This window comes from Croceimicrobium hydrocarbonivorans (assembly GCF_014524565.1).
In the GTDB taxonomy this organism is placed as follows: Bacteria; Bacteroidota; Bacteroidia; order Flavobacteriales; family Schleiferiaceae; genus Croceimicrobium; species Croceimicrobium hydrocarbonivorans.
This window is the reverse complement of sequence record NZ_CP060139.1, coordinates 3985421-4035598: the sequence shown is the minus strand read 5'-3', so window position 1 is coordinate 4035598 and position 50178 is coordinate 3985421. Positions and strand designations below refer to the sequence as shown.

The window sequence follows — 50178 nt, the reverse complement described above, 5'->3', positions numbered from 1 at the left end:
AATCAGTCTTGATATATAGCTTTTTTTGTCGGAGATTATCAGAGCGTTAATCGCGCTGTATCCCGCATTCTACCGTACAATGCACTTAATTCTCAGTACTTAAGAAATTATGTTTGTTAACTCAATGTCAACTCGGGTACGATATGCCGAGACCGATCAGATGGGGGTTGTTTACTATGGTAATTATCCACAATATTTTGAGATAGGAAGAGTGGAGGCCTTACGTAGTCTGGGACTTACCTATAAAGAGATGGAAAATAGGGGAATTATGCTCCCGGTTCTCAAATTAGAGGTAAAGTATTTAGCTCCCGCGACTTACGATGATTTGATTGAAATTCGCACCGAAATTCGTGAAATGCCCAATACTCGAATCACCTTTCATCATGAAATTCGCAATGAAGAGGGAAAATTGTTAACCATCGGATTAGTGCAATTGGTTTTTGTGGATATTAAATCTCGAAAACCGCTTATGGCCCCGGATTATTTTCTGGATCTCATCGCACCGCAAATCACCGCGTCTAAATAATAAGCACGAAAAAAGCCGTCTCGGATTAACAAGACGGCTTTTTATATTTTCGGAGCCTGAATTTATTTCAAGGCCGTAAATACGCTATTCACATATTCGTACTTGGCAGTTTCTGAATTCTCACACCAAATTACAGTTAGGAATCCAGGTGTAAATTCAAAGTCAACATCAATTGCGCCATCCAATCCAGAATTAGGAGTGGGGAAGTAATGACGAATAGGAGTGGTTTTAGTACCGATAATATCCCCTTTACTAAAGCTTTGTCCAAAAGGAGAGTATTCTTCGAAGCTAAAGCCCCATGCAGACTCGGGGTTAAAGTTGCGTACCAAAACATTGCTGTGATAGAAAGGAGCGCCTTTGGTAGTTACGGTTCCAGATGAATCTAAGCTTTGTATTTCTTGATCCCAAACGGAAAGGTCTCCATTGCTAATTACGGTTCCAGGAGCAGCATTTACTCTTAAGTCCAAACCTGCAGTAGGATAATTCGCAGCCTTAGCACTAACCGTCATATAAGTTGCAATGCGGAATCCACGATTCATAGTGTCTACCCAAAAACGAACCTTAGAATCTACTAGCCAAGCGGTATCGGTTACTGTAACCTTGTGGTTTACGGTAGCAATAGGCTTTTTCGCTAAGGCAGGTTCGATATCGGTTAACAAGCTGGCCATATCAACAGTCTCATCATTTAAGTAGAATGAAGGGGCTGCTTCTAAAGGCTGATTAAAGGTAATGCTATCCGCAATGGCAGAATAAAATTCATTATTCGCATCAGTCACCACATTCATAAAAGTCAATTCACTGCCGTATTGATCGCTCAATAACAAGCGAGGAATTTCGGCTATATATCCAAAGCTGGGATTATAGGATGATAAAATCAGGGAGCTACGGACTTGTGGTAAGGCCAGATTGTCTGTGGGGTAAGTATTGGTGTTTACCACCGGATCATCCTCACATGACGCAAGCGTTAACAGAGCGAGTCCAAGGAGCGCAATTCGTTTCATAATCTACAATTTCAGGACAAATTTAATTTTTCTAACGAGCAATTTGCAAGAGTATTCATTCTCAGCTTATAAATATGCCCTCTATTACTAAGTCGATTCTAATCCAATAAAGGTTGGGTCTTGATAATGAGATCGATATATACCGGAAGATGATCGCTGTAACCAGAACCAAAAAATGGCCCCTTAAAAGCCCTTCGCGGTTTTTTACCCGGTAATTTGCTTTCATCCTCCAATAAAAAGGAAGGCGCAAAGGCCTCACAGGCAATAGTCCATTTTTGCATTTCTGGTCGAATTAGGATCTGATCCAAATAGGCCCATTCTCCTTTATAACGATGACTGCCTTTGCTAACTGTTCGACCTTCCATTAAATTAAGCAAAGGGGTTTGGCAACTATCACAACTTAGGTATTGCAGACTGCGATTGTGGGCCTCATCATTAAAATCGCCCATAATCAGTAAAAGTTCGTCGGCTTCTAGTTCTAAACTATCCAGAAACCCGGATAGAATCTTTGCTGCTGCCATTCTTTTGGGTTCTGAGCTTTGTTGTCCGCCATAGCGACTGGGCCAATGGCAGAACACAAAATGCCAGGATCGATGCAGGCTATCTTCGAATTGAGCGTATAACATGTCCCTGCTGCGATAGTCCGGCTGCTCCGGCCAATGAAAGCGAAGGGTTTTGGAGTCAATAAGGCGAAAGACATCCTTTCGGTAGATTAAGGCCACATCTATGCCCCTGCGGTCGGGTGATTCGTAGTGAATGTATTGATAGGGGATTTTAGTCAGAGCCGTGCGATGAATTAAATCATCCAATACTCGGGCTTCTTCTATTTCTGCGAATCCAATAATGGCTGGAGCCTGATAATTGCTATCGCTAAGACTGAGAATTACTTTGGATAATCGTTGTAATCGACTGTAATATTTCGGGAAGGTCCAGTCTTTAGAGCCTTCAGGCATAAATTCCCGATCAGGATTTATACTATCCCATTCCGGATAAAAGAGGTTTTCTACATTGTAGAATACACTGCGTTGCCCGGTTGAGCTATAGCTGAGAAAGAGGCAGAATACCAGGCTTAAACCTGCTCTACAAAGTTTTGGCGGTAGATTTTTTGCGATGAGGAAACGATTTGCAGATTCTCATGATTGGGGTAGAAAGCCATGGTTTCTTGTTCGCCCAAGGATAGAAAACCACCGGGCTTTAAATGATGAACCAATCGGGAGAGGGGATGCTCCTGAAACTCAGTTTGGAAATAAATAAGCAAGTTGCGACATAGAATAAGGTCGAACTTCTGATTTAATTCTCCGGAGGATATATCAAATTGTTCAAATTTTACCTTCCGAAACAGCTGTTCATGAAAGTGGCAAAGCGAAGAGGTAGTTTGATAATAATCCTCCAATAAGGACATTCCACCTGCTTTACGATAGTTCATGTCGGCTTCGTGAAGTCTCGCTTTAGATATAGAAGGTCGATGCGCTTTTTGCAGGGCTGCGGCAGATAAATCGGTGGCCAGGATTTGGCATTTATCCATCAGCCCCATTTCATCCAGAATAATGGCCAAACTGCTGAGTTCTTCACCGGTGCTGCTGCCTACTAAAAGAATGTCGATCTTATCTCTCTGACTAAGGACCGGTAATACGCTTTTACGCATCTCTAACCAGGTATTGGGTTCCCGGAAGAGCTCCGTAACCTGGACGGTAAAACGATCTAAAAACTTTTGGAAGTGGGAGCTTTCGCTGATGAGCAGCTTCAAGGTATACAGATCATTCACCTGCATTTGGTTCATAACCTTGAGTAGGCGGCGCATAACGGAGGATTTATTATACCACTCCAGTTTAAGACCATAGCGATCTTCCACAAATTCGAGGAAATCCTGATAGCTTTTTTCCGGGATTTCAAGCTGTGATATTAGGCTCTGCTGCATACCTTGCGAAGGTAATTCATTCCCGACGGCATTTTGAAAGGAAACGTTTTAAAAGTGTTTATTTTATTGGTGTTCAGCCCGATTGTTACTATGCATGCACAATTTTCGATAGTGCAGGATAGCTGGCAAAATGCAAAGCAATGGGGGCAGGCCGAGTCTTATTCATCCGCTGACGCTTGGTATTGGGCCGCTGGAGGAATTGCTATCGGAGCTGTAATGCTGGCAGACGAACCCATTCAAAATGCCCTCCAATGGTCGGATCCAGAAACCGCCGATGTTTTAAACCCTTTTATGGAGCCTTTTGGAAATCCTATGGTTATGGGTAGTATAAGTGCCTTGGGCTACCTGGGAGCTTGGGCCTTTAAAAATCCTGAAATTCAAGATTTAAGTTCAGTTGCCCTGCAAAGTATGTTGAGTGCTGGTATTGTTGCTATGGCTTTGAAAATCACTTTTCATCGCGAACGCCCTGAAGAGCAGTGGATTAATGATCCCTATGTTTTTCATGGACCTTCCTTGGCTCGCAATCACCTTTCTTTTCCCTCCGGGCATAGCGCTACGGCTTTTGCCTTGGCTTCCTCTATTTCCGTCTTTTATAATGATCCTTTGTATCTCGCAATTCCCTTGTATTCCATTGCTGGATTAACTGCCTGGCAGCGGGTTTTTGCGCAAAAGCATTGGCCCTCAGATGTAGTGGCAGGTGCTTTAATAGGTACTTTTATCGGAAGAAAGATTGGGAAATGGCAAAGGGTGCGCAGTTCCAAGCTCAGTTTAGAACCTAGTATTCTCTTTGGAACTTATAGTGGAATGTCGCTGAAATGGCAACTCGACCCTATCTCAGTTCGAAGCGAAAAGCCTTTTTAATTTCTCCTTGAATACTGAATATATAGCTGCCAGGTCCTAATCCTTCCAAAGGGATTTTCACAGTACCCCGTCTTAATTCTTCCGCCTTAAAATGGCCGGATAACCTTAAGGCACCACTTTGATCATACAATCCATATTCCACGCCTATATAGTATTGAGGCTGGGGAAATTGCAATTCCAGACTGTCTTGCCCCAATTTGTAAGTATCCTGAATTTGAATGATGGAATCCCCTTCATTTTCACTTTCCGTGCTAAAGACCGGTATCGCAATCTTATACAAATAGGGTTTTCGATTGGCCAATTCTTCTTCCGCAAAATACAAGCTGTTACCCTGCAGGGCTATAGCTTCCTTTTGAGAGAAATTCCCCAAACTATAAGGGTAGGCCTTAATTCGCTCAGTTTTTCGCCAAGATTCTATATACCAGATTTTACTGTAGCCTAATAAAAAGAGATCCTCGCCATTGGGACTCAAACAAGCGCCGCTTACCCAGTTAAAATGCTGGATACCACTGGCGGTTTTAAATTCTTTAATCAATTTGGCCTTTTGGGGAGCGGGATGGCAACTCAAGCCATATACTTTCACTTTTCCATCGAAAGGCTTGGTGCGGTTCTTCGTGAAGAGAAATAATGAATCCTTATAAACCACCATGGCTTCCAAATCGTAATAGCGATCCTTTTCATCGGGGGGGAAGGCGCTTTGCTCCGGATAGCTGAATGGGATTTTTCCAATTAAAGTCCAGTCCCCCTTGGTTAAGAGCCTCGAAACATCCAAAACCAGAATTTCTAAATCATTTCGCTTATTATCATTATTTCCGAAATCGCCGATATATAGCTTGCCATCGGCATAAGCCAGGGATTCCCAATCGTGATTTTTCAGGGATTCCAAAGATGGTCGCATCAAAAGATTTCCCAGGGTATCGCAAATAAAGAGCTCCGCATCATTACCACTGTCATTAATCATCGCAATGGCATTTGGTGCAATAAAAGCCATGCCACTGCATTCTTTAAGGTCGGGATGCAAAATGGCTACGCTATCCGCCGAAAGGCTTTGACTCATACCTAAACCCGGTTGCAGAAAGAGATAGAGCTGGATGATGATATTGCGGAGCATGTTCATGAGCGATAGAGTAAACAACCGTCGCCATAACTCAGGAAACGGAATTCATGATCCAAAGCATATTGATAAACCTCTAGCCAGTGCTCCTCAATAAGCGAAGAAACCAAGAGCATGAGGGTGCTTTTCGGTTGATGGAAATTGGTCACCAAAGCCGTGATTAATCGATGCTGGTAGCCAGGGGCAATAATAATTTGGGTTTTGAAAGGAAGCCAATCCGTACTATTTTCATCTAATAAGGCTTCTAGGCTTTCCAAGGCTTGTAATGGCTCCAGAGCCCATTCCGGATTTTCGAATCCCAACCACTGAGGAACGATTAATTCCCCATCATTCAATTGCTTATGATAATGCAGGCAGCCCAGCCAATACAAGCTTTCCAGAGCGCGTAGGGAAGTAGTTCCTACCGGTATAATGGCTTTTCCTGCTGCTAGTGCCCTCTTTAATTTTTGAATAAAGCTTCGATCCAGAAAGGATTCTTCCGCATGCATTTCGTGTTCCGCTACCGAAGTGCTTACCGGTTTAAAGGTTCCGGCCCCTACATGCAGAGTAAGGTAATTAAGTTCAATGCCTTTGTCTTGTAGCTTTTGGAATATAGCTTCATTAAAATGCAAGCCTGCAGTAGGGGCGGCTACGGAGCCGGATCTGCGGGCGTAGGTGGTTTGATAGGTAACCTTGTCTTGAGCTTCGGCCTTGCGCTTGATATAGGGCGGGAGTGGCGTTTTACCCGCGAGTTCCAATACCTCACTAAAGCTCAAATCTTGATCCCAACTAAGCTCAATATCGAATTGGGCCTCCTCGCGGCCCATTTTACGAGCCTTGAGTTTTAAAGCGCCCAGATCCATTTCTAAGTCATGGTTCTTCCATTTACGCGCGCCACCTACCAAACAGCTATAGCGTATGCTGCCTTTGGCTTGCATGGCTTGCTCAATGCTTTTATGCTCAAGTGGTTCCAGGCAAAAGATCTCGATGATACTTTGCTCATTCTTAGGAAAAAGCAATCGCGCTTGCACCACCCGGGTTTCGTTAAAAACCATCCAGGCATTTTCAGGTAAATACTGGTCTATGCTCTTATATTGACTCTCCCTTATTTCCTGATCTTTAAAAATCAACAATTTAGACTCACCACGGGCCAAAGGGTATTCCGCAATGCGATCTTCGGGCAGAGGATAATTATAGGTTTCGATGTCGATTTGACGATGCTCCACAACTGATTTTCGGCAAAAGTAAAGCCATTTTATATTTCTAATATTGCGGGGTGAAAAGTGTGGTCATTACAGTGAGCAATGACCTGGTTACCGATCAAAGGGTACAACGTAGCATTAGCGTTTTACAAGATGAAGGTTTTCAGGTAAACTTTGTAGGTCGTAAACTACCTGCTAGTCAAGATTTTGACCCTAAGTACGATTACCATCGCTTTAAGCTTTGGTTTCACAAGGGTTTCCTCTTTTATGCTCAATTAAACCTCTGGCTATTTTTCTATTTGCTCTTCCGTAAGCCCTATGATTTATACTGGGCTAATGACCTCGATACGCTACTCCCGAATTACCTGGTCGCACGTCTTCGGCGCAAGCCTTTGATTTACGACAGTCATGAGTATTTCTGTGGAGTTCCAGAAATTCAAGGGCGACCCTTAGTTAAAGCCGTTTGGCAAGGCCTAGAAAAGCGGATTTTCCCCAAATTAAAGTGGGTTTTAACCGTAAATAATAGCATTGCTGATCTTTATGAAAAGGACTATGGTATTCGTCCGCGAGTTCTGCGTAATGTTGGCAATAGTATCCTTCCTGATAATTGGAAAAGTCGCCGTGAATTAGGCCTACCTGAAAATGCTTTTTTATTGGTGAATCAAGGAGCGGGGATCAATGTAGACCGCGGAATGGAAGAGGTTTTGGAAGCTTTGGTGGGTTTGGAATCCGATATCCATTTAATGATTATTGGCAAGGGAGATGTGCTTCCTTATTTGAAAGAGCGCGCTCAAAAGGCGGATTTAAATGGAAGAGTGCATTTTATTGATCCCATGCCTTATGTAGATATGCTTCGCTATACGGCGGTGGCCGATTTAGGGCTTTCGCTGGATAAGGATACTAATATCAATTACCGCTTTAGCTTACCCAATAAGGTATTCGACTATATCAAATGTGGTATTCCGATTTTAGCCAGTAAGGTGGTGGAAGTGCGCAATTTGGTGGAAGGTGAGGGCCTAGGCCTGTGCTCGGAGGTGGAGCCCAAAGCTTTAGGGGAAAAGATCAAAGAAATTCAAGCCTTAGGCAAGGCTCATTTTAAAGAGGCTTTGGCCGATGCAGCCCAAAAACATAGCTGGGAAAAAGAACAGCTGGTGATCCGCAATTTATTGATGGAGATCGGCCTGAATCAAACGGTGCAAGCGAAATAGATCAAAACGCCATAAGCTGGGACCAGGGGAGTCTAGGCTGGAGCGCAAGGATTTTTCCCAGGCATTCAACAGCGAATAGCTGATCCTTTCTAATTTCCACTTCTTCAAAGTATTGAGGATCCGTAGCAGTTTAAAACGATGGGCCCATTGTGGATGATTTTGCTGAATCCAGATTAAGGATTCCATGGCTTCTTCGCTTTTTGCTAAAAAGGCCAAATTGCGATCGTCAGCGGCGTGATATTGTGGATTCTGGATGTGCAGTATAGGAATTCCTTCCGCCTCCAAGGCAAAACCAAAAAGGCTGTCTTCGTAGCCATAGGTTTTTAGGTTTTCTTCAAACTTCAGTTTTCGGAAAATTTCAGCATCCGCTAAAAAGCAATTGGTTTGAAAATTCTCGTAGGGATGGGCCTTTCTTTCGGCTAAGTCCTGTACTTCTCGCTTTTGCGCGAAAAGCCAACGTAATTCAGTGCCAGGCAAGGCTTTATCATCGGTGTACCGGCCACCCACTATCACTGTTTTGGGCTTCCGAACATTGAAATAATCGCTTAAAAAATGAGGCGAGTCAATGCGATTATCCCCATCGATCATTAAGATATACTTACCTGAAGCTTTGGAAGCTAGGATATTGCGGCCTGCTGCCCGACCTTGGTTTTGACTGCCTTTATGCAGAAACACTTCCGGAAGAGGCTCCAGCTCGGTACTTAATTGCTCCTGCCATATTGGACCGGAACCATCATCATAAACCAGAATTTCGAAATTGACCCCAAGATTGCGGGCTTGCTTTAAAAGCTCTTCCACCAATTTTAAAGGGGAGAAGCAATAGACCAATATGGCGATGCTCAGCTCCACTATAAGCTGTTCTGAACCGTATTAAAAACGGTTCCGTTTTCGCATTTTAAGGTTTCATGAGGGAATTTCAGAATCAAGGAGTAATCGTGGGTGGCCATCAAAATGGCGCGACCACTATTGGAAATTTGTTCCAAAAGAATCATTATTTCCTCTGAGGTTGAAGGGTCCAGGTTTCCCGTGGGCTCATCCGCTAAAATCAGTTGTGGATCGTTCAGTAAAGCCCGGGCAATAGCTACCCTTTGTTGTTCACCTCCAGAGAGTTGATGCGGCATTTTGCTTTCTTTTTGATCCATGCCCACCTTGCCTAAAACTTCTTGGATCTTTTTATTGATTTCCTTTTTGGAAGTCCAACCGGTTGCCTGTAACACGAATTTGAGATTATCATGTACCGAACGATCAGTTAGCAATTGAAAATCTTGAAAAACAATTCCGATGCGTCGGCGTAAGCCCGGAATCTCTTTCTCCTTAAGATTATTGAGTTTAATGCCGCAAACCTCGCCGCTGCCCTCTTTTAAAGGCAAATCCCCGTAAAGGGTTTTCAATAAACTGGACTTACCGCTGCCGGTAGAGCCAATGAGGTATTGGAAGTCGCCCTGACTGATATGTAGGTCAACATCGCTAAGGATTACAGTTTTGCCCTGATTGATGCGGGCCTGTGTGAGTCTGAGTATTGGATCTCCTTTCATAGGTCGAATTCAAAAATACTACAAGCATCAGAAGCAGTAGCTCCGAACCTCAATAATAATTAACAGAGCGCGTTTAAAACTTATTGCCGTCTTAAAAATGCTGCCCCTGAAATACCCCTACTTTAGAACGACAGATTAATTAAAGCTAATATGCGCATTTTCAAGGCTTTAAAACGCTCATTGGCGGTACTCATCTTAATATCCCCTTCCTTGTCGGCACAGGTAAATCAACACCTCCAAGGCAATGAAGAAGATTATGAGGCGGCTCTGGAACTTTTAGAAAAGCAGCAATACGGTAATGCTCAACTGATTTTCGATCGCATTGCGGATAATCCCTCTTATGGCGACGAAAAACGCATGAATGCCCGCTATTTCGCGGCCTACTGTGCGATTGAGCTCTACCATGGTGATATTGAAGAAAGGGTAGAGGAATTTGCCCAAATGCATGAAACTAGTCCTTTGCAAAACCGCTTGTGGCTGCGTTATGCGAATAACCTCTTCAGCTTAAAGCGTTATCGCCAATCTATTCCCTATTACGAAAAGGTTGATCCCTATGCTTTAAACGCCGAGCAAAAAGCTGAGTTTCAATTTAAATGGGCCTATGCGCTTTTGCAGGATGAGCAATCTTCTCCCGCTCAGGAGCTCTTCTTAAAGTTGAAGGATGGGAACAGCGCCTATGCCAACTCGGCGCGCTATTACTATGCACACTTGCTCTATGCAGATAGCAGCTATGCTGAGGCCCTGAATAATTTCTTGCCCTTACAAGAGGATCCCAATTTCGGACCCATGGTGCCTTATTATTTGGCCCATATCTATTATGCCCTGGAAGACTATAATAAATTGGTAGAAGTAGGTGAGGAGCTTATCGCCAATGCCAGTGAAAGTCGTGCTCCGGAAATTGCCAAGCTTTTAGCCGATGCATTTTACAGCCGGAAAGATTTCGCCAATACCCTTAAATACCTCAATATTTATCAGGAGAAAGGCGGACGCATGAGTCTGAAGGATCATTATCAGGCCGGTTATTCCTACTACCGTGAAGATCTGTATGCCGAAGCGATTCGCTCTTTTAATAAGATTACGGCTGGTCCCGAAGAACTCCGCCAGAATGCCTATTACCATTTAGGGGATGCCTATCTAAAAGTGGGTGAGAAGAATCAATCCATGGTGGCTTTTAAAGCGGCAGCGGATCTAAACCATTCGCCTGAAATTACTGAAGATGCTTCTTTCAATTATGTAAAGCTGAGTTATGAACTGGCCAGCCCTTTTAAGGATGCGATTGAAGTATTGCAGGACTTCCTCCGCCGCTATCCGAATTCGAAGCATAAGAAGGAGATCAATGGTTATCTGGCCAATATCTACATCACCACCAAGGATTACGATCGGGCCATGGAAGCCATTAAGGTAAGTGGTATTAACAGCCCTGAAATGCGTGGGATTTACCAAAAAATCGCCTTTTACCGCGCTACTGAATTATTCAACTCTCTCAAATTTGCTGGAGCCTTAAAGAAGTACGAAGAATCTCGTGCATACCCGGAAGATAAAGATCTGGCCAATCTGGCCCTTTATTGGATTGGCGAATGTCAGTACCGTTTACGCGATTACGAAAGCTCCCGAAAGTCTTTCCAAAATTTCCGTGCCGGTAAAGGAGCTGCGGCGCAAGCCGTTTATGCGCGATCTTATTACCACAGTGCCTATTGTGCCTACAAGATTTTTGATTTTAAGGCTGCGGCAGATGATTTCCGAATCTTTGCTCGTGATGCTAAAACGCAAGATCCCCGCAAGGCCGATGCCTATTTACGCTTGGGTGATGCCTATCTCTTAACCGGTGGTTATTTGCTGGCTTCCGATTTTTATCAGAAAGCAATTCAGGCTAATAGCGTGGAATCGGATTATGCGCATTACCAAAGAGCAGTTTGCCTGGGCTTAGATGAAAAACAGAATGAGAAGGTTCTGGAACTGAAAACCTTATTGGGTAAATACTCGCGCTCTGTTTATGCGGAGAAAGCCAAATTCGAATTGGGTTTAACCTATCTGCATATGGATGACTATGCCAATAGCTTACAGGTTTTCAAAGAGTTCGAAAATGAATATCCTAATAGTGATCGCTTATTGGAAGTACAACTTAAGCAAGGTTTAATCTACAGTAACCGCGATCAAAATGAAATGGCCATCACGGTTTATAAAGAGATCGTAGATAAGTATCCGGGCACTCAAGAAGCCTATGAAGCGATTCGTTTAGCGGAGATCGTTTACAAACGCGAGCGCAATATCACTGCCTATTTGGATTGGGTGGCCACCATCGAATTCATGGACATTAAAGAATCTGCCCTCGATTCTACTGCTTACAGCGCCGCTTTTGATATTTATGCCGAAGGCAATTATGAGGCGGCCTATCAATCATTGGATAATTATTTAAGTCGTTTCCCCAATGGCGTGTTCATGCAAGAGGCGCAATTCCTGGCTGCTGATGCCGCTTTAAGGACCGAGAAAAAAGCGGAGGCCTACACTTTATACGCTGCTTTGGAACACAGTAATAATCGCGAATATAAATTGGCAGGTTTACCTTTCTTGGCCGCTCAAGATTTTGCAGATAGCAATTATGCCCTGGCCCGCGAACGTTACGATCGCTTTGCTCGCTTAGCGGAAAGCAAGGAACAATTGCTTCGGGCTCGTACGGGCTTAATGCGCTGTGCAGATCGTTTGGGCGATGATGATGCGCTTTTAGAACAAAGCAGCGCCGTGTTGAACATGGATCAGGTAAGCGATAATCTTCGCAATGAAGCCAAGCGTTATCAGGCTATGGTTTACTTCCGTCGTGAGAATTATGATCAGAGCTTCCAGATTTTTAGTCAGGTTCAGAAGGCTACGGCCGGAGCGACCAAAGCGGAGGCTTATTACCTCATGGCTTTAATTCGCCAAAAACAGGAAAAATACGATAGCAGTAATGCATTGATTAATAAAATGATTGAGGCTTTACCATCCTACCGTGAATGGAAGATGAAGGCCCTTTTATTGATGGCCCGCAACTTCTGGAAATTGGATGATATTTTCCAGGCCAACTATATTCTCGACTTTATTATTAGCAGTGAGGATAATGTCGAATTGGTGGATCAGGCCAAAGCTTTGAAAACAGAAATTCAGGATGCCGAAGCTCGCGCCATTGCTGAAAAAGAAGCTCTTTTACGCAAGCAAGAGTCACCCATTTTGTTGGATGCCGAAGGCGACCTGCAGTTATTAGATAGTCCCGGAGAAGATATTCCTATGGAGGAACCTGAAATAATTGAGAAATAATATGCGAAAGATCGGATTAAGCTTATTGCTTTTAGGTGGTTTTTCCGCCTTTGCTCAGCCAGATAATTTGGGATCTTTAGAATTAAAGGTTACCGATCGCTATAAGGCACAGGTTAAGGATGCTCAGAAGATTTTGGAGCAACCTCAGTATGCTGATAGCATCAGTCAAAAAATAGAAGTTCAATACAGTATTAACAGCTTACCGCTGGATGTACGCATGAATCCGGAACCCTTGAGTCCGGCTCGCATTCGTGTAGTTGAAGTGCCCGAATTGTACCGAGCCTTTATACGTGGTGGTTATGGTGCGTATAATACCGGCCTGGCGGAGGTTTATTACAATAGTAAACGCAGTTCTAAATACAGCTATGGCTTTGATGCCCAGCATTTGTCCACCAAAACCGGTGTGTCGGATATCCTTTACGAGGATAATGCCTTTTCGCGTAATCATATCGGGGGCTATTTCGATCGTTTCTATTCTAAATATACCTGGCATGTTGCGGCAGATGTCGACTTAAATAAATACCATTATTACGGTCGTCCTATGCTCAGTTTCTTGCCTGGAGATGATACTCTGGGTTTAGGAGAAGCTCCATATAACTGGTACCGCAGTTTTGGCGTACAGACTTCCTTGCGCGAATCCCGTGAAAAGGAGATGGGCTGGTTAAAGCAGATCGATTTGCGTTACCGCTATTTTGGGGATAATTACAAGGCACAGGAGAATGATTTTCAGGTGCATTCAGATTGGAATTTACCTGCTGGTGAGCAGAAATTATTCTTGGAGTTGAATGTAGCCTATTTCAATACCAAATACGACAGTTTATATAGTCCTTCCGATAGCTCTCGATTATTTGATCAGAGCTATATGCAAGTGCAAATGAAACCCTATATCCGCGTAGATAAAGGCGAATATGCCCTCGACTTTGGTTTGAATTTATACTTCTTAGGTAATAACGATAGCCGTCCGGTGGAGACTAATGGCGGTGCTTATTTCTTCCCCGAGTTAATCGTACGTTATCGTGCGGTTCCTGATGTTCTGAGCGTAGTAGGCGGGATTACTGGTTTATTGGAACGCAATACCTACCGCGATATTAATGGGATGAGTCCTTTTATTACTACGGGGCAAACATCAGTACCCAGCAGAACCATTAAGGCTTTTGTAGCGGCGGAAGGTTTGTTGAGTAGTTCTACTTCTTTCCGTGTTGAAGGAGGTTATGCCAATTTGCGTTCGGATGCCTTCTTATATCGCGATCCTAATTTCTATTTGGATTCTGTGAGTGATGGTATCAATGTTCTGTATCAGGATTTGGGCGAATTCTACGCCTCTGGTAGCATTAACTTTAATTGGGAGGAGAAATTCCTTTTAACGGCATCGGCCACCGCTCGTGATTTCAGCTTGGCTGATAATCAATTGGCCTTGTACCGTCCTTATTTCGAAGCGCAGGTGGAAGGAAGTTATACTTATCGCGAAAAAGTAGGCTTGGGCCTGATGTTGAATTATGTTGGTGCACGTCATGCCTTTGTGCAAGAAGCCAATCCTAATTTGGAGGCCATGTTAAAGCCCTATGTTGATTTAGGTTTAAAGATCGATTATTACTACAATTCTCGCATTGGAGCCTTTATTAACTTGAGCAATTTGCTAAACAGCCATTACGATATGTACCTCGGTTATCGGGCTCAAGGCATCAATGCCTTATTCGGTTTCACTTATCGCTTTTAGAGCCGCTGCAATTTGAAGAAGCATTGTAGCTTTGCCTCCCTATGACAGAAAACAGTAGTCGTTTTGAGCAGAAACTCCACATTCGTTGGAGCGATCTCGATCCTAATGGTCATGTACGCCATTCCGTTTATTATGATTTTGCCGCCCAATTGCGTACCGAACTATTTATAGCTCGCGGTATAAGGGTAGAGGATATGGCTAAGGCTGGCTTTGGGCCGGTATTATTTGAGGAAAAGGCTAATTTCAGGCGCGAGCTGCATTTTGGAGATGATCTGATAATGTCGGGCTCCCTAAAACTATTACGCGAAGATTATGGCCGTTTTGCCTTTGTTCATGAGATTTGGCGGGGCGAAACTTTATGCGCTACAGTAGAGGTTTTCGGAGCCTTTATTGATCTTAAATTGCGAAAACTCACCTTGCCACCGCAAGATTTTATTGATAAGCTTAGTAACTTACCACGCCACGAGGATTTTACGTGGCTTCCGATTGACAAATAAATAGCAGTATATGAAATTACTCGAAGGAAAAGTGGCTCTGATTACCGGAGCATCCAAAGGTATCGGTAAAGGAATTGCCGAGGTTTTTGCCCAACAAGGATGCCAGGTGGCCTTTACTTACCTTTCTTCTGTGGCTCAGGCCGAAGAGGTTGAAAAAGAATTAAGTGCCTACGGTATTAAAGCCAAAGGCTATCGCTCTGATGCTTCTGATTTTGAAGCTGCCCAACAATTGGTAGATGATGTTTTAAAGGATTTCGAAACCATCGATGTACTGGTAAATAATGCCGGTATTACCAAGGATACCCTATTAATGCGCATGACGGAAGAGGATTTCGACAAGGTGATTCAAATCAACTTGAAGTCCATCTTTAACCTTACCAAGGCCGTGCAGCGTACCATGCTGAAAGCCCGCTCCGGATCTATCATTAACATGAGCTCAGTAGTAGGAGTAAAAGGAAATGCTGGTCAGGCCAACTATGCCGCTTCTAAGGCGGGAATCATTGGTTTTACCAAATCTGTGGCCCTCGAATTAGGCTCTCGTAATATCCGTTGTAATGCCATTGCTCCCGGTTTTATCGAAACCGAAATGACCGATAAATTGGATGAGAAAACCGTTCAAGGCTGGCGCGATGCCATTCCACTGAAGCGCGGTGGTAGTCCAGAAGATGTAGCCAATGCTTGCTTATTCCTGGCCTCAAACTTATCGGCTTATGTAACCGGTCAGACCTTGCAGGTAGACGGTGGGATGTTGACCTAAGGTCCGCATCTGCAAATGGAAATTACATTTAGCTATTCACCCTGGTATTTAGTCCCGGCTGCTCTTTTGATCGGCCTGGGACTCTTTTTTTATTATTTCCGTAAACCGGAATACACTAAAACCCAAATCTGGACCCTAGCCGCGCTGCGGTTTTTGGGACTCCTTTTGCTTTGCTTCTTTTTACTCAAGCCTCAAATTGTTGAGCGGGAGATACAAGCTTTAAAACCGCGCTTGGTTTTTCTGGAAGATCTTTCTCGATCTATGCGCTATCATCAGGATAGCCTAGCTCTAGATTCTATGTTAGGGGCCTGGCCAGCGCAAGCGGAAACACAGCTTAATAAGTATCAGCTTTTCTCTTATGTATTTGCGAATACCTTAGACGCTGACTCGGTAAAAGAAGCGGAGTTCACCAATATATATCAAGCCTTAAATGAGGTGCAGGATCGCTTTTATGGCGAACCCCTGGCGGCAGCCGTTTTACTTACAGATGGTGTTTACAATCAGGGTCGTAATCCTTTGCAATTTGCTGCTCAGTCGAATGTCCCTCTGTACATTCTTAAATATGGAAACCAAGAGCAGGCCCGCGATATAGGGATCGAAGACCTGCGCTACAATAAAAGTTTAAGCTTAGGCCGAAAGCTGAGTTTGGAAATTGATTTAGCTGCTCGCAATGCGGCAGGATCAAGCTTTAAGCTGGAAATTCGAAATGAGCAGAAGCAATTAGTGCATCAGGCCAATTTTACCGTTAATCGCGAAGAATGGTTAGAAAGCCTGATTGTAGAATTGGCTGCTGATGAAGAAGGATTACAGTCCTATAATGTGGCGCTCATCCAGGCTACAGCAGATGCTAATCCATCCAACGACCGCAGGGAGATTGCTTTTGAGGTGCGCAAGGAAGCCTATGCCATCTGGATTTACAGCCCCCAAAGTCATCCTGATGTGGCCGCAATTCGCAGAGCCATACAAAGCGAAGCGAATTGGGAGATTCATTATTGCCGCAATCGCAATGAATTGGATTTAAAAGAGGCGCGGGTATTATTGGCCTTCGACTGGGATGAAAGCCTGGTACAAGAAATTCGGGATCAGAAAATTCCTACGCTTTTTATCGCTGGATCGCAATCCAATTTAAGAGCCTTGCAAAGCTTAGATCTGGCTAAGGGATTGAATCGGGATGCGGAAGAACAATACGCTTTAACCGCCAGTGCTTTAGGCCTTTTCGCTCTGGATGCCGAGCAGAAAGCATTATTCCCCAGCTGGCCACCCATAGAAGGATTGTACGGCAATTTGGAAGTACCGGCTTGGGCCGAAGTGGTATTGTACAAGCAAATTGGCAATGTGCAAAGCAATGAAGCTCTAGCTATTTCTGGTAGCAGGGAAGGGCAACGCCTGGGTTTACTGGCAGGCCGTGGCTTTTGGTCTTGGCGTATGTACAATGTGAAAAATGAAAAGCAGAGTCGCGCTTTTGATCAGTTTTTCCGTCGTTGGGTGCAGTATCTGCAGGCTCAGGAAAGGGAAGAGCCCCTGCAAATTGAATTTGAGAAGGAGCTTTATGAACGCTCTCCATCGCGAGTAATCGCCAAGCTTTATAATCCAGGTGGTAATTTGGTAAATGAGCCTGATCTGAGCCTTAAGTTGAGTGGTGCCTATGGCGAAACCTATGACTATCGATTTAGTCGGGAGTCGAATCTCTATCGCTTGAAATTAGATGGCCTAAATCCCGGACTCTACAGCTACACCGCCAGTACCCGCTTGGGTGATCGAAGCTATGAAAAGCGAGGTAGAATATGGGTGCAGGAAAATTCTTTGGAACAACAAGATTTGCGAGCGCGTAGAGAAATGCTGGATGCCATGGCCAGCCAAAGTGGAGGTAAGGCCTATGAGCTCAAAGACTGGCCTCAAATGTTGACGGATTTAGCACAATTGGATGCACCTGAGCAATTGAATGAACGCAAGATTAAGCGGGAATTATTGACCAAATGGGAGCTCTTCTTTGTAGTTTTGATACTCATTAGTCTGGAATGGTTCCTCCGCAAATACTGGGGGCGCTATTAAATCAAATAGAATAGGTTATGAAACAAAGAACAACATTTTTGATCGTTCTGGCTTTCGTGGCATTTTTGGTAGTAATCCTCACTTGGAATTCTATCACTTATACCATTAATGCTGGCGAAAAGGCGGTAATCTTCCGCAAATTTCAAGGCGGATTGGATAAGGACAAAGTATATGGTCAGGGCTTCCATGTAAAATGGCCCTGGGATGAAGTATATACCTACGATGTTCGTAAAATGGAAAGCTTCAGTAAAATGAATGTTTTAGATCGTAATGGTCTGACTATCACCTTGGATCTTTCCTATCGCTTTTATCCCAAAGAAGAGCGCATTGGCTATTTACACGATGAAATTGGGGCCAACTATCATGATAAAATTATCAAGCCCTATATCCGATCGGCGGCCCGGGAGGTTATTGGTAAGTATAATGCAGAAGAGCTCTATTCAACTAAGAGAGAGGATATCCAAAATGAGATTTTTACCCGCACGGCCGAGCCTATGGGCGAGAACTATTTGGTATTGGATGCCATTTTAATCAGAGAGGTGAAATTACCTCCAAAATTAAAGGAGGCCATTGAGCGTAAACTCGAGCAGGAGCAGGCTTCTCTAGAGTATGAGTTTAAATTACAATTAGCCCGTAAAGAAGCCGAACGTCAGCGAATTGAAGCCGAAGGTAAGGCTCGTGCTAATGAGATTATCTCCAACTCCTTAACGGAGAAAATTCTAAAAGAAAAAGGAATTGACGCCACCTTGAAATTGGCGGAGTCTAAAAATTCCAAAGTAATAGTTGTGGGTTCTGGCAAAGATGGCCTGCCCCTCATTTTAGGAAATCAATAAAACAGATCGAATGTCTGAAGAAATCAGAAACCTTGAGCCCCAGTCGGTATGGGGGCATTTTGCCGATTTAAATTCTGTACCTCGTCCTTCTAAAAAGGAAGAGAAAGTACAAGCTTTTATGATCGATTTCGCCAAGAGCCAAGGCTTGGAGTGGAAACAAGATGAAATCGGGAATATCCTGGTATCTAAACCAGCCAGCGCAGGCATGGAAGACCGCAAGAAAGTGGTTTTACAGGCGCATTTGGATATGGTTTGCCAAAAGAATAAAGACACCGATTTTGATTTCAAAACCCAGGGAATCAATATGTATATCGATGGTGAATGGGTAAAAGCCCGTGGTACCACATTGGGAGCTGATAATGGTATTGGGGTAGCCTCCATTATGGCTGTATTAGCTTCTAAAGATATTGCACATCCTGCCTTGGAAGCCTTGTTTACTACTGATGAGGAAGCTGGCATGACCGGTGCTCATCATTTGCAAGCCGGATTCTTAAGCGGAGATATTTTAATGAATCTCGATACCGAAGATGACGATGAACTCAGTATTGGTTGCGCCGGTGGTATTGATACCGATGTAGACTGGACCTATGAAGAAGAGGCTACCGATGCTGCTTCGGAACAAGCCTTTCAAGTTAAGGTAGAAGGTCTTTTTGGTGGTCATAGTGGTATGGATATCATTTACGGCCGTGGCAATGCCAATAAGGTATTGAACCGCATGATTTATGATCCTCAAGAAGAATATGGCTGGAGTATCAGCGAATTTGAAGGAGGCGGTTTACGTAATGCCATCCCGCGCGAAGCTGAAGCCATTGTGGTAGTTAGCAAGGATAAAGCAAGCGAGGCCGAAGAATATTGGAAAGAACTAGGCGCTGCTTTGGTTAAAGAGTTTGCTACTACCGATCCGAATATTCGTATTGCGGTGGATAAAGTGGATTTACCGGCTCAAAAAATGACTGCTACTGACTTCCAGCGTTTTAGTGCTGCCTTACAATGCACTCATGATGGCATTCGCCGGATGAGTCCTGATGTTGAAGATTTGGTAGAAACCAGTAATAATGTGGCTCATGTGAGTCTGGCTCAAGGCAAGATGAACTTAAAAGCCCTGCAACGTTCGGATCGCGAGAGTGCCAAATTCGACATTGCTGATTCGGTAGGGGCACCTTGGCGAATTTTAGGAGCTAAGGTAGAGCACAGTGGTTCTTATCCTGGTTGGAAGCTCGATCCAAATTCTCGTATGCTGGGCATGATGAAGGATTTGTATGTGGAGCTGTTTAAAGAGGAGCCTAATGTATTGGCTTGTCATGCCGGTTTGGAATGTGGTCTTTTAGGTCAACATTATCCCAATTTGGAGATGATCTCTTTCGGTCCAACTATCAAGAATCCACACTGCCCGGATGAGAAGGTAAACATTGCATCCGTGGGCAAGTTTTGGGGCTATTTCCTCGAAGCTTTAAAAAGGGTTCCGAAATCTTAAAATTGCTAGTACTTTCGCAGAACCTCTCATCAAAAAAAGCGAAAATTGACAGCAAAACACGTGGATATTGTGGAATGCCCCCGCGACGCCATGCAGGGCCTCCACGATTTTATTCCAACTGAAAATAAAATAGCCTATCTCCAATCCTTATTGGAGGTAGGCTTTCATAGTTTAGATTTTGGCAGTTTTGTTTCTCCCAAGGCTATACCACAGCTTAGAGATACCAAAGAAGTTCTGGCCAATCTGGACCTGAGCCGCACCCAAACGCAATTATTAGCCATTGTAGCTAATCTAAGGGGAGCGCAAGAGGCGGCCGCCTATGAAGAAATCGAATATCTAGGTTATCCCTTTTCGGTTTCTGAAGTATTCCAAAAACGAAATACCAATAAGACCATTGCCGAGAGCCGGGAATTGGTGGAAGAGCTTTTAGAGCTCAGCGCCAAGCAAAACAAGCAATTGGTGGTATATGTAAGCATGGGATTCGGTAATCCCTATCGCGAGGCCTGGTCGGTAAGCATAGTTGAGGATTTTTGTGCTGCTCTGGCGGATCGTGGAGTAAAGATTTTATCCTTATCCGATACTATTGGAACCTCTAATCCGGAAAGCATAGCGCATCTGTTTGGTAGCTTGATCCCTGCCTTCCCTCAAGTAGAGTTTGGCGCACATTTGCATACCCATGCTCATAATTGGCGGGAGAAAGTAGATACGGCCTATGCCAAAGGTTGTCGTCGTTTCGACGGGTCCATTAAAGGTTATGGAGGTTGCCCGATGGCAGCAGATGACCTGATTGGGAATATGCCTACCGAGAAATTACTCAGTTATTTTAATGAGAAAAAGGTGGCCCACGGAGTAGATATGTTGGCTTTTGAGTCGGCTTACAACCGTGCCTTACAAACTTTTCCGCTCTAGATTTTTATAATAAAGCTTTCTGAATTCTGAAATTCATCAGATAAAAATTGGAATAGTGGAAAGGCTTAATTAACAGTCACTTGTTAATAAGTGTGCTTTATTTTCAGGTTGTAAAATTAGCTGCAAATCAAGTGTAACTTTTTCTTCAATCATCCTGAAAATCAACAGGAGCAAGGATTTTAAAGTTCTTAAATACTTGCATTGTATTCTCATGTTGACTATTTTCGGTGAAAACAACATCCATGAGGAACTGGTTACAACTTGCTTTAGAGGTTAAAGATTACGTCAGTAATGAGGGGCGCACCCTTTCCATTAGTCAGGGAAAAATGTTGCGCGATCAAGAGCGTAGTTTTCAATATGAATTGGATAAGCAAACTGCTTAATTCCATGTAACTTCGCTTAAAAAGTGAAGTGTTCCAAAAAGTTCGAGAAACACAGTTTCCACCAGCTCAAGTGACCATGTATTGGGACGGCGATTGTTCTTTTTGCCGTTTCTGGACCAGCAACTGGGATAAGTTGCTAAAGGGCAAAGTTGTATTTGAGCCCTATCAAAATGGAATTGAGCAATTCCAGGATTTAGATCCCCAAATTTTTAAGGAAGCCAGTCGCTTAATTGATAGCGATGGGTATATATACAGCGGACCGGATTCGGCTTATCGCAGCCTGTATTTGGCTGGGAAATACCGCTGGATGCACAGATCCTATCAAAGGAATGTGCTCTTTCGCAATTTTAGTGATCGTTTGTATCAATGGATCGCCACCAATAGAGGTTTCTGTTTCCGCATCACAAAATTGCTTTTTGGCACCGATCCTATGAACCTTCGACCTTTTTGGGCGATATACTTATTTGTAATCTTGTTTCTGATCCTTAGCTAGGCAGCTTATCAGCCTTAATAGTATTTTTGCCTCATGAATGAATCGGAGTGTATCCCTTACCGTCAAACCGGTTATTTTAGTGAACTGATCCTCGACTATTTAGATCATAATCCTCAATTACAGAACTATATATCGGGTTTTCCCGAAGTCCAGTCTTTTAAGGAACGCATAGAATCGCGTCAGAGTTTTTCCGCTGAAAAACGTCAAATTCTTGCAGATAGCCTCTTGCAGCAATATCAGGAAACGGGCATTGAGCCCAATCCAGAATTGCTGGAGCAGATCGAAAGCCTTAAATCGGAAAAGACCTTTACGGTTACTACCGGGCACCAGCTAAATATCCTTACCGGCCCTTTATATTTCATCTATAAAATCGTGAGTACCATCAATTTGAGTAAACAACTCAAAGAAGCGTACCCCGAATACAATTTTGTGCCCATTTACTGGATGGCCAGTGAAGATCATGACTTTGAAGAAATCTCCTTTATCAATCTCTTTGGAGGTCGATTAAAATGGGTGAATGACTTTAAAGGTCCAGTGGGGCATATGCCTCCCTTTGGCATGGGCAAAGTGATCGATGAATTGGAAGAGCATTTAGGTCCTGGTAAGCAGGCGGAAGAAATCCTGAGCATCTTACGTAATGGCTATCACGAACATCCTAATTTAAGTCAGGCTACCCGCTGGGTGGTACATGAGCTCTTTAAATCGGAGGGATTAGTCATTTTGGATGCGGATCGACCAGAATTAAAGCAGCAAATGCTTCCTCATTTTAAGACGGATCTCTTTGAAGATCGCATCCACCGAAAGGTGCAAGAACAAAGCGATGCCTTAGGCCAAAAGTATTTTGCTCAGGTGTTTCCACGACCTATTAATCTCTTTTACCTAAAGCCCGGTTTAAGGGAGCGCATTGAATATAAGGATGGCGAATGGTTGGTTTTGAATACCGATATCCGTTTTAATGAGAGCGAACTAAAATCTGAACTCGAAAATCACCCGGAGCGATTCAGCCCCAATGTGGTTTTACGTCCTTTATATCAAGAGGTGATTTTACCTAACCTGGCTTATATAGGCGGGGGAGGTGAGTTGGCATACTGGTTTCAATTGAAGTCGATGTTTGATGATCAAGCGGTGCCTTTTCCTTTGTTGATCTTGCGAAATTCGGTATTGCTTTGTCCAGAGAAATGGCGCAATCGCTTAGCTGATTTGAATTTGGATCCGCGTGAATTATTCCAGGATCTTAATGATTTGAAACGGAATTATATCAAGGAACGCTTTCCCAAAGATGTGGAGCTTAAAGATTTTGATGAGCAATTGGAAAAGATGTTCGAAGATTTGGAGGCTATTGCCGAATTAACCGACCGCTCGATGCTGGGTGCGGTTAATGCTCAAAGGCAAAAGCAATTGAATGGCATTGAAAATCTGCGTAAAAAGCTGATTCGCGCTGAAAAACGTCGCTCATCGGAGCAGATGGAGAAACTGGAACGAGCCTATTTAGCTCTGTTTCCAAAAGGTGGTTTACAGGAGCGTCATGATAATTTAACGCCCTATTATGCGAGCTATGGGAAAGGTCTAATTCAAAGACTACTGAAAGACCTCGATCCATTGGATTTTCGCTTTACCATTGTCCGTCTATAAGCTTTATATTCGAGCAACTAATTCAAGAACATGAAAAGAATCAGCCTTTGGACTCTGTCTGCTTTATTGGTGGCCGGAGCCTGTAACAATCCTACTGAAGAGAAAACACCCGCTGAAAACGAATCCATGACTGAAAAGACCACTGATTATCAATGGCAAACCGAGCAGTTTGCGGATTTACGCATTTTGCGATACCAGGTTCCCGGATGGGAAAAGCTGAGTCTGCAACAGAAAAAACTGGCTTATTACCTTACCCAAGCTGGCTTAGAAGGCCGCGATATTTTATGGGATCAATTGTATCGCCATAACTTAGAAATTCGCAAGGCCTTGGAGACCATTATTAAGAATCACGAAGGAGAAGGAGATGCCCAATGGGATAATTTCCTGATTTATGCCAAGCGTGTGTTTTTTAGCAATGGTATTCATCATCATTACAGCCATGCTAAGCTGAAGCCAGAATTTGATCAGGCCTATTTGGAATCTTTATTAGAAAAGAGTGGCGCCAGCTTAAGTGAGGAGGCCATTGCCGTAATTTTCAATACTGAAGATAGCAAGGGGGTAAGTAAAGATCCTAATCATGATTTATTGCTGGCATCAGCTGTAAATTTCTACGATCCCGATATCACTGAAGCAGAGGCTACCGCCTTTTATAAAGCTCAGATGAATCCTAAAGATAGTACTCCAATTAGCTATGGCTTAAACTCCAAATTGGTTCGTGAAAATGGAACCTTAGTGGAGAAAACCTGGCATGCGGAAGGTTTGTATGGACCAGCTATTAAAAAGATTATTCATTGGTTGGAATTAGCCCAAGGAGTAGCTGAAAATGAGCAGCAAGCCAAGGCACTGGGTATTTTGATCGAATACTACCAAAGCGGCGATCTCAATAAATGGGATGAGTACAATATTGCCTGGGTGCAGGATACGGCTAGTACGGTAGACTATATCAATTCCTTTATCGAAGTATACCATGATCCCTTAGGTTACAAAGCAACCTATGAAACCGTGGTACAGGTGAAGGATATGGATGCCAGTGAGAAAATGGCGGTGATTTCGGATAATATCCAATTCTTTGAGGATAACAGTCCAATTATGGACCAACATAAAAAGGAAAAGGTTGTTGGTGTATCTTATCGCATGATTAATGTAGTAGGTGAAGCTGGGGCAACTACTCCTTCAACTCCCATTGGAGTTAACCTTCCTAATGCTAACTGGATTCGCGTAGAGCATGGTTCTAAATCCATTAGCCTCACCAATATTGAAGGGGCTTATGAGAATGCCCGCGGTGAAGGATTCTTGGAAGAATTTGCCTTTAGTACCGAGGAATTGGAGCGTGCTAAGAAATATGGTGCCATCAGTTCTAAAATGCATACTGCTCTACATGAGGTAGTAGGTCACGCTTCTGGAAAACTGGAAAAAGATGTGGCTACCCCAAAGGAGACCTTGAAAAACTACTCCAGCACCTTGGAAGAAGCCCGTGCTGATTTAGTTGCACTTTACTTTATTATGGATCCTAAAATGTTGGAGCTAGGTTTAATGGAAAGCCTGGAGGCCGGTAAAGCGGAATACGATAATTACATCCGCAATGGTTTAATGCTTCAATTACGTCGCCTGAATTTGGGTGAGAATATTGAAGAAGACCACATGCGTAACCGTCAATTGATTGCAGCTTGGGCCCTAGAAATGGGAGCCAAGGATAATGTAATTGAGCGCAAAGTGATTGATGGTAAGACCTATTTCGTAATTAATGATTACGATGCATTACGGGAGATCTTTGGTCAGCAATTACGCGAGATTCAACGTGTTAAATCCCAAGGTGATTACCAAGCCGGACGTGATTTGGTAGAGAATTACGGGGTTAAGGTAGATCAAGCAATTCATGAAGAGGTATTACGCCGTACCGAGAAATTGCATATTGCTCCTTATGCGGGCTTTATTCAACCTGAAATGAAACCGGTATTTGATGGTGAAGAAATCATCGATGTGGAATTGGAGTTCCCAACCGACTTTGTAGAGCAGATGCTGCACTACGGAGAAAAGTATTCCAACTTATAAATTTAAAAGGCCTGTCATTATTGGCAGGCCTTTTGCTTTTCAGCCGCTAAACATCCAAGCTTTATGAAGAGAATTATACCAGCATTTTTAGTAATTGCTGCTTTACTCAGTTCTTGTGGGGGCCAAAAGCCGGTATTAATCAATACCATGCGTCCCGCAGCCCTTACCATTGATCCAGCTATTCAAACCTTATTATTGGTAGATCGCACCAAGCCTAGTAAAAAGGGCAATTGGGTTAATATTGGTGAAGGCATCCTTACGGGAGAAATGCCCCATCAGGATAAAGCTGCCGCACAGGAACTCCTGAATGGTTTGAAGAATGCTTTGCAAAGTTCACCCCGCTATGAGGTTTTAATTGCTTCTGAAAGATTAGAAGGGAACAGTTTAACCGCTGCCTTTCCAGATCCACTACCAGAGCATTTACAGTTTAATATCATGAATCGCTATCGCGCGGATGCGATCTTGGTATTGGAAGTAATGGATAGCGATTTCATCATTACTCAGGGAACACGTAAGGTGAAACGTAAAGTAGGCGAGGGGAAAAATCGCCGAGAAATTGAAGTAGATGAGTGGTATGCAGAAGGTGTAGCGAATATTCGGGTAGGCTTACGTTTATACAATCCTCGCAATAAGGAATTGATTGATCAGCAAATGATCTCGCAGACCAATACCTGGGAGGGAGCAGCCGATAGTAAAGCCGGAGCCCTGGCAGCATTGATAAGCCGCGCAGATGCGGTACGTCATTTATGTGGCCAAATCGGACATGATTATGCTTATAAGATTGCTCCAATGCCAATCACCTTAAAGCGCATTTTCTACACTAAGTCTAAAGAATCTCCAGAATTGGAAGAAGGCGGTCGCATGGCCGAAGTAGGGCAATGGGAAGAAGCGATTGAAATTTGGAAAAAGGGCATTCCTAATGCCATTGAGCCCAAAGATGCTGGTCGCATGGCTTATAATATTGCCGTAGCCTATGAGGTTTTAGGTGATTTGGAAGAAGCTAAAAGATGGGCTCAAGATGCCTATTCGCGTTATGGAAACAAAACTGCTCGTACCTATGCTAGTCAGTTACAGCGACGCATGCATGATGAAAGAGCAGTGCAAAATCAGCTTCAAGAATGAACATGGATTTCAGTGCTATTTTTAGCACCGAGGGCTTAATTGCCTTCTTGACCCTTAGTTTATTAGAGATCGTTTTAGGTATTGATAATATCATATTCATCTCGATCCTCACCAATAAATTGCCCAAAGAAAGTCAGTCCAGCGCGCGTATTTCGGGTATTTCGCTTGCACTAGTTTTCAGGGTGGCGATGTTGTTCGGAATCACTTGGATCATTCAGTTAACGGAACCTTTGTTCACGATAATGGATATGGAGTTTACCGGTCGTGATTTGGTGCTGCTGGCAGGTGGATTGTTTCTTCTGGCTAAATCAACCTCGGAAATTCATCACAAGATGGAAGGAGAGGAGCATCATGAGGAAGAAGGGAAATCCAAAGTGCGTAAGGGCTTGGCAGGCATTATTATTCAGATCGCCCTTTTAGATATTGTATTTTCCTTCGACTCAATATTAACAGCTATCGGGATGACCCAGGAATTGGGCATTATGATTTTAGCTGTTATCGTATCCTTAATAGTAATGTTGATTTTCGCGGGAAAGATTGCCGCCTTTATTGCCAAGCATCCCACTTTGCAAATTCTGGCCTTGAGCTTTTTGATTTTGATTGGGGTAATGCTGATAGCAGAAGGATTCCATCAACATATTAGCAAAGGATACATCTATTTCGCCGTGGCTTTCTCTTTAATTGTGGAGATTATCAATATGCGGGTACGGAAGGGATCCGCGAAGAAGTCGTTAAAAAAGCGCTAAAATCTTAATTGAGCAATGATCCCTAATTATTAAATGAGATTTAATGTAGATTTGTAGGCTTAAACCCTATTTTAATATTTCTCCTATGAAAAAAACAGTACTTACTTTGGCCTTGGCCCTCACTTTAGGAGCAGCTTCCGCTCAAAATGACTTGGGAATCAACATGACTTCTCCAGCCGCCGGTAGCACAGTTGGTCCTGGTGTAGCTTTTGATTTTGACGTTACCATTACCAATGTGGGAACTCAAGCAGTTACCACTAATGATACAGTAGTATACTTCCCATTATTAAATGGTTCTTTATTATACACTTCTCAAGGTGGTCAGCAAGTGCCTATCGCGTTTTCTATTACTGGAACTACTATGAACACCAGTGATACCGAAAGCCGTTCTATCAGCTTCGGTGGTTTGAGCATTAACAATGGTACAGCTCAAAACGTAGATTTTTGTGGCGGTGTTCTTGCATTTGGTCCAAACTGGAACAATGTGAACGAAAGTGATACTACTAATAACACTTCTTGCCAGTCTATTATGTATGATCCAAACGGTGGTACCGTAGGCTTAGCTGAAAACGTAATCTTCAGTGAAGGTTCTTTAACAGTATTAGACGGATCTTACTCTGATGGTTCTACTTTCTACGTAAACGTTTACAATATGAACAGCCCAGTGGCTAAAGTAAGCTTCATCGATCTTACCGGTCGTGTAGTTTACAGCCAGTCTTTCCAAACTCAAGGAAAAGAAGTTCGTGCTGAAATTAGCTTAAACGATATGCCAGAAGGTATTTTGTTAGCCGTATTAGAAGTAGACGGTAAGCAAATCAACGCTAAGAAAATTGTTGTAGAATAAGATTATTCTCACACAAGCATAAAAAAAGCAGCCTCGAAAGGGGCTGCTTTTTTTATGGGCTAATTCGAAATTACTTCACCATTACCTTGATCGTTTTCGAAAGCTGCTTTCCGTAAGAACGGTGCCATCCATCTGCAAACTGCATGGTTAAGGTGTATTTACCAGGATTTAAATCGAGGCTGTCGCTGGTCTGACCACCACCATAGTGAATGTTTACACTGTCACTTGGAACGGTGCCACCAAATTCGATATAATGGTTATTGATAATAATGTGGTGGTGACCTTTACCTTCGTGTACATCACCAGCGGGCTCCACTTCCATACCCTCTACACCAAATTGCACTAAGAAGGGACTCTCTAGTGTATCGCCATCCGCTAAGTTGGCAAAAAACACTTTAGCATCTGCAGGAGCCTTAGGTTGCCCAGACGGACTTTCACTGCTTTCTTCACTGGTATTGGTATTGCTTTCTTGTGAACTGCTTTCTTCTTGATTGGCTTGATTTTGACAAGCGCCAAGGATTAATGCTAAACCTAGCATCATTGAAATCTTCTTCATGTTTGTTCTTTTATTCAAAAATAGAGGCGATTTCGACAGGGCACAAATTATGGGCGAGCTAAATTTTTCTACATTTTTTGATAGTGAAATTCAGAAAGTAATACTGTAACTACTTGAAAACAAGATGGTATTTACTGTAAAATAGTTATTTACAGTTATTAATAATTCTTTGTTAATAGAATTACAAGTATTGATTTATAGTGGTTTATACTCTAGTTATTTTTGAAGAGCTATGAAGAAAAAAACACCCTTATTCTTGATTATGCTTTTGAGCTCCTCTCTGCTTTCGGCTCAAAGCATGCCCTATTTACTCCAGCATTTGGAGTATCAGGCTCCCGATTGGGATCAACACCTGCAATTGCAGATTAATGCCGCCAAAGATACTGTGATTTGCAGCAGCGGCAGAAATATTGAGCCAGGACTTATTCAGGAAGATCATTATGATTTATCCGGTAATTGGATTGGAGTAGATCGTATCCTCAAAGAAGGGGATGCGGCCCTACGTCGTTACAACTATAATAATTCAGAGCTTTTGGTGCTCTTTAATGAGCAGAAGCAAATTCAGAATCTGAATCGAATTTCGAGTGAGGCCAGCGCCGTGCATCGAAGCTATGAATGGCAAGACTCTTTAATCCTGAGAGTAAATGAAAATCGTGAGAATAAGATCTTGGAATGGGTATTTATTTATTCTCCAGATTTCAATCGCCTCAATAAGGTAAAGCACTACGAGAATGGACAGGAGGCCGCCGAATTTCGTTTTAGTTATAATTCTGCTGGTCAATTACTTAAAGAAGAGCATTGGGCAGAAGGAAGTCTTCAGCGCTTGGTGAGCTATCAGTATGAGGAAGGTCGCTTGCATGCGCTGATCCTAACCGATTTGGTGAAGATCGAGAATAATGTGCAAGAGAAACATTTTTATCAATATCAGGATGATGGTTGGTATACTAAGGAAGTACAATGGGTAAACCTGGACAATAATCAATTGCAAAAACGTCAATTGTCGAGCTTTAATGCCCAAGGTCAACTCTTAGAGAATAAGAAGATTTACTATTCCCCTGAGGGTAGTCATCAGAATATAGATCTGTATAGCTATCCCGAAAGTGATTCGGAATCTTGGCTAAACCTAAGTTTAAGAATAGACCGTCGTTAGGGACTGCTATTGTAAGAATCTATTTCATTCTCAATAGGAAGCATTTTTTCTTGAAAAAGAGCATTCTATCAATGCTAAAACAAGATTGTTTCTATTCATAAACAGCCTTGCTAATTCCTTATTTCCTCTCTTTTTTAAGAGCCTAATTTGGTGAAATGTAAATAAACTATCCTTTGCATTAAAAGGGCCGGGGGCCTGTATAGGCTTGCAGTAGCGGCATTGCCTCCAAAGACTATCTAAACGTTAAGTTTTAGAGAAAACGTAAAAGCTGACTGAACTTAAGCTATCTTGCGACTGCAAATCTGAGTGGATTTGTCTCATTTTTTATTTTTTTATTCTTATGAACATTTTTGTTGCAAGTCTGGACTTTAACGTTCAGGAAGATGATCTCCGTAACGCTTTCGAAGCATTTGGTGAAGTATCATCTGTTAAAATCATCACTGACCGCGAAACCGGTCGTTCCAAAGGTTTTGGATTCGTTGAAATGCCTTCTGATGATGAAGGTAGTCAAGCCATCGAATCATTGAACGGTTCCAACTTGCGTGGCCGCGATATCGCGGTTAAAGAAGCACGCCCACAGGAAGAGCGTCCAAGAGGTGGAGGTAATTTCCGCGGTGGTCGTGGCGGCGGCGGTGGTTACCGTGATCGTAACGATCGTTACTAGGATTTGAATCTTATTGACAGTCTAGATCCCGAAGTTTTACTTCGGGATTTTTTTATGCCCTATTTTTCCTCCTCTTCCGCTATAAATTCCTTTTGGGTATGCTCAAATTGCTTCACGCTCTGATTCTTACGAATTCGAGTAATGGCCAGGAGCATATAAAAGGCTGCTTTAGGAAGCTCGATAAAAATGCCCAGGTTCTTCCATTGGAAATAGGAACGAGGAATGCAGATAAAGAGCGTAAAGGCATAGAGCCCCAAATAGATATACCAATAAGGATGGGGGCTGGAGAATACAAAAGATAATGCCGCCGCTATAAACAAGAGCAGAGCAAAGAGCAATTTAGGAATCAAGGCCATTTGCAGCATCTTGTCGAAAAAGCCAATATTTCCTTTAAACAGGGCAATCAGTCCTGGGAAGAAGAATACTCTTAAAGCATGAAACTGACCGGCAATCCAACGTTTGCGCTGATTGCTGAAATTCTTGCCTTGCGAAACCTTCTCATCATAAACCGGAATATGGGGAATGAAATCGATGGTCTTGCGATGCTCATTTAAATAGAACTCAAAAAGTTTATCCTCTACAGCCGAGTCTTTATTAATATTCTCTAGAGTTTCTTTTAGGGTAGCCGCTTCGAATAGCATTCCACTACCAATCAAGGCCGAGCTTAATCCCAAATTGCGGTGTCCCTCTCTGAAGATAGTATTGGAGATGCCTTCTGTAATTCCATCCAATACCGCCAATTTGGTATTATCATTTTTAGCCGTGCGATGTAATTGATAAACCGGAATATCTTCCCGAATAATGGCATTGGTTTCCAGCAAACCATTTTTATCCATGCGATTATCCGCATCGAGAATTAAGAAGTAATCAGGCCATTTTTCCCCTTCTTGCGCTTGCATCTGCGCTAAAAGGTTTTTGGATTTAGTGGAATGCTCAAAATTCATCACCACCACTTCGGCACCCAAAGCACGCAGCTTTTCCACGGTTTCGGGCTTCATTTGGTCCGAGCCTACCACAACATGCATCAATTCTGCTGGGTAATCCAGTTCCAAGGCTTGCTTGGCCGTTTGAAGAATTATTACATCCTCCTTATAAGATGGGATAAGAAGGGTGATTTTATACTGCTTTTGATCCTGCCTTTTAATCTTGCGCGGCAAATGAGCCACTAAGGCAAAAATCAAACTATAAAAAACCTGAATCCCAATGAGGATGAGGAGAATAAGTTCCAAATACGACCAAAGTACTTGCATGGGGTAGATTGCTGTGTGGGTTCTAACAAACCTAAGTTTTATCCGATAAATTTATCCGGCTCCCAGCCAAGAAAATTAACAGATTTACTAAGATTCAGGCTATTGAAAGCCTTAGCTTATTTAAATGCATGCCACCATTCTGTGCTGGCTTCGCCAATGGAATATACTTTACCAGGTATTGGGCTTCGCCAATTGAGCTTTTTGGCTTCCGCATGTTTTCTAAAGTCTTCAATGGGATCGAACCATGCATGTTCATAGGATAAATTAAATCCGGCCCAATGAACGGGAATGGCTTCCTTCACTCCAGCATCCAATGCCGCTTGCACGCTTTCTTCGGGAAACATGTGAATATCCGGCCAATCCACACTGTATTGACCGCATTCCATAAAGGCCAGATCAAAGGAGCCGAAACGTTCACCTACTTCTTTAAAATGTGGGCCATAGCCACCATCGCCGCTAAACCAGAGGGAATGATCGGTACTTTTTAATACCCATCCGCCCCAGAGGCAACGGGCCATGGAGCTTAGTCCTCTGCCTGAAAAATGCCTACTGGGAGTGAAATGCACTTCCAATGGGCCAATTTGCTTTTGATCCCACCAATCCATTTCTTCGATTCGAGAAGCATCAATGCCCCAGGCCATTAAATGACGTTTTAAGCCCAAGGCCACTACAAAGTTTTTAACCTTGGATTCTAGTTTAAGGATACTGTCCAAATCCAAATGATCGTAATGGTCGTGGCTGATTAATACCAAGTCCAAATCAGGCATTAAATCAATTTGCTCCAAAGTCCCTTCTGAGAATCGCTTGGTTCTTGCCGGACCAATAGGGGAGGCATCCTGGCCTAGCATAGGATCGATAAGGATATTCATGCCCGCCAAACGTAGGGCTAAAGCTGAATGACCAAACCACACATAAGTTAGTTCCTTTCGATTACTTATAAAGGCCTCCGTATCAAAGTCATGCAAAGGAAGAGGCTGCTTTGGCATACCCTGAGGATTACCTTTTATCTGTTTGCAAAGCATGCCAGGAAGTTTTCGCCAGTCGATGCCGGTTTGGGTGGGAATGGCGTTTTGGAATTTCCCTTTTTGCCATTGCGGAGATTGGGCGTAGTGCTCCTTCCAGGTGCTGGTGAGCTTACCGCCAAATTGTTTTGAATTCATCTTCTGTAGTTTAGCACAAGAGCACTCGGAAGAGTTTCTCTTAAAAAGGGGCTAAAGAATGTTTCGAAGGTAAGTAAAGCTGGCATTAGTTCGAAGTATTGAACAAGGAGCTCTGTTAAAATTAGCTGGATAAAGCATATTTGAATTTCTTAATTTTGCAGCATGGATCAGAAAACGGAACGTCGAGTATCGGACTTTAACAGTGAGTTGAAGTTAAAGGGCTTTAAAGCATTTCAAATAGAGGAAGACAGCGGTGCTACCCGTGTATACAGTCGAAAGGACTTTTATAAGATCTGTTTAACTACAGGCAAAAGCAGTATCCATTATTCAGATCGTAGTTTTGAACATGAGGGGACCATTCTCTTTTTTGGTAATCCTCATATTCCTTATTCCTGGGAAACGCTTTCGCGTGATTATGTTGGCTATACCTGCCTTTTTTCAGAAGAATTTATCCAGGCTTCTGATCGCTCTGAAAGCTTGCTACAATCGCCACTCTTTAAATTGGGTGGAACTCCGGTATTGAAGATTGAAGAGAATCAAAGACAGTTTTTAAACGGGATATTTCAGAAAATCATTGAAGAACAGCAAACTGACTACTCTTTTAAGGATGACCTGATCCGCAATTACATCCACCTAATTTTACATGAGGCCTTAAAGATGAGTCCTTCCGAGAACTATATACAGCAGGGTAATGCGGCTTCTCGGTTGACCTCCGTATTCTTGGAATTATTAGAACGCCAATTTCCGATTGAAAGCCCAAATGAGCCTTTGATGCTTACCACGGCACAGCATTATGCCGAACATTTATCGGTTCATGTAAATTATCTCAATCGTGCGGTAAAGGAGATAACTGGTAAGCCCACTTCTGCTCATATTTCGGAGCGTATGATTGCGGAGGCCAAAGCCCTTTTACAGCATACCAATTGGAATATTAGTGAGGTTGCTTATGCCTTGGGCTTTGATTACCCTACCTATTTCAATAATTTCTTTAAAAAGCAGACGGGTTTAACCCCGAAGGCAGTGAGGGTTTGAATTCCATAATTTTCGGTTTGAATTTTATTAAATCCTAAGCAGCATAGCCTGCTAATTTTGCCTCATATATCAATTGAATATGATGGCAGAGATTTCCAGAGCTGATATTTTTAGTCGCCTTCGATCCGGGGAAGCAGTTCCTATGGATGATCCAGACTATTATAAAGTTAGAGAAGCTGCTGCGCGTGCGCTCTCCATTCAGGTAGATCTAAATGCTTCTCGTACCACCGATGAGATTCGGAGTCATTTAAGCATACTCACCAAAAGGGTGGTAGATGAAAGTACCATTGTGATGACGCCTTTCTCGATTAACTATGGTAAGAACCTGGAATTAGGTAAAAACATCTTTATCAATCAAAATTGCCAGTTTCTCGATTTCGGTGGTATTCGCATTGATGATGATGTTTTGATTGCCCCAGGAGTAATGCTGCTTACGGAAGGTCATCCGCTGGCGGCCAGCAAGCGAAAGTATTTACAGTCTAAGCCCATCCATATTAAGCACAATGCTTGGATTGGGGCAGGGGCTATTGTATTAGGAGGTGTTACGGTTGGTGAAAATGCCATGGTTGCAGCAGGTTCCATTGTCACCTCTGATGTGCCTGATAATGCGGTGGTAGCTGGATCACCAGCGCGAATTGTGAAAGAAGTTCCTCAATCTTAAAATACATTACTAATGAAATTTCGATACTTATTCATTTTTATAGCCGGGCTTAGTTTCAGTGCTTGTCAAAATACTGTAACAAGCGATAGTGTTGAAGTAGAATCCATTTTCCCTAAAGGCCAAGAAGGGGCTGCTGAAAACTTCACTGGAAAGGCCTACCATTTTGGTTTAGTAGCACCAGATACCACCTATAGCACTCTTGCTGGTAATGTGTATTTCGAAGCCGGTGCCCGCAGCAATTGGCATCGTCATCCGGCCGGTCAAATTTTGATTATTACAGATGGAGTTGGCTACCATCAAATTGAAGGAGAGCCTATTCAGATCATGCGAAAAGGAGATGTTGTGAAATGTCCTCCGCATGTAAAACATTGGCATGGTGCCAGTGCCGATACCGCTTTACAGCAACTTTATATCGTTCCCAATATTGAAAAGGGTATTGTAGAGTGGCTAGAGCCTGTAAGTGATAGTGTATACCAATCAATTAAATAAGCATTATGGAAAGTCCTAAAAATCCAAGTCGTAGAGACTTTATTCAGAAGAGCAGCATAGCTGGAGCCGCTGCATTATTCACCAGTCCATTGCAAGGTTTTGCATCTGCCGACCAAGTTGAAGAGGCATCAGCGGCAAGCAAAATAAACCCTGAAAAACCCATTAAAACCAAGGCTTATGCCGCTATGGACGATTCAGGTGTATTGAAACCCTGGTCCTTTGAGCGTCGTGCTTTGGGGGATAATGATATTCTGATTGAGGTGAAATTTGCCAGCATTTGCCATTCGGATATCCACCAGGAAAAAGGGCATTGGGGTCCCCAGCAATATCCTCATGTACCCGGACATGAAATTGTTGGAGTAGTTGCAGCTGTGGGTAAAAATGTAAGCAAGTTTAAAGTAGGTGACCGCGCCGGGGTAGGTTGTATGGTAGACAGTTGCATGGAATGCGATAGTTGTACCCATGGTGAGGAGCAGTTTTGTGAACGAGGTCAAACCGTATACACTTATGGCAGTCCAATGCCTGCAGAGCCCAGTGGCATTTCGCAAGGTGGCTATTCCAATACCATGGTAGTACGCGATCATTTTGCAGTTCATATTCCTGATCATATCAGTTTTGAGAAAGCCGCTCCTTTATTATGCGCCGGCATTACGACTTATTCGCCTTTAATGAAAGCGCGCTTTAATATTGGGGATAAGGTAGGAGTAGTTGGAATTGGTGGATTGGGTCACTTAGCTGTGAAGCTGGCTGTTTCCAAGGGTGCCGAATTATATGCCTTCACCACCTCTGCGGCCAAGATTGAGGATGTTAAATCTTGGGGAGCAAAAGAGGTAATTGTGGTGGATGAAACATTCCGGTCCTTAGCTGCTTATAGCAAGACTTTGGATTATATGATTTGCACCATCCCTTATCAATTCAATGCCGCGCCTTATGTGGCTTGTGTGAAGCCAGATGGTTATTTCACCTATGTAGGAATGCCCGAGGGATTCCAGATTAACCTGAGCAATATCGCGCTAGCCGCCACTCGGGTAAATTTCAACGCTTCTTTGATTGGCGGAATTCCCGAAACTCAGGAAGTACTGCACTATTGTGCGGATAATGGCGTGATGCCAGAAATTGAAATCATCTCAGCCGATCAGATTAATGAGGCTTGGGATAAGGTAGTGAACAAAGAGGCCCGCTACCGTTATGTAATTGACGCCTCTACTTTTTAAACATTTAAAAATCAATTGAAAATGATTGCACAAGAAAACTATAAGTTAAGTAATGGAATCTCCATCCCTAAATTAGGATTGGGTACCTGGTTCATCAGTGATGATGATGTGGTAGAAGCAGTAAAAGAAGCCGTGAAATTAGGCTACCGCCATATCGATACCGCGCAGGCCTATCAAAATGAAGCCGGAGTAGGTAAGGGGATTAAAGAAAGCGGAATTGCCCGTGAGGAGCTCTTTATCACCAGTAAAGTGGCAGCAGAGCATAAATCATTCGAGGCTGCCAGTGCTTCTATTGATGAGACCTTGGAGAAAATGGGTCTTGAATACATTGATTTGATGATTATTCACAGTCCTAAACCTTGGGCAGAATATTCAGGATCCGATCGCTATTTCGAAGGCAATCGTGAGGCTTGGAGAGCATTGGAAGAAGCCTACAAAGCTGGTAAGGTAAAAGCCATCGGGGTATCTAACTTCCAGAAAGAGGACTTGGAGAATATTTTGGAATCTGCCACTGTAAAACCAATGGTGAACCAAATTTTGGCTCATATCAGCAACACTCCAGAGGATTTAATCTCCTATTGTATTGAGCAGAATATCTTGGTAGAAGCTTATTCACCTATTGGTCATGGAGAACTCTTTAAAAACGAAGAACTAGCTGCTATGGCTAAGAAATACGAGGTTAGTGTTCCTCAATTAGCCATTCGCTATTGTTTAGAATTAGGTCTATTGCCTTTACCTAAAACTGCGAATCCAGCGCATATGGCAAATAATGCCGATCTGGATTTTGAGATTTCAGCAGCAGATCTGGATAGCCTCCGTAAAATGGAGAAAATCGAAGATTACGGTGAGGCTAGTGTATTCCCAGTTTATCAATAAAAAGAATTAGAAAGATGCAGATTTTTAAAAACGGAGTAATCCCTTCAATGAAGGGACCCGGAGATTGGTTTAGTGGCGAGGTTCGCCTGGATCCTTTATTTCAAAAACAAGAAAGCACCCATGCTTCGGGTGCCTTGGTGACCTTTGAGGCTGGTGCTCGTACGGCCTGGCATACACATCCGGCTGGTCAAACTTTAATTGTGGTTTCCGGTTTGGGTTGGGTGCAACGCGAAGGTGGCCCGATCGAAGAAATTCGCCCCGGTGATGTAGTGTGGTTTGACCCGGAAGAAAAGCATTGGCATGGTGCCAGCGCTAATAAGGCCATGAGTCATATTGCCATCCAAGAAGAGGTAAATGGCAGTGCAGTTACCTGGATGGAGAAAGTGAGTGATGAGCAGTATACAATCTCCTAAATATGGAAAGTAAAGGAGCATTGACAGCGGAGAAAGTGGCTGAAATTGCCGCTAAGAATGATTTCCACATCGCACCTTATCGTGCCGACGGTCAGACTCTTGGCACTTTAACCTGGATTTGGTCGGTGCAGGTAGATGATAGTCTTTATGTGCGTGCCTACAATGGCGTAAAATCTCGTTGGTATCAATCAGCCATCAGTCAAAAAGCCGGTAAGATTAAAGCCGCTGGGAAAGAATACTTAGTTGGTTTTGAAAAGGTAGATGGCGCTATTTTAAATGCGATTGATGAGGCTTATCGCCAGAAATATGCAGGAAGTCCCTATTTGGGCTCGATGATTAGTGATAGGGCTAAAGCAGCTACCATTAGAATTAAAAATCTATAGTCAGTTAGCAGGTTTAGACCCGATCATAATTTCAGAATTATTAAAAGGCTAAATCCCGGCACTACAGCGGGATTTAGCCTTTCATTTTTAAAGTTTTAAGCTTTGGCTAATTTCTCCACAAGTCAGCATGGCTGATCCGAAGTAAGGATTGCGAATTTCTTCCGATTTACTCAACCAATCGGCTCCTTTATTAGAATTGGCCATAGGACAGTGTTGAATGTACCATGAGGATTGAAGGGGAGGAAAGCGAGTTGCTAATTGTACTGCTGCCTCGGAAACTCTTATAAAGTGCTCTCGCATCTCATCCAGGTCTTGCGAATTGGCCATGGATTGCAGGCCTTTGTTCATAGCCGCAGATTCTTGCATCCAAAGTTGATGGGCATCCCCCTTAAAATAGCTCATCTTAGTAGCTCGAAGCCGCTTAGATAAGGTTTCAATTGATTTTTCGGCTGCATTAAAATCATCAGCCACTAAGGCGTCTTTTAATTTAAAATAGCCCTCCATTAAGCCTTGTATCGCCTGATTGCTGGATTTATCTACTTGAATTTTTTCTTGGCTATTGCTTGCTTTTTCTGCCATTTCCATCCCAGCATGATTATGACCTTGATGGTCCTCAGCCGCCGCTGGGTTCATCATGCTGGCTTTGCCTGCTAATTGCGCGGCAGCATCTATGCTAAAGGTTCCGTTCACGGCAATTACCTCACCAGGCTCTAAACCGGATTTCAGGACATAAGATGATCCTAAATCCGGACCAAGCAAGACCTCACGCATTTTAAAGTCTAGACCATTATCAGATTTATACATAACATAAACCACCGAACGTTCGCCGGTCCACATCACCGCAGTTTTAGGCAAAACCAGCGCGGAATCTAATTGAGGATCTCTGGCCTTAAGCCAAGCTGTGGCAAACATCTCCGGTTTTAAAAGGCCTTCGGTATTGCTTTGTTCTACCCGGGCTTGGGCTACTCTGGTTTTCGGATCAATTACCGGATCGATGTAGGAAATGCTAGCCTTGAATTTTCTTCCCGCTAAGGATGCAATCTCATATTGAAGGGAGTCGCCCTGATTAAGCCAGGCTAAATCTGTTTCATAGACATCCCAAAGCAGCCATAATTGGGATAAATCTGCTATTCGATACAGGCTTTGACCTTTCTGAATATAGTCACCTAATTGTACCAATTTAGTATCTACATAACCAGAAACATTGGCTAAAACGGGAAACTCTTCGATGGGCTGATCTGCATTAAGGATTTTTTGAATTTGAGCAGCATTAAGCTTCCAATTGCTCAATTTAGCCTGGGCGGCCTTAAAGAGTTCGGGCTGAGTTTTAGCCAATTTCCGGGCTTCAAAAAGTTCTTTCTGGGCTTTAATTAATTCGGGGGAATAGATATAGGCAATTACCTGCCCTTTTTGCACGGCTTCTCCTTCAAAATTGAGAACCAATCTTTCGATCCGCCCTGGAATATGGGAAGCTTGGGTATAAATTCGTCGTTCATCGGCCTGAACTTTACCATTGAGGCGAATTTCCTTGTACACCTTAGATCGAGTTATTTTTTGGGTTTGAACCTGAGCTAATTCCAAAGCTCTTGGCGACATATGGATAGTTTCTGGATCTAAATCAGTATTCGACTCCTGAAGAGGAATCAGGTCCATACCACAAATAGGACAGTCACCAGGCTCATTTTTACGGATTTGTGGATGCATGGAACAGGTCCATTCGGTTGTTTGTTCCTCATTTTCGGAATGATGATGCCTTTTTGAATCATCATCAGAATCACCAAAAAAGAGCCCCCCTAGGATTATCCCGAATATTAGGGCAAAGCCGACATAAAGGAGCTTAGATTTATTGAATGTTTTCATCTTAATCTTGTATTTGTTTCTTTAATAATTGGGCATTGATGGCAACGATTACGGTGCTGAGGCTCATCAAAACGGCACCGGTAGCTGGACTGAGAATTATGCCCAAGCTTATCAGTACACCGGCTGCCAGAGGAAGGGCAATGAGGTTGTAGGCCGTGGCCCAAACCAGATTTTGCATCATTTTTCGATAGGTAGCTTTGCCAAAACGGATCAGTTTCGAAATATCTTTAGGATTACTGTTTACCAGCAGAATATCAGCAGTTTCTGCTGCAACATCAGTTCCTGAGCCAATAGCAATACCCACATTGGCCTGGGCTAGTGCCGGCGCATCATTTACGCCATCACCGGTCATTGCTACTACCTCATTTTGAGCTTGGAGTTCCTTTACAATACTTTGTTTGTCTTCGGGTAGTACTTCGGCATAATATTGATCCAAGCCCAGTTTTTCACTGACGGCCTTAGCCAGTTTTTGATTATCTCCCGTGGCCATCATCACTTTTAAACCTTGATCCTTCAAATCGCGAATTGCCGCATAGGATTCATCACGCATCTCATCCGCCAAAGCGATGAATCCAATTAATTGATCATCTGCCAAAACAAAAACCAGAGTTTCTTCATCACTTTGTTTTACTTGATTCGGAATCTGAATATTCAGTTCTGCCAGCGCTGCCGGACTTAGAATTTTAAGCTCCTGATTATTGATTCGAGCGGAAATGCCTTTGCCTTTGTGGTTTTCGAAGTTTGAAACCTGATCAAGCTTTAGGCCCATTTCTTTGGTCTTACGTAGAACTCCAGCGGCAATCGGATGTTCAGATTGACTTTCTACACTGGCCGCTAAACTTAGCATTTCCTTTTTATCCAGGTTTTCCGTAAGGCTTTCAAATCGGGTTAAACCGAATTCTCCATGGGTTAAGGTGCCGGTTTTGTCAAATAATACCACACTTATTTTTCGAGCGTTTTCAAAAGCAGTTCGATTGCGAATCAATAATCCATTTTGGGCTGAGGCGGCGGTGGAAATTGCCGATACTAGTGGAATGGCTAATCCTAGAGCATGGGGACAGGATATGATCATTACGGTCACCATTCGCTCTAATGCATATTCGAAGTCTTTACCCAAAGCTAACCAGCTGATTAGGGTGCTAAATCCTGCCAATAAGGCCACATAAAAGAGCCAGGCTGCCGCCCGATTCGCTAGATTTTGGGTTTTGGATTTGGTTTCCTGAGCTCTGCTAACCATGCTAATCACCTTAGAGAGATAGGAGTTTTCGCCGGTATTTTTCACTTGTACTTGCAAACTCCCATTATCATTAATAGAGCCGCCAATTACTTCATCCTGTTCTTTCTTGCTCACCGGTTTGGATTCGCCGGTTAACATGGATTCATTTACATGACTTTCGCCTTTTGTAATAATTCCATCGGCAGGAATACTATCTCCGGGACGAATGAGAATAATATCATCAATCTGCAGGTCTTCGAGAGCCACTTCTTCCTGATCCCCAGATTCTGAAATACGAATTGCAGTGGAGGGCAGCATTTGTGCGAGTTCTTCCAAAGCACGAGAAGCGCCCATAACTGACTTCATTTCTATCCAGTGGCCTAAAAGCATGATATCGATCAAGCTGGCCAACTCCCAGAAGAAATATTTGCCACTTAGGCCAAAAACCACGGCCGAACTGTATAAAAAGGCCACCGATATAGCCAAGGCAATTAGGGTCATCATGCCTGGTGTTTTCTCCTTAAGTTCGTCCACCAAGCCTTTTAGAAAGGGCCAGCCACCATAAAAGAACAGGAGGGAGGCCAAGCCAAATTGCATATAATTGGAGCCTTCAAACTGCCAGGTATAGCCCAGCCATGACTGGATTAATGGGGCTAAAACCAAAATGGGCAGACTGAGAATTAAGGAAATCCAAAAGCGCTTTTTGAAGTCCTCAATCATTTGGGCATGATGATTATGATGACCATCATGATCCCCATGCTTATATGCTTTTGTATGATCTGTATGTTGATGATCTGAAGTCATTTATAAAGATTTTGCGGTTAGATAATCCAATTCGGCCAAGGCAACACCATAGGCCGCCTGCGCGCTGCTGAGCTTGTTTTGATACTCCAAAATTTGCTGTTGCATTCGCAATAGTTCTTCAAAGTCTTTTCCTGAATTACTGTAAGCCGTATAAAGTAATTCGAGGCTTTGTTTGGAGATTTGGATTTGCTGTCGGTATAAGCGCATTAAATCGCCTTGTTTTTGAAGTTTAAACCAAGCCTGTTCATAAGAGCTGCTTAGTTTATTGCTAAGTTCCTCTTTTTGTAGTCGATAGGACTCTTGTTTCAATTGAGCTTCAGCTTCAGCCGCTTGATATTTTGCTCTGAAAATAGGTAGTGAAATGCTGAGCATGGGCATAATAGCATCTTGCCCGCTATTGCTGATGGCATTGTTAGAAGGGTCAATGAACATATAGTCAAGTCCCAAACCTATATTTGGTAAGGCTTGCTTTCGAGCTACTTTTTCGGCGGCAGCGCTGCCCTTAATTTGCAAGTCTAATTCCTGTAAGCGCGGCTGATTTACAAAAAGCGAATCTCTTCGATAATTCAGCATAATTGTAGGATAATTCAAAGAATCCGGAATTTCAATTGAGCTGCTGTCGGCGCGATTTAATAGTCGATTAAAGCCACTGGCCAATGCTTTTTGCTCTGCTATCAAAATTTCAATTCGGCTTTGAGAATCTTTGAGTCGCATTTCGACCCTTAATACATCGACCAAAGCAGCTTCATTGTTTTGGAATTTCAAGGTTGCAAGTGCTTTAAGGCTTTGCAGCAATTGCTGATTCTCCTTTTCAAATAATAAGCTTCTTTGCTGCTCATACAAAGGGAAAAAAGCAGCCTGAACCTGATAATACAATTGATTTCGGAACTCCAGAAATTTTTGATATTCAGCTTCCGCCTGAAGGCTAGCTACCTGCTCTTTAGCCTTTAAGGTTCCAAACCAGGGAAACATTTGACTTAGGGAAATCCTTGCCTGTTGCGGACCTACTCGAGTTTCGATAGGCACTAGGAAATAGCCCATGCTTAGTTGAGGATCAGGTAAGCTGCTGCTTTGAACAATCCTCTGCAGTGAAGCCTCAAATTGTTTGTACTGCGCTTGCAAACCGGGATTATTTTCGGCGGCTATTTTTTGATAAGCCGCTAAGCTCTGAGCATGACCTGTTAAGCTAAAACCAAGGATTAGGATGATACTTAAAATCTTCATGACTGGCTTTTTTGAATTTTACGTTCTTCCCGATAGGAGTAGAGCACGGGAACAATAAAGATGCTGATTAGGGCAAAGGCCATCCCGCCAAAGGATGGTATAGCCATGGGAATCATTATATCTGATCCTCGTCCGGTTGAACTTAATACTGGCAGCAGAGCAATCAATGTGGTGCTTACCGTCATTAAGGCGGGTTTAATCCGTCTCTGACCCGCTTCCAATACCGCTTGACGAACTTCCAATTGGGTGCTGGGTTTATTGCGCTTAAAACTCTGGTCCAGATAAGTGGCAATTAACACACCATCATCGGTGGCAATGCCAAAGAGAGCAATAAAACCTACCCAAACGGCCACACTAAGGTTTAGGCTGTGCATTTGGAAAAGATCCCGAAAATTGACACCCAAAAGCTCAAAATTGGCAAACCAACCTTGACCATAGAGCCAGATCATAATAAAGCCACCACTAAAAGCCATGGCAATACCGCTAAACACCATCAGTGAAGTGGAAACCGAGTGAAACTGAAAATAGAGGATTAGAAAGACGATCACCAATACCAGGGGAACAATGAGGCTGAGACGTTTTTCGGCCCGTACCTGGTTTTCGTAGGATCCGGAAAATTTGTAGCTGATTCCTGCCGGCACCTGCAATTCACCCCTTTCTATCTGCCCTTCAATGGCTTGGCGGGCATCTTCCACCACACTTACTTCCGAATGTCCTTCAGCTTTATCAAAAAGCACATAGCCCACTAAAAAGCTTTCTTCGCTTTTTATGGCTTGCGGTCCTTTTTGATATTCAAAATCTACTAATTGCCCTAGGGGTATTTGAGCGCCATTTGCACTGGTAATAAGGATTTTAGAAAGACTTTCCGGATCATCGCGCAATTCGCGTGGATAGCGCATTCGAATGGGATAGCGTTCACGGCCTTCTACCGTGGCGCCTAGTTTAATTCCGCCAATGGCAGTTTCGATGGCTTGCTGTACCGCCTGAACACTTAACCCATAGCGGGCAATGGCATTGCGATTAATTCTCAATTGCAAATAGGGCTTACCCACGATGCGATCGGCGAAAACAGCTTCCTTCTTAACCGAACTGACTTTCTTTAGGATAGATTCGAGCTTCAAGCCGAAGTCTTGAATGCTTTGTAAGTCAGGTCCATAAACTTTAATTCCCATCGGAGCACGCATACCGGTTTGCAACATCACCAATCGAGTTTGGATGGGTTGTAGCTTGGGCGCGGAGGTGATTCCTGGGATTGAGCTTTGGGTAACAATTTCATCCCAAATGTCATCCGGACTTTGAATTTTATCCCGCCAGTTGCGCAAATAAACCCCATTAGGATCCGCAACTAAATCCTTAGCATTTAAGTCTCTGGCACGAATTTCTTCCGGGCTTAGGCTTTCGCCGGATTTTGTGAGGTAGTTTCCCTCTGCATCAATTTTAAAAGCTTGGCGATGCCCTTTAGTATCGAGCATGAACTCTGGCTTGTAATTGATGATGTTCTCAAACATAGAAATGGGAGCTGGGTCCAATGCAGATTCAACTCGTCCAAGCTTTCCCACCGCTAAGTCGACCTCTGGAATGGTGCTGAGCAATTGATCTAGTTGCCCCACAATTTTTCGATTATAGGCAATCCCCGAATGCGGCATAGAAGTGGGCATCAAGAGAAAGCTACCCTCATCTAAAGGAGGCATAAACTCCTTTTCGATTCCCGGAAACCAGCCATCTATTTTCTGCCAAATTCCGGTTTCGGAAATATCAAAACCAAGCTTTTCTACACCAAGGCTTATAGGGCTGAATACGCGATCAAAACCCAACCAAATATTTGCCCCCATAAAAAGGGCTAAAGCCGGAATAAGTAAAAAACGAACTTTATGATTTAAGCACCAATTAAGAATCGTCTTGTAATTCGTCTCCAAAAGATAGAATGTGCCCAAAATGGCGCTTAAGACTAGGGCTACAAAGAGGAAATTTAGAGCCCAAGAATGACTTGGGCCCAGTGGTAGCCAGTATTGAGCCAAAAGTCCTACTACGGTGATGAGGGCTAATATCAGATCGGCTTTATGTAGGATGAATGTCCAAACTGCAGAGGTTTTCTTCTCTCTGGCCTGTATGTACATCCGGATTAAGCCAATAATACCATAGAGCATCAATAATAAGGGAATCCAAGCTGGAACAAAGATTAATCGCAGCAGGCCTATCAGACTTAAAGTTGCTAATAAGCTTGCTTTTAGATATTTATTGCGAATTCTAAATCCCAAGAAAAGTTGTGCCAGGGTCGGTAGGATAAGCAGCGATACCAATAAAGCAGCAATAAGAGCAAAGGTCTTGGTATAAGCCAAAGGACTAAAGAGCTTGCCTTCTGCCGCCTGCATGGTAAAGACGGGTATAAAACTTACGATGGTGGTTAAAACTGCGGTGAGGATGGCACCGGAAACTTCTGAAGCTCCCTTATAGATGCTGTCCTTTAAACTTTGGCTGGCCGGAGCTTCATCCAGATGCTTCAGAATGTTTTCCGAAAGGATGATTCCCAAATCGACCATGGTACCAATAGCAATCGCAATTCCTGAAAGGGCCACTATATTGGCACTGATATCAAAATATTTCATGGCGATAAAAACCATGAGGACAGCAATAGGTAAAAGACTGGAAATTAAGAGGGAAGCCCTCAAGTTGTAAACCATTACAATAACTACCAATAGCGTAATTAATAACTCTAGGCTCAGCGCTTCTTCCAGGGTGCCCAAGGTTTCGTAAATCAACTCGGAGCGATCGTAAAATGGAACTATGGTTAATTGACTTTCACGACCATCCGCCAAAGTTTTTTTTGGTAGTCCTGGTGCAATTTCTTTGATTTTGCTTTTGAGGTTCTGAATAACTTCGAGCGGATTAGCTCCAAAGCGAGCCACTGCTACTGCGCCCACTACTTCGGCTCCATCTTTATCGAGCAGACCCCGTCTTCCTGCTGGTCCCAGACTAACCTTAGCAATGTCCTTAATATGGATCGGAACATTATTTTGAACCGCCACCACGGCTTCTTCTAAATCCTCGATCTTCTCTATATAGCCCAGACCACGTACTAGATATTCCGCTTGATTGATTTCCAGGGTTTTGGCTCCCACATCGCGATTAGACTCCTGTACGGCTCGCATTACTTTATGAAGCGGGATATTGTAGGCTTGGAGGGCCTCGGGATTTACATCTACCTGATATTCTTTGACAAATCCTCCGATAGAGGCGATTTCAGAAACGCCTTCCGCCGAACTTAAACTGTATTTAAGGTAATAATCCTGTACACTTCTAATTTCCTGCAGATCCCAACCTCCAGTGGTATTACCGGCACTGTCTCGACCTTCAAGAGTGTACCAAAATACCTGTCCCAGAGCGGTGGCGTCGGGACCCAAAGCGGGTTGTACACCTTCCGGTAATAGATCGGCAGGCAGGGAATTTAGTTTTTCCAGAATTCGGGAGCGAGACCAGTAAAATTCCACCTCTTCTGAAAAGATGATATAGATATTAGAAAAGCCAAAGATGGAGGAGCTCCGCACGGACTTAACACCTGGGATGCCTAATAAATAGGTGCTTAGGGGATAGGTAATTTGATCCTCAATATCCTGAGGCGAGCGTCCAGGCCATTTGCTAAAAACGATTTGTTGGTTTTCACCGATATCCGGAATAGCATCTACCGGCACCGGGTCGGAAGGCAGGGCTCCGAGCTCCCAGTTAAAGGGAGCGATTGAGATTCCCCAAAACACTAGGGCTGACAATAGGATATAGCTAAGCAGCTTAGTATTGAGGAAATATTTAATGATAGAATTAAGCATTTTCAACTGATTTAATGGATACAAGAGATAGTCCATTGGTCAGTACGACCAATCCACTGTAGTTCTACTACAGAAATTCAGTTGAAAGCTTCTAAATGCGGAATACTTGAAAAAAGGTATTGACTTCTAGTCGAGGGAGAGGAGGCGCATAATAGGCCAATTCGGACTCTAAATCAATATTTGAAAAAAGAGGTTTAAAAAATACATACAAGCAAGCTACCAAATGGTTGGGGCTCCAATCTTGTTGCACTTTTTAAACTTCATTTTGTTGATCGAGTTGGAGACTTTGATGTTGATTTTCGCAGCAGGGCTTCGAATTATAACCCTGCTTGTTTTGGGGTTCTTGCTCGCAATCCTTCAGCATTTGAGCCATGCCACAATGGGGCGTCTCCGGCCCAAAGTTAAAAGCGGTTTCCATCTCAATGCCGCCACAATAGTGGGTGTTGAGAGACAGACTCACATTGGAAACTAAGGTGAGTGCAGCCAGAAATATGGAAAGCGCGGCTCGCATGTTTTACAAATTTATAAAAATAAGGTGCCCCATGCTTATATAGCGCACAGAATCACCTTATTAGCTTTTTTGATTAGATCTCTTCAAGGCTATAGCCCACCTTGGCAACCCGCTCTTTGATGGTCTGTACATCGATATCCTCAATATCAAGGCTTACAATACGATTGGGATCCTCAAGATCCACCGACCAGTTTTTCACTCCTTCCAAGGCATCCAATTCAGGACCCACCTTAGCGATGCAACCATTGCACTTTATATTGCTTTTGAATTTTAGACTTTGCATGTGATTTCTATTTACGAAGCAAATGTAGGGTGGAGGAAGGGGATGAGGCTTATGGTATTTTGTTGGGGATTTATGGGGTTTTGATTACTTCCCGATACAAAATATTTTAATTGCTTTTAACTTGCTGTATTTCAGTATGTTGCTAAAAGAGTAGAAACGCATTAGCAACAAAAAACGCTTAGGAATGTCAAACTAAGCGATAATAAAGGAAAAACGAAGTGTGCGGGCATAAAAAAACCGCTCCACAAAGGAAGCGGTTTTCAAGGAAAACACCAATCGCTTTACGCAACTGTTACAGAGCCTAAATAAACGCTGTTGGCGACTTTAGTTCCGTCTTCTGATACAAACCCTAAGAAGACTTCAACGTCTTCTCCTGAGTACTCAGAAGGCACTGGAATGGCCGCTGATCCGGCAGACCTTGCTGGTCCCGCAGTGGTGAACACTGCTTCCCCTCTGGTAGTGTTCAAAAGAACAATCAGAGCTTTGTCTGTTGCCTGAGCACTTCCGCTTCCTGAATTGTCTGTCCAGGTTGCTTCTACGTTTCCAGCACTTGGAGAAGTAGCTGCACCGTTGGCCGCACCTGTCAAGTTACCACGAGTAACCAATGCACTTGCATAGTCAATCATGAAGTTTGGATAAGCTCCGGTAACTGCATTGTTCAGGTTGTAAGACATAGCCGCATTGAATTGGGTCATACGGTTTGCATACAACTTGAAACCGACTCTCAGAAAGTCTGTCATTGGTTGCAAGAACCTTAGGACAGTTGAGAATTTCGAACGCTGGTCAACCTGACCTTCCGTTCTTGGATTCGCTACACTGGAAGGTTTGATGCGCAGGTAATCGATGCCCTTCCAAGTTCCACCGATTACATTCCCTACTTGGCCTGATACGCCACCGAGAATACCTTGATTAATTTTTCCCATCTCTTTACGATTTTTAAGGAGTTAAACATTTGCTTGGACTTGACACGGACTTACCATGGATTTGCCCTTCGCCAACTAAATTACTTCAAGAATTAGGCGGTAGTTCTCTCTTGGGTGCTGTTGCGGTGGTGTGCTTTATTTTGCTTTTGTTGCCCTGTTTTTTTGGCAGGGCAGGAATCTATCCTGCACCTGCTTCTTTCATCAAGTCATAAAATATGGCTTGTCTGGCAGTATCAATCATCTTTAGTGTGACCTTGATTTTTTGCTCGTTGGTATCGAGTAGTTGAAGGGCTTGAATTGCCTTTTGAAATGCCTGAGCTTTGCAGCTTGCTTTGGTAGAGCTTTCCCGGATCATCTTTCGGATTTCATCAATAGTCACAAATGGAATCACGGAGCCTTTCAGGAGATAGTGAAAGGATTTTGACCTCCACAATCCAAAGCAAAGCCAAAAGAGAAATTCCCTGTCCTCTTGGCTGTCGGTGAGGCAAACAAAGCAATTCGGGCAAGCGTTGTTGAGCGGTTTCCCGCTGTTCAATCCTTTATTCAGGATAAAGAAGTGCGGCTGTTGGTAGCTGCTTTCCAGTCGGTGTGTTTTGATACGAAACGATTTCATACAGTGAGCCATTAAAGTTTTGCTCGCTGCGCTTCGCATAGATTTTTTCAAAAGAGAAAAGAAAAAAGGGAAAAAAAGAAAAGAGAAAGCTGACTTTTAGGCGGGTGAGGCTCGGCTGTCAAGGTTTTTGGAAAAAATACTACCCGAAGGGTGGAGATTTTTTTCAAAACCCGTAGGGCTTGACCTTGACTGTCCGAAAGTGCGGTGGGCATGTGCGAACCCGCCTATCTTTGCTTTTCTCTTTTAAAAATTTTCCCTTAACGAGTAAAAAAAAGAGCCCCCTAAAAAGGAAGCTCTGAAAGGCACAACTCGAACCAAAAGACACGAAGCGTATAATCTGTGATGCCACAACGCTGAATGCCTGCATGGAAAGGAAGACCTGAGGTGCGAACGCCCGCCAACAACCACCGGCTGCCGAAACGGACTCTGAATAATAACTTAAACATAATGCCCTGTCAATACAGGACGGAGCGATTGCAGCAAGGGCTGTGGGAAAAAAATACTACCCGTAGGGTGGAGATTTTTTTACCAAACAGGCGAAGCGAACCCTTGCAGCTCTCGCATCCGCACGCCTGTAACTTTGCTTTATGTTTGAGTTATTTATTATCTGATTTACCTACAGCATGAACTGTTACCACCTTCTTGGATTGGTGGGCAAGCCACTGTACCATAAGAGCAGTAAACGCAACAATCACCTTGTAACGGTTTAAGTATCTCCTTACAATTTTCGCACTCATAGAAATACTGACACGCATCTGTAGGCATGGTTTCTTCTTTCTCATGTCCACATTTAGGACAAGTAATTGTTGATTTAAGGACTACTTCACTCATTTTGATTTGTTTACCGATTCTACTTTGTAACCTGTTTTGTTAACTGCTGATTTTACTTGCTCAATGTCTGTTTTAGATTCATCAAACGTTACCACTGC

General features: G+C 43.2%; 47 protein-coding genes (1 of these 47 running past the window's edge). 27 read left to right on the top strand and 20 right to left on the bottom strand.

The window, feature by feature from the left end; translation table 11 throughout:
- The first annotated feature begins 109 nt into the window (after positions 1-109).
- Positions 110-526 (top strand): acyl-CoA thioesterase, encoded by a 417-nt coding sequence (locus H4K34_RS18095; protein WP_210758784.1) that lies wholly within the window; start codon positions 110-112, stop codon positions 524-526.
- Positions 527-588: 62 nt separating this feature from the next.
- On the opposite strand, the gene H4K34_RS18090 is transcribed toward H4K34_RS18095, so the two are convergent.
- From H4K34_RS18090 to H4K34_RS18080, 3 genes are all read right to left on the bottom strand, one after another.
- Positions 589-1527, bottom strand: coding sequence for a hypothetical protein (locus H4K34_RS18090; protein ID WP_210758783.1), 939 nt, complete (start codon positions 1525-1527; stop codon positions 589-591).
- Between the two features lie 98 nt (positions 1528-1625).
- Positions 1626-2594, bottom strand: coding sequence for an endonuclease/exonuclease/phosphatase family protein (locus tag H4K34_RS18085; RefSeq protein WP_281384747.1), 969 nt, complete (start codon positions 2592-2594; stop codon positions 1626-1628).
- Positions 2595-2596: 2 nt separating this feature from the next.
- Positions 2597-3445: a CheR family methyltransferase gene (locus H4K34_RS18080; RefSeq protein ID WP_210758781.1), complete on the bottom strand. Its 849-nt coding sequence runs from the start codon at positions 3443-3445 to the stop codon at positions 2597-2599.
- 90 nt (positions 3446-3535) lie between these two features.
- Here H4K34_RS18080 and H4K34_RS18075 point away from each other — a divergent pair, with 90 nt between their 5' ends.
- Positions 3536-4306, top strand: coding sequence for a phosphatase PAP2 family protein (locus H4K34_RS18075; RefSeq protein WP_210758780.1), 771 nt, complete (start codon positions 3536-3538; stop codon positions 4304-4306).
- On the opposite strand, the gene H4K34_RS18070 is transcribed toward H4K34_RS18075, so the two are convergent.
- Together H4K34_RS18070 and H4K34_RS18065 are read right to left on the bottom strand one after the other, a co-directional pair.
- Entirely contained in the window at positions 4275-5423 is a 1149-nt protein-coding gene (locus H4K34_RS18070) for a hypothetical protein (protein WP_210758779.1), read from the bottom strand. The two genes, H4K34_RS18075 and H4K34_RS18070, sit on opposite strands and share 32 nt — an antisense overlap.
- Entirely contained in the window at positions 5420-6625 is a 1206-nt protein-coding gene (locus H4K34_RS18065; RefSeq protein WP_210758778.1) for an S-adenosylmethionine:tRNA ribosyltransferase-isomerase, read from the bottom strand. Before H4K34_RS18065 ends, H4K34_RS18070 begins: the two co-directional genes overlap by 4 nt.
- 50 nt (positions 6626-6675) lie before the next feature.
- Between H4K34_RS18065 and H4K34_RS18060 the strand changes: the two genes are divergently transcribed.
- On the top strand, positions 6676-7809 hold the full coding sequence (locus H4K34_RS18060) for a glycosyltransferase (RefSeq protein ID WP_210758777.1): 1134 nt from the start codon (positions 6676-6678) through the stop codon (positions 7807-7809).
- On the opposite strand, the gene H4K34_RS18055 is transcribed toward H4K34_RS18060, so the two are convergent.
- Together H4K34_RS18055 and H4K34_RS18050 are read right to left on the bottom strand one after the other, a co-directional pair.
- Positions 7765-8658, bottom strand: a complete 894-nt coding sequence (locus H4K34_RS18055) for a glycosyltransferase family 2 protein (RefSeq protein WP_210758776.1) — start codon at positions 8656-8658, stop codon at positions 7765-7767. The genes H4K34_RS18060 and H4K34_RS18055 overlap by 45 nt on opposite strands.
- Positions 8658-9344 (bottom strand): cell division ATP-binding protein FtsE, encoded by a 687-nt coding sequence (locus tag H4K34_RS18050; protein ID WP_210758775.1) that lies wholly within the window; start codon positions 9342-9344, stop codon positions 8658-8660. Before H4K34_RS18050 ends, H4K34_RS18055 begins: the two co-directional genes overlap by 1 nt.
- A 150-nt stretch (positions 9345-9494) precedes the next feature.
- On the opposite strand from H4K34_RS18050, the gene H4K34_RS18045 reads away from it, so the two are divergent.
- From H4K34_RS18045 to H4K34_RS17975, 15 genes are all read left to right on the top strand, one after another.
- Positions 9495-12635, top strand: a complete 3141-nt coding sequence (locus H4K34_RS18045; RefSeq protein ID WP_210758774.1) for a tetratricopeptide repeat protein — start codon at positions 9495-9497, stop codon at positions 12633-12635.
- Position 12636: 1 nt separating this feature from the next.
- Positions 12637-14352 (top strand): TonB-dependent receptor, encoded by a 1716-nt coding sequence (locus tag H4K34_RS18040; RefSeq protein ID WP_210758773.1) that lies wholly within the window; start codon positions 12637-12639, stop codon positions 14350-14352.
- Between the two features lie 41 nt (positions 14353-14393).
- Positions 14394-14849 carry an acyl-CoA thioesterase gene (locus H4K34_RS18035; RefSeq protein ID WP_210758772.1) on the top strand — a complete coding sequence of 152 codons (456 nt, stop codon included), beginning with the start codon at positions 14394-14396 and terminating at the stop codon, positions 14847-14849.
- A 10-nt stretch (positions 14850-14859) separates the two neighbouring features.
- Positions 14860-15606, top strand: a complete 747-nt coding sequence (fabG, locus tag H4K34_RS18030; protein ID WP_210758771.1) for a 3-oxoacyl-[acyl-carrier-protein] reductase — start codon at positions 14860-14862, stop codon at positions 15604-15606.
- A gap of 15 nt (positions 15607-15621) precedes the next feature.
- Positions 15622-17658 (top strand): vWA domain-containing protein, encoded by a 2037-nt coding sequence (locus tag H4K34_RS18025; RefSeq protein WP_210758770.1) that lies wholly within the window; start codon positions 15622-15624, stop codon positions 17656-17658.
- A 17-nt stretch (positions 17659-17675) separates the two neighbouring features.
- Positions 17676-18491: a prohibitin family protein gene (locus tag H4K34_RS18020; RefSeq protein WP_210758769.1), complete on the top strand. Its 816-nt coding sequence runs from the start codon at positions 17676-17678 to the stop codon at positions 18489-18491.
- 10 nt (positions 18492-18501) lie between these two features.
- On the top strand, positions 18502-19965 hold the full coding sequence (locus H4K34_RS18015; RefSeq protein ID WP_210758768.1) for an aminoacyl-histidine dipeptidase: 1464 nt from the start codon (positions 18502-18504) through the stop codon (positions 19963-19965).
- A 90-nt stretch (positions 19966-20055) separates the two neighbouring features.
- Positions 20056-20874, top strand: a complete 819-nt coding sequence (locus tag H4K34_RS18010; protein ID WP_210760613.1) for a beta/alpha barrel domain-containing protein — start codon at positions 20056-20058, stop codon at positions 20872-20874.
- A gap of 242 nt (positions 20875-21116) precedes the next feature.
- On the top strand, positions 21117-21257 hold the full coding sequence (locus tag H4K34_RS18005) for a hypothetical protein (protein ID WP_210758767.1): 141 nt from the start codon (positions 21117-21119) through the stop codon (positions 21255-21257).
- A gap of 28 nt (positions 21258-21285) precedes the next feature.
- Entirely contained in the window at positions 21286-21750 is a 465-nt protein-coding gene (locus H4K34_RS18000) for a thiol-disulfide oxidoreductase DCC family protein (RefSeq protein WP_210758766.1), read from the top strand.
- A gap of 33 nt (positions 21751-21783) precedes the next feature.
- The gene (gene bshC / locus H4K34_RS17995) at positions 21784-23382 is read left to right on the top strand and encodes a bacillithiol biosynthesis cysteine-adding enzyme BshC (RefSeq protein ID WP_210758765.1); all 1599 of its coding nucleotides are present in this window, start codon (positions 21784-21786) and stop codon (positions 23380-23382) included.
- A 30-nt stretch (positions 23383-23412) separates the two neighbouring features.
- Complete coding sequence (locus H4K34_RS17990) at positions 23413-25434, top strand: dipeptidyl-peptidase 3 family protein (protein WP_210758764.1); 2022 nt, start codon at positions 23413-23415, stop codon at positions 25432-25434.
- Positions 25435-25497: 63 nt separating this feature from the next.
- A complete protein-coding gene (locus H4K34_RS17985) occupies positions 25498-26556 on the top strand; it encodes a DUF6340 family protein (protein WP_210758763.1) in 1059 nt (352 codons plus the stop codon).
- A complete protein-coding gene (locus H4K34_RS17980; protein ID WP_322107634.1) occupies positions 26553-27302 on the top strand; it encodes a TerC family protein in 750 nt (249 codons plus the stop codon). The genes H4K34_RS17985 and H4K34_RS17980 overlap by 4 nt, the downstream gene beginning before the upstream one ends.
- A gap of 85 nt (positions 27303-27387) precedes the next feature.
- The gene (locus H4K34_RS17975) at positions 27388-28146 is read left to right on the top strand and encodes a hypothetical protein (protein WP_210758762.1); all 759 of its coding nucleotides are present in this window, start codon (positions 27388-27390) and stop codon (positions 28144-28146) included.
- 70 nt (positions 28147-28216) lie between these two features.
- Here the strand turns inward: H4K34_RS17975 and H4K34_RS17970 are convergent, their stop codons facing one another.
- Positions 28217-28702: a DUF4399 domain-containing protein gene (locus H4K34_RS17970; RefSeq protein ID WP_210758761.1), complete on the bottom strand. Its 486-nt coding sequence runs from the start codon at positions 28700-28702 to the stop codon at positions 28217-28219.
- A 232-nt stretch (positions 28703-28934) separates the two neighbouring features.
- Between H4K34_RS17970 and H4K34_RS17965 the strand changes: the two genes are divergently transcribed.
- Together H4K34_RS17965 and H4K34_RS17960 are read left to right on the top strand one after the other, a co-directional pair.
- Positions 28935-29852, top strand: a complete 918-nt coding sequence (locus H4K34_RS17965; protein WP_210758760.1) for a hypothetical protein — start codon at positions 28935-28937, stop codon at positions 29850-29852.
- Positions 29853-30192: 340 nt separating this feature from the next.
- A complete protein-coding gene (locus H4K34_RS17960) occupies positions 30193-30516 on the top strand; it encodes an RNA recognition motif domain-containing protein (protein ID WP_210758759.1) in 324 nt (107 codons plus the stop codon).
- Positions 30517-30575: 59 nt separating this feature from the next.
- On the opposite strand, the gene H4K34_RS17955 is transcribed toward H4K34_RS17960, so the two are convergent.
- Complete coding sequence (locus H4K34_RS17955; protein ID WP_210758758.1) at positions 30576-31766, bottom strand: glycosyltransferase; 1191 nt, start codon at positions 31764-31766, stop codon at positions 30576-30578.
- Positions 31767-31882: 116 nt separating this feature from the next.
- Positions 31883-32926, bottom strand: a complete 1044-nt coding sequence (locus H4K34_RS17950) for an MBL fold metallo-hydrolase (RefSeq protein ID WP_210758757.1) — start codon at positions 32924-32926, stop codon at positions 31883-31885.
- Between the two features lie 162 nt (positions 32927-33088).
- Here H4K34_RS17950 and H4K34_RS17945 point away from each other — a divergent pair, with 162 nt between their 5' ends.
- The 7 genes from H4K34_RS17945 to H4K34_RS17915 all read left to right on the top strand — a co-directional run bounded on the left by H4K34_RS17945 (position 33089) and on the right by H4K34_RS17915 (position 37994).
- A complete protein-coding gene (locus H4K34_RS17945; RefSeq protein ID WP_210758756.1) occupies positions 33089-33958 on the top strand; it encodes a helix-turn-helix domain-containing protein in 870 nt (289 codons plus the stop codon).
- Between the two features lie 79 nt (positions 33959-34037).
- A complete protein-coding gene (locus H4K34_RS17940) occupies positions 34038-34619 on the top strand; it encodes a sugar O-acetyltransferase (RefSeq protein ID WP_246452155.1) in 582 nt (193 codons plus the stop codon).
- Between the two features lie 12 nt (positions 34620-34631).
- On the top strand, positions 34632-35108 hold the full coding sequence (locus H4K34_RS17935) for a cupin domain-containing protein (protein WP_210758755.1): 477 nt from the start codon (positions 34632-34634) through the stop codon (positions 35106-35108).
- Positions 35109-35113: 5 nt separating this feature from the next.
- A complete protein-coding gene (locus H4K34_RS17930; protein ID WP_210758754.1) occupies positions 35114-36322 on the top strand; it encodes an alcohol dehydrogenase catalytic domain-containing protein in 1209 nt (402 codons plus the stop codon).
- 21 nt (positions 36323-36343) lie between these two features.
- Positions 36344-37198 carry an aldo/keto reductase gene (locus tag H4K34_RS17925; protein ID WP_210758753.1) on the top strand — a complete coding sequence of 285 codons (855 nt, stop codon included), beginning with the start codon at positions 36344-36346 and terminating at the stop codon, positions 37196-37198.
- Between the two features lie 14 nt (positions 37199-37212).
- Positions 37213-37611, top strand: coding sequence for a (R)-mandelonitrile lyase (locus H4K34_RS17920; protein ID WP_210758752.1), 399 nt, complete (start codon positions 37213-37215; stop codon positions 37609-37611).
- Positions 37612-37613: 2 nt separating this feature from the next.
- Positions 37614-37994, top strand: coding sequence for a DUF2255 family protein (locus H4K34_RS17915; RefSeq protein ID WP_210758751.1), 381 nt, complete (start codon positions 37614-37616; stop codon positions 37992-37994).
- 87 nt (positions 37995-38081) lie between these two features.
- On the opposite strand, the gene H4K34_RS17910 is transcribed toward H4K34_RS17915, so the two are convergent.
- The 10 genes from H4K34_RS17910 to merTP all read right to left on the bottom strand — a co-directional run.
- A complete protein-coding gene (locus tag H4K34_RS17910) occupies positions 38082-39854 on the bottom strand; it encodes an efflux RND transporter periplasmic adaptor subunit (RefSeq protein WP_210758750.1) in 1773 nt (590 codons plus the stop codon).
- A gap of 1 nt (position 39855) precedes the next feature.
- Positions 39856-41874 (bottom strand): copper-translocating P-type ATPase, encoded by a 2019-nt coding sequence (locus H4K34_RS17905; RefSeq protein ID WP_210758749.1) that lies wholly within the window; start codon positions 41872-41874, stop codon positions 39856-39858.
- The gene (locus H4K34_RS17900) at positions 41875-43098 is read right to left on the bottom strand and encodes a TolC family protein (protein ID WP_210758748.1); all 1224 of its coding nucleotides are present in this window, start codon (positions 43096-43098) and stop codon (positions 41875-41877) included.
- Positions 43095-46919, bottom strand: coding sequence for an efflux RND transporter permease subunit (locus tag H4K34_RS17895; protein WP_210758747.1), 3825 nt, complete (start codon positions 46917-46919; stop codon positions 43095-43097). Before H4K34_RS17895 ends, H4K34_RS17900 begins: the two co-directional genes overlap by 4 nt.
- Before the next feature lie 253 nt (positions 46920-47172).
- Positions 47173-47430: an HYC_CC_PP family protein gene (locus H4K34_RS17890; protein ID WP_210758746.1), complete on the bottom strand. Its 258-nt coding sequence runs from the start codon at positions 47428-47430 to the stop codon at positions 47173-47175.
- Positions 47431-47503: 73 nt separating this feature from the next.
- Complete coding sequence (locus H4K34_RS17885) at positions 47504-47713, bottom strand: heavy-metal-associated domain-containing protein (protein ID WP_210758745.1); 210 nt, start codon at positions 47711-47713, stop codon at positions 47504-47506.
- Between the two features lie 281 nt (positions 47714-47994).
- The gene (locus tag H4K34_RS17880) at positions 47995-48636 is read right to left on the bottom strand and encodes a DUF6266 family protein (protein ID WP_210758744.1); all 642 of its coding nucleotides are present in this window, start codon (positions 48634-48636) and stop codon (positions 47995-47997) included.
- Between the two features lie 178 nt (positions 48637-48814).
- Positions 48815-49288 (bottom strand): DUF6943 family protein, encoded by a 474-nt coding sequence (locus tag H4K34_RS17875; protein WP_210758743.1) that lies wholly within the window; start codon positions 49286-49288, stop codon positions 48815-48817.
- Between the two features lie 573 nt (positions 49289-49861).
- The gene (locus H4K34_RS18130) at positions 49862-50080 is read right to left on the bottom strand and encodes a GDCCVxC domain-containing (seleno)protein (protein ID WP_100626886.1); all 219 of its coding nucleotides are present in this window, start codon (positions 50078-50080) and stop codon (positions 49862-49864) included.
- A protein-coding gene (gene merTP / locus H4K34_RS17870) for a mercuric transport protein MerTP (RefSeq protein ID WP_210758742.1) crosses the window boundary here: on the bottom strand, positions 50077-50178 show its end. Its footprint extends 507 nt past the window's final position; 102 of the gene's 609 nt are visible here — the last part of the coding sequence; the start codon falls outside the window, past its right edge; it ends in the stop codon at positions 50077-50079. The genes H4K34_RS18130 and merTP overlap by 4 nt, the downstream gene beginning before the upstream one ends.

Coding starts and splice junctions, on each gene's coding strand:
- H4K34_RS17975 (WP_210758762.1), top strand. CDS start 27,388: ATGAAAAAAACAGTACTTACTTTGGCCTTGGCCCTCACTTTAGGAGCA.
- H4K34_RS17920 (WP_210758752.1), top strand. CDS start 37,213: ATGCAGATTTTTAAAAACGGAGTAATCCCTTCAATGAAGGGACCCGGA.
- bshC (WP_210758765.1), top strand. CDS start 21,784: ATGAATGAATCGGAGTGTATCCCTTACCGTCAAACCGGTTATTTTAGT.
- H4K34_RS17900 (WP_210758748.1), bottom strand. CDS start 43,098: ATGAAGATTTTAAGTATCATCCTAATCCTTGGTTTTAGCTTAACAGGT.
- H4K34_RS18130 (WP_100626886.1), bottom strand. CDS start 50,080: ATGAGTGAAGTAGTCCTTAAATCAACAATTACTTGTCCTAAATGTGGA.
- H4K34_RS17895 (WP_210758747.1), bottom strand. CDS start 46,919: ATGCTTAATTCTATCATTAAATATTTCCTCAATACTAAGCTGCTTAGC.
- H4K34_RS17915 (WP_210758751.1), top strand. CDS start 37,614: ATGGAAAGTAAAGGAGCATTGACAGCGGAGAAAGTGGCTGAAATTGCC.
- H4K34_RS18020 (WP_210758769.1), top strand. CDS start 17,676: ATGAAACAAAGAACAACATTTTTGATCGTTCTGGCTTTCGTGGCATTT.
- H4K34_RS18070 (WP_210758779.1), bottom strand. CDS start 5,423: ATGAACATGCTCCGCAATATCATCATCCAGCTCTATCTCTTTCTGCAA.
- H4K34_RS17885 (WP_210758745.1), bottom strand. CDS start 47,713: ATGCAAAGTCTAAAATTCAAAAGCAATATAAAGTGCAATGGTTGCATC.
- H4K34_RS17970 (WP_210758761.1), bottom strand. CDS start 28,702: ATGAAGAAGATTTCAATGATGCTAGGTTTAGCATTAATCCTTGGCGCT.
- H4K34_RS17985 (WP_210758763.1), top strand. CDS start 25,498: ATGAAGAGAATTATACCAGCATTTTTAGTAATTGCTGCTTTACTCAGT.
- H4K34_RS18015 (WP_210758768.1), top strand. CDS start 18,502: ATGTCTGAAGAAATCAGAAACCTTGAGCCCCAGTCGGTATGGGGGCAT.
- H4K34_RS17960 (WP_210758759.1), top strand. CDS start 30,193: ATGAACATTTTTGTTGCAAGTCTGGACTTTAACGTTCAGGAAGATGAT.
- H4K34_RS18095 (WP_210758784.1), top strand. CDS start 110: ATGTTTGTTAACTCAATGTCAACTCGGGTACGATATGCCGAGACCGAT.
- H4K34_RS18075 (WP_210758780.1), top strand. CDS start 3,536: ATGCATGCACAATTTTCGATAGTGCAGGATAGCTGGCAAAATGCAAAG.
- H4K34_RS17955 (WP_210758758.1), bottom strand. CDS start 31,766: ATGCAAGTACTTTGGTCGTATTTGGAACTTATTCTCCTCATCCTCATT.
- H4K34_RS17945 (WP_210758756.1), top strand. CDS start 33,089: ATGGATCAGAAAACGGAACGTCGAGTATCGGACTTTAACAGTGAGTTG.
- H4K34_RS17910 (WP_210758750.1), bottom strand. CDS start 39,854: ATGAAAACATTCAATAAATCTAAGCTCCTTTATGTCGGCTTTGCCCTA.
- H4K34_RS18035 (WP_210758772.1), top strand. CDS start 14,394: ATGACAGAAAACAGTAGTCGTTTTGAGCAGAAACTCCACATTCGTTGG.
- H4K34_RS17925 (WP_210758753.1), top strand. CDS start 36,344: ATGATTGCACAAGAAAACTATAAGTTAAGTAATGGAATCTCCATCCCT.
- H4K34_RS18080 (WP_210758781.1), bottom strand. CDS start 3,445: ATGCAGCAGAGCCTAATATCACAGCTTGAAATCCCGGAAAAAAGCTAT.
- H4K34_RS17965 (WP_210758760.1), top strand. CDS start 28,935: ATGAAGAAAAAAACACCCTTATTCTTGATTATGCTTTTGAGCTCCTCT.
- H4K34_RS18040 (WP_210758773.1), top strand. CDS start 12,637: ATGCGAAAGATCGGATTAAGCTTATTGCTTTTAGGTGGTTTTTCCGCC.
- H4K34_RS18005 (WP_210758767.1), top strand. CDS start 21,117: ATGAGGAACTGGTTACAACTTGCTTTAGAGGTTAAAGATTACGTCAGT.
- H4K34_RS17990 (WP_210758764.1), top strand. CDS start 23,413: ATGAAAAGAATCAGCCTTTGGACTCTGTCTGCTTTATTGGTGGCCGGA.
- H4K34_RS17940 (WP_246452155.1), top strand. CDS start 34,038: ATGATGGCAGAGATTTCCAGAGCTGATATTTTTAGTCGCCTTCGATCC.
- H4K34_RS18045 (WP_210758774.1), top strand. CDS start 9,495: ATGCGCATTTTCAAGGCTTTAAAACGCTCATTGGCGGTACTCATCTTA.
- H4K34_RS17950 (WP_210758757.1), bottom strand. CDS start 32,926: ATGAATTCAAAACAATTTGGCGGTAAGCTCACCAGCACCTGGAAGGAG.
- H4K34_RS18050 (WP_210758775.1), bottom strand. CDS start 9,344: ATGAAAGGAGATCCAATACTCAGACTCACACAGGCCCGCATCAATCAG.
- H4K34_RS18090 (WP_210758783.1), bottom strand. CDS start 1,527: ATGAAACGAATTGCGCTCCTTGGACTCGCTCTGTTAACGCTTGCGTCA.
- H4K34_RS17905 (WP_210758749.1), bottom strand. CDS start 41,874: ATGACTTCAGATCATCAACATACAGATCATACAAAAGCATATAAGCAT.
- H4K34_RS17880 (WP_210758744.1), bottom strand. CDS start 48,636: ATGGGAAAAATTAATCAAGGTATTCTCGGTGGCGTATCAGGCCAAGTA.
- H4K34_RS17930 (WP_210758754.1), top strand. CDS start 35,114: ATGGAAAGTCCTAAAAATCCAAGTCGTAGAGACTTTATTCAGAAGAGC.
- H4K34_RS17980 (WP_322107634.1), top strand. CDS start 26,553: ATGAACATGGATTTCAGTGCTATTTTTAGCACCGAGGGCTTAATTGCC.
- H4K34_RS18010 (WP_210760613.1), top strand. CDS start 20,056: ATGCAGGGCCTCCACGATTTTATTCCAACTGAAAATAAAATAGCCTAT.
- H4K34_RS17890 (WP_210758746.1), bottom strand. CDS start 47,430: ATGCGAGCCGCGCTTTCCATATTTCTGGCTGCACTCACCTTAGTTTCC.
- H4K34_RS18025 (WP_210758770.1), top strand. CDS start 15,622: ATGGAAATTACATTTAGCTATTCACCCTGGTATTTAGTCCCGGCTGCT.
- fabG (WP_210758771.1), top strand. CDS start 14,860: ATGAAATTACTCGAAGGAAAAGTGGCTCTGATTACCGGAGCATCCAAA.
- H4K34_RS17935 (WP_210758755.1), top strand. CDS start 34,632: ATGAAATTTCGATACTTATTCATTTTTATAGCCGGGCTTAGTTTCAGT.
- H4K34_RS17875 (WP_210758743.1), bottom strand. CDS start 49,288: ATGCGAAGCGCAGCGAGCAAAACTTTAATGGCTCACTGTATGAAATCG.